Below are 43,976 nucleotides of genomic sequence, written 5' to 3' on the forward strand. Positions count from 1 at the left end.
ACTTCTGGCGTTGATTTTTGGCACGCTGTTGAGTTCTCAAGGAACGGACGCTTCCTTTGTACTCACCCTCTCGGGCTTTCCTCCGGGCTTTCGTTCTTCTTTCTTGCGTTTCCGACTCTATCAGAGTCAGTTCCGCTTGCTTTCCAGGTTCTTCGCTTTCGCGTTTTCCCTTTCCGGCGATTCCGACTCTATCAGTGTTCTTCCAGCTCCCTGACCACTCACTCGATTCACCGGGAAGGCAATACGAAGAGCAGCACGGATCAAGATCTGTACTGAAGAGGAGGATTCCCGTCCATCGGCTGTTCGCGAGAAGTTCACGCGGCACGTCCTGGCGGGAGTCACGACAGTACAGGGCCCGTGGTGCCCAAGCAAATCGATTCAGGCGTATGGTCTAGTCCACTACGTCGTCGCGGTCGCGCGTCGTGCCCTCCCGCAGGGGGTGCACATCGAGCGAACCGGGACGTGTCATGACATACCCTTCTGAAAGTACGTCGTCACAGCACAGGTTGTGACGGCGACACGTAGAAGCCCCACCCCTGGGAGGCCCCCCATGACCAGCGTGACGTCCCCACTCGCCGGGCGCGCCATCGGACTCGCGGCAGTGCCCGATCCGGTGTTCTCCGGCGCAATGGTGGGTCCGGGCACCGCTATTGACCCCGTGCGCGAGCCGTCGGAGGCGGTGGCCCCCGTCGACGGTGTGGTCGTCTCCCTGCACCCGCACGCGTACGTAGTCGTCGACGGCGAAGGGCACGGCGTACTCACCCACCTCGGGATCGACACCGTGCAGCTCAACGGCGAGGGCTTCGAGCTGCTCGTCAACAAGGGCGACACCGTGACCCGTGGCCAGGCCGTCATCCGTTGGAACCCGCAGGCCGTCGAGGCCGCCGGCAAGTCGCCGATCTGCCCCGTCGTGGCGCTGGAGGCGACCGCGGACTCCCTGTCCTCCGTCGTCGAGTCCGGAGACGTGAAGGCCGACGACGCCCTGTTCAGCTGGCAGTGACCTCGTCCGCCTGCACGGGCGAGTCGGACATCCACCGCGGCGGCTGGGCCCGCCGCTCAATCGGAGACGGGTGAAATGGAGACAACGCTGCGAGGCGTCGGCGTGAGCCACGGTGTGGCGATCGGCGAGGTGCGGCACATGGGCACGGCGGTACTCGAGCCGCCGGCCAAGCAGATCACCGCGGACGAGGCGGAGCGCGAACAGGGGCGCGCCCGCAAGGCCGTGGAGGCTGTGTCCGCCGACCTGATCGCACGCGGCCAGCTGGCAGGCGGCGAGGCCCAGCACGTGCTGGAAGCCCAGGCGATGATCGCCACGGACCCCGAGCTGATGGCGGACGTCGACCGGCGCATCGCCGTCGGCAGCACGGCCGAGCGCGGCGTGTACGACGCGTTCGCCTCGTACCGCGACCTGCTCGCGGGGGCCGGGGAGTACATGGCCGGCCGGGTGGCCGACCTGGACGACGTGCGGAACCGCATCGTGGCGCGGCTGCTGGGCGTGCCGATGCCGGGTGTGCCGGACAGCGACGAGCCGTACGTGCTGATCGCGCGGGACCTGGCCCCCGCCGACACCGCGCTGCTCGACCCGGCGCTCGTCCTCGGCTTCGTCACCGAGGAGGGCGGCCCGACCAGTCACAGCGCGATCCTCGCGCGGGCACTGGGCGTGCCGGCGATCGTGGCGCTGCCGGGTGCCGGTGAGATCGCCGAGGGTACGGTCATCGCCGTCGACGGCAGCACCGGTGACCTGTTCGTCGAGCCGACCGCCGAGAAGCGGGCGGAGCTGGAGGCCGCGGCCGCCGAGCGCAAGGCCGCCCTCGCGGCCTCGTCCGGTCCGGGTGCGACCTCCGACGGGCACAAGGTGCCGCTGCTGGCCAACGTCGGCGGCCCGGCGGACGTGCCCGCTGCCGTGGAGGCCGGGGCCGAGGGTGTGGGCCTGTTCCGCACCGAGTTCCTGTTCCTGGACGACAGCAAGAAGGCGCCGTCCGAGGAGAAGCAGATCGAGTCGTACCGCAAGGTGCTCGAGGCCTTCCCCGAGGGTCGTGTCGTCGTACGTGTCCTGGACGCCGGCGCCGACAAGCCGCTGGACTTCCTGACGCCGGCCGACGAGCCGAACCCGGCGCTGGGCGTGCGCGGTCTGCGGTCGCTGCTGGACCACCCGGACGTGCTGCGTACGCAGCTGACCGCGCTGGCCAAGGCGGCCGAGGGCCTGCCGGTCTACCTCGAGGTCATGGCTCCGATGGTGGCCGACCGGACGGATGCCAAGGCGTTCGCGGACGCGTGCCGCGAGGCCGGGCTGCGGGCGAAGTTCGGCGCGATGGTGGAGATCCCCTCCGCCGCGCTCCGGGCGCGCTCGATCCTCCAGGAGGTCGAGTTCCTGTCGCTGGGCACGAACGACCTGGCGCAGTACGCGTTCGCCGCTGACCGCCAGGTCGGTGCGGTGTCGCGGCTCCAGGACCCGTGGCAGCCGGCGCTGCTCGACCTGGTCGCCATGTCGGCCGAGGCCGCCAGGGCGGAGGGCAAGAGCTGCGGTGTCTGTGGCGAGGCCGCTTCCGACCCGCTGCTGGCCTGTGTGCTGACGGGTCTGGGTGTCACCTCTCTCTCGATGGGTGCCGCTTCGATTCCCTACGTGCGGGCGACGCTCGCCAAGTACACGCTGGCCCAGTGCGAGCGTGCCGCGGCCGCGGCACGTGCGGCGGACAGTGCCGAGGAGGCCCGCGTGGCCGCCCAGGCGGTGCTGTCCGGCGAGTAGCCGGGCGGGGTGGTGTCGATCGAGGGGCCTTCGCCGGTGGCGGGGGCCCCTCGGTCGTGTCCGGTCGTGTCCGGTCCTGTCCGGTCCTGTCCGGTCCTGTCCTCCTTGTCAGTGGTTCGGCGCGGGGTCGTCCACCTCGTAGCCGGGGCAGTATTCGACGCCGGGCTCGGGGGGCACAGGGTCCCCGGAGTCGGCGTCCGTGCAGTAGGCGTTGAACACGGCAGCCGCCGAGAGCGGGACCAGACGGCCGCGGTCCAGGCGCCAGCCGTGGACCCGGTCGCCGATCCCGTCGGTGGTGCTGCGCAGCACCAGTCCCCCGGGGCCGCCGAGGGCGAGGCCGGCGGCGAGGACGGTCACGAAGTCGAGTCCATCGCGGCCCTCGATGCGCGGCGGGCCGTCCCGGTGGTCCGGGACGACCTCGGCGTGCAGGACGGCGACGAGCTGTTCGTCCTGGGTCGGGACGCTGCAGACGAGGTGGTGGTGGCCCGGCCCGGCGCCCTCGACGAGGCGGGTGAGCGCCCCGCGCGCGCGGGTGAAGGAGGCGTGGCCGATGTCCTCGCCGCAATCGGCGCAGCTGCCGACGCCGGCGAGCAGGGTGGTGGCGCACTCCCAGGTGGCCTGGCGGACCGCCTCGTCGACGAGGAGCGGGACGAGCTCGTCGATGGGCTGGCCGGTGTAGGGCAGTACGGCCCCGGCGCCGGCCAGTTCGGCCGTGAAGCGGCTGCGGGCTTCGACGGTGTCCGGGTCGATGCCGTGTTCCCCGCAGAACTCGGCGTACTCGTCGGGGTCGAAGAGGGCGACGGTGGTGTGGATGCCCTGGGCCGCGAGGGACCGGAGCAGGTCGTCGACGTGGCGGAGGTAGTCGCTGTAGTCGTCGTGGTGGTCGAAGGTGAAGCTGCGGTAGCCGCGCATGGCCGCGAAGTCCCCGGCGTCGGCCAGGAGGCCGACGGTGCTGGGGACTTCGCGGCGCAGCTTGCGGCGCCGGGTGGTGCGGCCACCGGCCTGCGAGGCTCGCGCGGCCCGCGCGGCCTTCCCGGTGGTCTGGCTGGTGTCGTGGCGTGTCCGTGGCATGGCTCCCCCTGAGTGACGCATTCGATTGCTCACTCACAGTAACCAGTGCCACTGACAGTGACCTCAGTCGCGCGTGCGGGTGCGGGCGAGCTCCTCGTAGAAGTGCAGGAGTTCGAGGTTGTCGACCGAGCCCGGGTTGACCGCCTTCGCCATCGGCGTGCCCTGGAGGAGGCGCTTGACCGGGACCTCGATGCGCTTGCCCGTCAGGGTGTGCGGGATGGCCGGGACCTCGATGACCTCGTCGGGGACGTGGCGCGGGGAGAGCTCCTCGCGGATCGTCGCCTTGATCCGGCCGCGGAGGTCGTCGTCGAGGGTCGCGCCGGGTGCGAGGTGGACGAACAGCGGCATCCAGTAGCCCCCGTTCGGCTCCTCCAGGCCGATGACCAGGGACTCCTTGATCTCGGGGAGGCGTTCGACGGCCTCGTAGATGTCGGCGGAGCCCATCCGGACGCCCTGCCGGTTGAGAGTGGAGTCCGAGCGGCCGTGGATGACGACGGAGCCGCGGTCGGTGATCGTGATCCAGTCCCCGTGGCGCCAGACGCCGGGGAACATCTCGAAGTAGCTGTCGCGGTAGCGGCTGCCGTCGGGGTCGTTCCAGAAGCGGATCGGCATGGAGGGCATCGGGTTGGTGACGACCAGCTCGCCGACCTCCCCAACCAGCGGCTTGCCGGACGGGTCCCAGGACTGGAGGTCGGTGCCGAGGCAGGCGGCCTGGAGCTCGCCGATGTGGACGGGGAGGGTGGGGACGGCGCCGGCAAAGCAGCTGCAGACGTCGGTGCCGCCGCTGACGGAGGCGATCCAGAGGTCTTCCGCCACCTCGTCGTGCAGCCAGCGGAAGCCGTCGGGCGGCAGCGGGGAGCCCGTGGTCGCCACGCACTTCACGGCGGAGAGGTCGAAGTCCCGGCCCGGGTGGACCTCCGCCTTGCGGCAGGCCATGACGTACGCGGCGGAGGTCCCGTACAGGGTGGCCCCGGTCCGCTCCGCGATCCGCCACTGGGCCCCGGTGTCGGGATAGCCCGGGCTGCCGTCGTACAGGATGACCGTCGTCCCGGTGAGCAGGCCGGAGACGAGGAAGTTCCACATCATCCAGCCGGTGGAGGTGTACCAGAAGAACCGGTCCTCGGGGCCGAGGTCGCAGTGCAGGCCGAGCTGCTTCAGGTGCTCCAGGAGGATGCCGCCCTGGGACTGCACGATCGCCTTCGGCAGGCCCGTCGTACCCGAGGAGTAGAGCACCCAGAGCGGGTGGTCGAAGGGGACCGCCTCGAAGACGGGCTCGTCGGTGCCGGAGGTCAGGTCCGACCAGGCGACGGCTCCTTCGGGGGCCTCCGTGCCGAGCAGCGGGATGTGGACGACGGCGCGCAGCGAGGGGAGCTCGGCGCGCAGTTCGGCGACGGTGTCGCGGCGGTCGTGCTCCTTGCCGCCGTAGCGGTAGCCGTCGACGGTGAACAGGACCACCGGCTCGACCTGCTGGAAGCGGTCGAGGACGCTGCGGGCGCCGAAGTCGGGGGCGCAGGAGGTCCACACGGCGCCGACGGCGGCGGTGGCGAGGAGCGCGGTGACGGCCTCGGGGATGTTGGGGAGGTAGCCGCTCACTCGGTCGCCGGGGCGTACGCCGAGGGCGCGCAGCTCGGCGGCGAGTGCGCCGACCTGGCGGCGGAGCTCGGCCCAGGTGACGGGGGTGGCCTCGTGGGTCTCGTCCACGTACAGCAGGGCGGCCTCGTCCGCGCGCGCCGGATCCTCGGCGGCGCGCAGGGCGTGCTCGGCGTAGTTGAGGGTGGCGCCCGGGAACCAGTGCGCGCCCGGCATGGAGCGGTCCGCGAGGACGGACTCGTACGGGGTGGTGAACCGGACGTCGAACCACTCGGCGACGGCCTGCCAGAAGGTGTCGAGCTCGTCGACGGACCAGCTGTGCAGTGCGGGGTAGCCGCCGTCCGCGGGGGCTCCGAACCGCTCCGCGGCCCAGGCCTGGAAGGCGGTGATGCGGGCCGCGGCGATCCGCTCGGGGCCCGGGGACCAGAGGGCTTCCGGCGGGGTGGCTGAGGTCATGGGTCGGCTCCCGGTCAAGTCTGCGGCTCGCGCGTCGTGTGCGTGATGTGTGCGTGGCGTGCGTACGGCGCCGCCGCGCGGTGGGTGTGCGCGGCGGCCCACAGGGACCATGCCATGTGATCCACCTCCGCACCAGGGGCCTCTTGGACGAGTGAACGGAAGTTGAACGCCGCCCGCTCGCCGGGCGGCCGGTGGCAGGGTGAGCAGCATGAACGGTCGCGATCTGGTGCGTGCGGTGAAGGAAATCGGTACGGAGCGCGGGCGGCGCGCGTGGCGCTCGGCCCTGCGCAACCGGCGCGCGGACGCGCTGGGGCTCCCGCGCCGGGGCGCGGAACGGGCCCGCGTGCCGGGCCTGCTGACCGGTACGGAGGCACGGCCCGGCGGCGGGGTGCTCCGGTTCACCCGCTCGGAGCTCCTCGTACGGGTCACGGCGGGCGGCGCGGTGTTCTGGGGCTGGGACGGGGCCGGGCCGACGCCCTCGTACGCGCTGGTCGGCAGCGGCCCGGAGCCCGATCCGCGGGCCGTGCTGGAGCCGGACACCGGCGGCGGCTGGCGGGTGGTGTCGGAGCGGGTGACGGTGGCGGTGTCCCGGCACGGGGCGATCGAGGTCCGCACGCCCGGCGGGACGGTGCTGCGCCGGGAGCTGCCGCCGCGCTGGTGGGAACCGGCGGAGCCGGTCGCCGGGGAGCCCGTCGAATCGCGGTGGCTCCAGCGGGCGGAGGTGCCGGCGGACGCGCGGTTCTTCGGGTTGGGCGGGCGGGCCGGCGGTCCGCGGCTGCGCGACGGGGTGTACCGGCTGTGGAACACGGACCCCAAGGGCGGCTTCGGGCCGGGTGACGATCCGCTGTACATCACGATGCCGGTGCAGATGGTGGTGGCGGACGCGGGTACCCACCTGGTGTTCCACGACAACTCCTGGGACGGCCGGGTGGCGCTGCGCGAGGGCGAGGAGGGCGCCGGCTCGGGGGCGGACCGGCCGGGGGCGAGCGAGCTGCGCATGGAGGGCGGGCCGCTGCGCTGCTGGGTGCTGGTGGGGACGCCGGCGCGGGTGCTGCAGGGCTGGTCGGGGCTGACGGGCGGGGCCGCCGTACCGCCGGAATGGGCGCTCGGGTACCAGCACGCGCGGTGGGGGTTCGGGAGCGCGCAGGAGGTGCGGCGGGTGGTGTCGGGCTACACCGCGCGCGGGCTCCCGCTGTCGGCCGTGCACCTGGACATCGACCACTACGACGAGCACCGTGTCTTCACGGTGGACAAGGAGCGGTTCCCGGATCTGCCCGGGCTGGCGCGGGAGCTGGCGGAGCAGGGCGTACGGCTCGTGTCGATCGTCGACCCGGCGGTGAAGGCGGGCGACGCCGTCCACGAGGCGGGCCGCGCGGTGGGGGCGGGCGGGGCCTTCGTACGGGACGCGCGGGGGCAGGAGGTGCGGGGCGAGGTCTGGCCCGGCGAGTGCGCGTACCCGGACTTCACGGATCCGGCGGTGCGCGGCTGGTGGGGCGGGCTGTACGCGGAGCGGCTGGAGCAGGGGTTCGCCGGGGTGTGGCACGACATGAACGAGCCGGTGTCCTTCGCGCCGTTCGGGGACATGACGCTGCCCCGTTCGGCGCGGCACGCGATGGACGGCGCGGGCGGGGACCACCGGTCCGCGCACAACGTGTACGCGCTCGGGATGGCGCGGGCGGGCTGGGAGGGGCTGGTCCGGCTGCGCCCGGCGGAACGGCCGTTCCTGTTCTCCCGGTCGGGGTGGGCGGGGATGCAGAGGTACGGGGGCACCTGGTCCGGGGACGTGGAGACCGGCTGGGAGGGGCTGCGGGCCTCGCTGGCGCTGGTGCTGGGGCTCGGCCTGTGCGGGGTGCCGTACTCGGGCCCGGACGTCGGCGGCTTCGGGGGCTCGCCGTCGCCGGAGCTGTATCTGCGGTGGCTCCAGCTGGGGTCGTACCTGCCGCTGTTCCGGACCCACTCGGCGATCTGGGCCGGGCGGCGGGAGCCGTGGGAGTTCGGGCCGGAGGTGGAGGAGGCGGCGCGGGCCGTGCTGGCGGAGCGGGAGCGGCTGCGGCCGTACTTCCTGACGCTGGCCCAGCTGGCGCGGCGGACGGGGGCCCCGTACGTACGGCCGCTGTGGTGGGGGGCTCCGGAGGACCGGGCGCTGCGGGACTGCGAGGACGCGTTCCTGCTCGGCGACGCGCTGCTGGTGGCGCCGGTGCTGGAGTGCGGGGCGGACCGGCGGGCGGTGCGGCTGCCGCGGGGGCGCTGGTACGACACCGAGACGGGGACGGCGTACGAGGGCCCCGGGCAGGTCCTGCTGGACGCCCCGCGGGGGCGGATCCCGGTGCTGGCCCGGGCGGGCGCGGTCCTGCCGGTCCGCCGGGCCGGCGACGGCGGGGTGGCGTTGGAGGCGTGGGCTCCGGCCCGGGGGCGCACGGGCGGCGGGGTGGTGATCCGGGACCCGGGACCGGGGTTCGAGGCGGGCGGGGTCGAGCGGTACGCGGTGCGGTGGGTGGAGGACGCGGTGGTGGTGGAGAACGAGGCCGGCGATCCGGTGGAGGGGGTGGAGGTGCGGGGGCTCGGTCCCGGGCTCGGGCTCGGGACGGCGCAAGGATCGCCTCAAGGATCCGCTCACGGGTCGGCGCAAGGACCCTCTCAAGGTATTCCGGGGCGGCTCTAGGGCCGGTCCAGGCGGCCGGAGGATATGCCCCTGCGCGCGGAACGGCCACGCCGCCGTCGGAACCTCGGGCAGGGGGTCGGTGGTGGTCGGGGCGAATGCGGCCGGCAGCCGTTCGCGCGGCTGGGACATCGGCCGGGATCCGAGCTCGTGGGCGCCTGCCAGCCGCTCCTGGCGTGGGGGCTGCTGGGGGGTCTTTTGGATCAGGCCGGATCAGCCCGTGGCGTCTGGTGCCGTGCATCGCAAGGCCGAGGAGGGAGTCGACGCGGTGGGGGCGCACCTCCCAGCGGTAGCCGGGGGACGTCGGCGACTGACGAGAACGCGGCGCAGTGCGGCGCCAGACGCCACGGGCCTGGGGGCACCTCCCGGCGGTGGCTGGGGGAGCATGATCCGAAAGACACCCCCTCAGGGGCGTCCCCCTCGGCGCGGCGGGGCAGGCGTCGCCGGTCGCGTCCCTGGTGGTGTTCGGGGTGGGGTCGGTCGCCGCGGTGGCGGCGGGGTTCCTGCACGGGCTGCTGCTCTTCAGGCCCGTGGCGGTACTCGGGCGGCTGACGGCCCGTGCCGGTCTCGGCGCCGCCGGCCCCGCCGGCCCACGGGTGGCTCAGCGGCCACCTGGCGTCGGCCCCCGGCTTCGGAGTGGTCCGGGCGGGCGCGGCGGCGAGCGCGGTGCTCCCGATGGCCGCGGGGGCGTTGATGCGGGTCCGGCCGGTGCCGTTGGGCGCGCCGTGGGCGCGCGATCCGGCGGTGACGGCGGCGGTGGCCGTGGCCGTGGTGGCCGTGGCGGACTTCGTCCTGCTGTCGGGGGCGTGAGGCGCGGGCGCGCGCCACATGTGCGCGAGCCGCAAGCGCCGGTCGGCTGGGCGCCGGAGCGTCGCACTCGGTGCGAGCCGGGCCGCCCGCGGTCAGCCGGTGTAGCGGCCCGCGAACCAGGCTGCCGTGGCGCGGGTGTGGAGGGGGAAGGCCAGCTCCGTCGGGGTGCGCAGGACGTGCCAGCCCGAGGTCTCGTCCGTCGGGGCCGACGGCGGGAGGGATGCCGCCGGGCGCGGCGGGAGCAGCCCGAAGAGCAGCAGGTGGCCCGCCGGGGAGCTCATGGCGTCGGCCAGGGTCACCTGCGAGGCCGGGGCGTGGATGCCCGTCTCCTCGCGCAGCTCGCGGACGACCGCGTCGCGCCAGTCCTCGCCGAAGTCCATGAAACCGCCGGGCAGGGCGATGCCCCCGAGGGCCGGTTCGATGGTGCGGGTGATCACCACCAGCCCGGTGCCCGCCTCGTCCTCGACCGGGAGCAGCGTGACGGCCACCGGGAGCGGGTTGCGGTACGTGACGGCCCCGCACGAGGCGCACGTACGGGGCCAGGCGGTCGTGTCGAACCGCGATCCGCAGGTGGAGCAGTGCGAGTCCCTCTGCTGTGCCGGCATGCGGCGATCTTATGCCAAGGGGCATGCGGGTGCGTGCAGTTGTCCTGCCGCGGTTTCGGCTCGGCTCGGCTTCGGCTTCGGCTTCCCGGTCCCTGTCGCCCCGATCCGGCCGTGAGTACCGTGCCCGCATGACTTTCGCTTCGTACGAGGAGTTCTGGCCCTACTACGTCGCCCAGCACTCCCGCGCCGCCACCCGCTGGATCCACCTCACCGGCACGCTGACCGGGCTCGCCCTCACCGCGTACGGCCTGGCGCGGGGCCGGAAGCGGTTCCTCCCCGCCCTGCCCCTGATCGGGTACGGGACGGCCTGGCCGGCCCACTTCCTGATCGAGGGGAACAACCCGGCCACCTTCGGGCATCCGGCGTGGTCGTTGCGGGGGGACGCGCAGATGATCCGGATGATGCTGGCCGGGCGCGACGCGGAGCTGGGGGCGATCGCGCAGAAGTGGCTCGCCGAGAACCCGTGTCAGGACCGCCGCCCCGTGACAGACTTCTGACGTTCCGTCAGATTGCTGTGACCGGCTGGGGAGGGGTTCCCTTGGGACGTACACGCACACCCGTAGTGAGCGGGTGGTTCACCGAGGACGGGCCGGAGGGCGGCGGCTTCCGGCTGCTCGGCACCCGGTGTTCGGCCTGCGCCGCGGTGTTCTTCCCGCGCGAGGACGCGTACTGCCGCAATCCGCACTGCCCCGGAGACGGCCGGCTCGCCGAGGTGCCGCTGTCCCCGCGGGGCCGGGTGTGGTCCTACACCGACGGGCGGTACCGGCCGCCCGCGCCGTACGTGTCCGACCCGGACGCGCCCTGGGAGCCGTACACCCTGGTCGCGGTGGAGCTGGAGGCCGAGGGGATGGTCGTGCTCGGGCAGACGGTCCCCGGTGTCACCGTCGCCGATCTCGCGGTCGGGATGGAGGTCGAGGTGGTCGGCGGCGTGCTGAACGAGGACGCGGCCGAGGACCCGGACGCGGACGCGGACACCGGGACCGTCTGGACCACCTGGCGGTTCAGGCCGACGGGAGGCGCCGCGTGAGCGCCGACATCGCCGTCCTCGGGGCCGGTATGCACCCGTGGGGCAAATGGGGCCGCAGTTTCGTCGAGTACGGGCGGGCCGCGGCCCGGACCGCGCTCGCCGACGCCGGGCTGGAATGGGCCGACGTCCAGTCGATCGTCGGCGCCGACACCGTGCGCTCCGGATATCCCGGCTACGTGGCCGGCGCGACCTTCGCCCAGGCCCTCGGCTGGCAGGGCGCGCGGGTGACCAGCGTGTACGCGGCCTGCGCCTCCGGGGCCCAGGCCATCGGGGCGGCGCGGGCCCAGATCCTGGCCGGGCTGGCCGACGTCGTCCTGGTCGTCGGCGCGGACGCGGCGCCCAAGGGGTTCTTCGCCCCGGCCGGCGGGAACCGGCCGGACGATCCCGACTGGCTGCGGTTCCGCGTACTGGGCGCCACGAACCCGGCGTACTTCGCCCTCTACGCGCGCCGCCGGATGGCCGTGTACGGGGACACGCTCGAGGATTTCGCGCAGGTGAAGGTGAAGAACGCCGCGGCCGGCGCCCTGAACCCGCTCGCCCGGTACCGCAAACCCGTCACGGCCGAGGAGGTCGCGGACTCGGCGGTCGTCGCCGATCCGCTGCGGCTGCTCGACATCTGCGCCACCTCGGACGGGGGCGCGGCGCTGGTCCTGAGCAGCATGGACTTCGCGCGCTCGCGCGGGGTCGCCGATCCGGTGCGGATCAGGGCCGTTTCGACGGTGACGCCGACGTACCCCCGTACGGTCCTCGACCTCCCCGACATCGCCACGGACTCGGTGACCGCCGTACGGCCGGCGCCGGGCTCGTTCCGGTCGTCGATCGCGCGGGCCGCGTACGAGGAGGCCGGGCTCGGGCCCGGGGACCTCTCGCTCGCCGAGGTGTACGACCTCTCCACCGCCCTGGAGCTGGAGTGGTACGAGGACATCGGCCTGTGCGCCGAGGGCGAGGGGGCCAAGCTCGTACGGGAGGGCGCGACGGCGCTCGGCGGGCGGGTGCCGGTGAACACCAGCGGCGGACTGGCCTCCTTCGGGGAGGCGGTGCCGGCGCAGGCCATCGCCCAGGTGTGCGAGCTGACCTGGCAGCTGCGCGGCACGGCCGGGGAGCGGCAGGTGGCGGGGGCCCGGGCGGGAATCACCGCGAACCAGGGGCTGTTCGGGCACGGATCGGCCGTCGTCGCGGTGCGGTGACGGGGCGGTGACCGGAGCGATGACGGGCCGGTGACCGGGGCCGTGTCCGGAGCGAAGACGGGCCGGTGACCGGGGCCGTGTCCGGAGCGGTGACGGAGGCGGTTCCGTGACGCCGGCGGCTACGCCCGGGTGACGGCGGGCCGCCCGGGGCGGACCCTGAACAGGGGCTGTTGTCCGAACGCTTGACGGCCCCCGGGGGCAGGTTCACACTCGCTCCACAGCCTCCCGCCGCGTACGACGCCGCGGCCGGGGCCCCCGTCCCCCCATGAGAGCCGCGGCCCGTACCCCAGTCGGCGGGGGTACGGGCCGCCTCCTGTGAGCCCGGGGCCTCAGCTCCCCGCGGTCAGGCTCCGGCGGCGGGCCCGGGCCAGCGACATCGCGTGTTCCACGACCCCCACCAGCACGTCCTTGACGGACTCCCGGTCCCGGGCGTCGCACAGCAGGACCGGCACCTCGGGATCGAGGTCGAGCGCCTCCCTTACGGTCACCACCGGATGGCGTTCTGCCCCGTCGAAGCAGTTGACGGCGACCGTGAACGGGATCCCCCGCCGCTCGAAGTAGTCGACGGCGGCGAAGCAGTCGGCGAGGCGGCGGGTGTCGGCGAGGACCACGGCGCCGAGCGCGCCCTGGGCCAGCTCGTCCCACAGGAACCAGAACCGGTCCTGCCCGGGCGTGCCGAACAGGTACAGCACCAGGTCCTCGCGCAGCGTGATGCGACCGAAGTCCATCGCCACGGTGGTGGTGCTCTTGCCCTCCACTCCCCCGGTGTCGTCGATGCCGATGCCCGGCTCGGACAGCAGTTCCTCGGTCCGCAGCGGTCTGATCTCGCTCACCGCACTGACCAGGGTGGTCTTGCCCACCCCGAAGCCGCCCGCGACCAGGATCTTCAGGGTCAGCGGCTCGACCGGTGACACGGCATGCATGGCACCGGTGCGGCTAGAGCGCCCGAAGGCCATCGATCACCTCACGCAGAATGGATTCATCGGGCAGTTCGGCCGGGGGTACCGGCCGGTTCACATGGACCAGTTCCTCATCGGCCAGATCGCCGATCAGGACGCGTACGACCCCGACCGCGAGGTCGAGTTCGGCCGCGAGTTCCGCGACCGACTGCGGCCGCTCCCGGCACAGCCCGAGGATGTGGGAGTGCTCGGGGGACAGGGTCAGGTCCCAGACCGGATCGTCGGCCGCCGGTTCGGCGACGACGAGCGCGATCAGGTCGAGCCGGTGCTGGCCGGCGTGGCTGGTCCGGCCGCGGGTCATGGCGTACGGGCGCACGACGGGGCCGGCCTCGTCGTCGAACCAGTGGGGGTGGGCGGGGTCGTACGGCCGGCCCGGATCGTTCTCGGCCGGATCGTTCTGGCCTGGATCGCTCATGCCGTCCGCCTCACCCTCCGGCTGGCAGCCCGGAGCGGGGAGCGGTCGCCAGGTGGTCGCCTACCCGCTTGACCATGAGGGTCATCTCGTACGCGACCTGCCCGACGTCGGAGTCGGCGTCGGAGAGCACGGCCAGGCAGCTGCCGTCGCCGGCGGCCATGACGAAAAGGAAGGCCTCGTCCAGCTCGACCACGATCTGGCGGACGCTGCCGGACTCGAAGTGGCGGCCGACGCCCTTGGCCAGGCTGTGGAAGCCGGAGGCCACGGCGGCCAGGTGCTCGCTGTCCTCGCGGGTCAGGTCCTTCGAGCTGCCCGTGGGCAGGCCGTCGCCGGAGAGGACCACGGCCTTGCGGATGCTGGCGACCCGGTCGACGAGCTCGTCGAGGAGCCAGTTGAGCGGACCGGAGCCGCGGCCCCGGGTGTCGTTGCCGGTCTGCGGTGCGGTCATCGACCGTCCCCCTCGTTCTCGTTTCCGGGACCTGTGGCGGCGGAAGTACCTGCCCCGGTTCCGGACTGCTGCTGTGCCTGCTGGGTGCGGCCCGCCGTCCAGCCGCGCTGGAGTGCGGACATACGCGTACGTACCTCTTCCGCGTCGCGGTGGACCAGCTGGTCCGCGGCGGCTTCGGCGGGTGCGGGGGCCTGGGCGTTCTTCAGCTGGGGTGCCAGGTTGGCCTGGCGGACGCGCTTGGGCAGCCCGCCGGGGCCCTGGGCGGCCGGCGCCGGCTCCGCGGCGGGCTGCGGGACGGCGGTGACCGGGCGGGGCTCCACGCGACGGCCGTGCTCGGCGACCAGCGTCGGGGTGGGCCTGCGGCGGGGCAGCGGCACGGCGCCGGGGGACCGGGTCCCGTCGGGGCGGCCGCCGCGGACCGGGTCGGCGCGGTGGCTGTCCAGCCGGACCGGGCCGGTGGGGGCCAGCGGCTCCCGCTCCCGCTCGCGCTCCGGGCCGGCCTTGCGGTCGGTGCCGTTGCGGTCGGTGCCGCTCTTGCGGTCGGTGTGCGCCCGGTCCGCCGGGCGGATCCCCAGCAGGGCGCTGCGCGGGGTGCCGTTCGGCGGGGTCTCGTCGTCGAGGGTGGCCATGGCGGGGCGGCCGCCGACGCCGGTGAGCCCGGCGATCCCGGTGGTGATCTCGTCCAGCGCGGCCGGGTCGTCGAGGCCGTCCAGCCCGAGCACGCCGAGCGGGGCCTCCAGCTCGACCGGACCGCGCGGTTCGGGGGCGGCGAGCGAGCGGCCGGCCGGGGCGCGCTCCATGGCGGCCGGGGCGGGCCGGGCGGAGCCCTGGCCGTTCCTGGCGCCGAGGCCGGCCCGGCCGCCCTTGCCGTCGCCGAGGCGCAGGCCGGTGCCGTGGGTGTCGGGGGCCTCGGTGAGCAGGGCGGCGGGGAGGAACACCACGGCGGTGGTGCCGCCGTACGGGCTGGGCTGGAGGACGACCTTCACGTCGTGGCGCTGGGCGAGGCGGCTGACGACGAACAGGCCGAGGCGGTCGGTGTCGGAGAGCTCGAACTCGGGGGTCTCGGCGAGCCGGAGGTTCGCGTCGAGCAGCGCCTCCGGGTTCATGCCGAGGCCGCGGTCGTGGATTTCGAGGGTGAAGCCGTTGGCCACGCGTTCGCCGTGCACCTGGACGGCGGTGTGCGGCGGGGAGAACACCGTGGCGTTCTCCAGGAGTTCGGCGACGAGGTGGGTGACGTCGGCGACGGCGGGGCCGGCTATGCCGAGCCGCGGCAGCCTCCGTACCTCGATGCGCTCGTAGTCCTCGACCTCGGCGACGGCGGCCCGTACGACGTCCATGAGCTGGACGGGCTTGCGCCACTGGCGGGAGGGGGCCGCGCCGGAGAGGATCACGAGGCCTTCGGCGTGGCGGCGCATGCGGGTGGTCATGTGGTCGAGGCGGAAGAGGTCGGCGAGCTCCTCGGTGTCCTCGGTGCGCCGCTCCATGGTGTCGAGCAGGGTCAGCTGGCGGTGCAGGAGGACCTGGTTGCGGCGGGCGAGGTTGACGAACACCTCGGAGACGCCCCGGCGGAGCTCGGCCTGCTTGACGGCGGCCTCGACGGCGGCGCGCTGGAGGGTGTTGAGGGCCTGGCCGACCTGGCCGACCTCGTCCTTCTCGTACTCCAGGCGCGGGGCCTCGGTCTCGATGTCCACGTGTTCGCCGGCGGCGAGGCGGCGCATGACGGCGGGCAGCCGGACGCCGGAGACCTCGTGGGCCTCCTTGCGGAGCCGGGAGAGGTCGCGGACCAGGTCGCGGCCGATGCGTACGGAGAGGACGACGGAGAAGACGAGGGCGATGAAGCCGAGGACGCCGGCGATGGCCGCCTGGACGAGGACGTCCATGGCGACGGGTTCGACGCGCTTCTGGTAGCGGTCGCCGGCGGCGGTGCCCATGGCGGCGAGGTCGTCGAGGACCTTGTTCGCGGCCTCGTCCCACTGGGCGGCGGTGATGCGCGGGTTCTTGCCCGTGCCGCCGGTGATGAACCGCTCCTCGGCGTCGCGCAGCGGCTTGGTCTCGGGGCCGCCCCAGTACTGCTCGAACTGCTCGCGGTCGTCGGCCGGGAGGATCGCGAGGTTGAACTCGTAGAGCAGCGCGCGGTTGGCGGCGAAGTCGGAGACGTGCCGGACGTCCGCCGGGGTGACGTTGCGGGCGGCGAGGGCGGCCGCGATGACGGCGTCCTCGCGGGAGAGCGTCTCGCGGGCGCGGGTGATGCCGACCAGGGCGCGGCCCTGCTTGTCCATCTCCACGTTCTCGAGGGCGTGGAGGTTCAGGAGGAAGTCGTAGCAGGGGTCGACGAGCCGGCTGTAGAGCTCCAGCGCCTGGTTCGGGTCGAGGGTGTTCTGGTCGACGGAGCGGCGCAGTGCCCCGATGCCGTGGAAGGCGTCGAGGATGGAGTCGAGGCGCTGGGCGGCCTCCGGGGCGAGCTCGTCGGAGACCTCGGGGTCTTTGGCGTTCTTGCTGATGCGGTCGACGAGTTCGTCGGTGGCGGCGCGGCGCTTGGTGAGTTCGGCGGTGGCGGTGGAGGCGCGGGGGTCGCCGAGGACGACGAGGGTCTGGCGGCGTTCCTTCTGGATGACGCGGACGACGTCTTCGACGGGGTAGCCGACCTTGTCGATGACGTAGGCCACGTCGAGGAGTTCGAGGGCCTGGCGGCCGGTGAGCACGGTCGCGAAGCCCCAGAGGGCGGTGAGGGAGACGAGCGGCACAAGGAGCAACGCCACGATCTTCCGGCGGATGGACTTCCCGCGAAAGCGCATGGCCTCCCCAGCCTCCCCCAGCTCAACCCCGTTGTCGGGGGTCGGTGTTCCGTCATTTAAACGGCGTGAGCCTACTACTGCCGGGGAGCGGCTTCGAAGGCGTGTCCGGACGTTTTCGGCCGGGGCTCTAGGCGTAGATCACCAGTTGTCCGATACATCCGGTCAAGTGCGGTCCGTTATGTGGCAGATGACACTTGGTGGGGTGTCGGTTCCCGCAACCGAATGGATGGCTGGAATTCTTCGTTCCGGGATGGGCAGGAGCTGGGGAGGAGTCCGGTGGATACGGGAATCTCTCGGCGGTGCCGAACGTCTAGCTGGTTGAGGGGACGGGGCGGGGGGAGCGTGCGATGGGGATGTACGAGGACGACGGGGCCGTGGTGGGCGCGCGGGGGCGGTCGCTGTGGGAGGAGGAGCCGGCCCGGCGGCGCCGGATGCCGGATCCGGTGCGGGATTCGGCGGTGCGGGCGGTGCTGATCGTGGCCGTCACCCTGACCGGGGCGACGGTCACCTTCTTCCTGATGGTGACCGGCTCCTGGCTGGCCCTCCCGATGGCGCTCTGCGCGATAGCGGGGACGGTCGTGGCCACGTGGGGCGTGCTGGACGTGCTGATCACCCGGCAGATGTGGAACCAGCGGTACGGGGTGGTGTCCGAGCCGAGCAGCACGGCCCGGGACCGCCGGCGCGAGCGGCGCCGGGCCCGCCGGCAGGCCCGTCCGCAGCCGGGCGGCGGCGGGACGGGCCGAATACCGCGGGGCGGCGGCGAGGCCCCGGGTCCGCGCCCGGCCGCGTGGCCGCCGCCGGGCGCGGACCGGCGCTACCGGGCGAGCTAGCGGACACCCCCAGCGCCGGGGCCGACGGCCGTACGGGCCCGGCGGGCCGCGGTCAGGAAACCGTCGTGGAGCGGCGGAACATGCGGGTCGCCGTGATCTCTCCGTGGATGGTCTCCTCCTCCGGGGACTGCTGGGGCAGGCCCGGGCGCAGGTGCTCCTCGACGCTGATGTACTTCAGGCCCGCCCGCAGGTCGGCGTCGTTGCGCAGCCGGATGACCAGCGGGAACTCGGCGAGGGCCGTGGTGTCGAACAGGCCGGTCGTGTAGAGGAGCTGGACGCCGAGCGCGTCCGAGACGGCCCGCTGGAGTTCCAGCAGGTACGTGGCGTTCGCCCGCCCGATCGGGTTGTCGAGGAACAGCGTGCCCGCGTGGCGGTGCTTGTCGTGGCCGCGGTCGTTGCTGCGCAGCGCCGCCATCGTGCAGTACAGCGCGATCGCGGCGGTGAGGAGCTGGCCGCCGGAGAACACGTCGCCCATCTGGCCCACCGGCACGCGCTCGGCGCGCAGCACCGCGTCCGGCTTCAGGATCTCGACCGAGATGCCCTTGGGCTCCAGCGCCGCCTGCACTCCGCGGAGCAGCAGGGACATGCCGTCGCGGCGGCCCTCGCCGAAGGAGGCGGTGCTGTTCTTCTTCACGGCCGCGCGGGTCGCCTCGTCGATGACCTCGCCGAGGCGCTCGGTGAGGGTGGCCTGGTCCGGCTCCTCGAAGCGGATGCGCAGGAACTCCTGGCCCGACCACTCCCCCAGGCCCTCGGGGAGCTGGGAGAGCCGCTGTGCGGAGCGCAGGGTGGCCAGCGCGGACTCCACCAGTCCGCGCAGCCGGTCGACGATGCTGTCGCGGTTGCGCTCCAGCTGGGCCAGCTCGTCGGTGAGGACGCGCAGCCGGGGCGCGAAGGCCGCCGCCCAGGCCGCGGCGTGCTCGGGCAGGGCGGAGGCGGGCAGTTCGCGGATCTGCTGGCGCGCGGGGGTGCGTACCTGCTCGTAGCGGTTGGCGTTGGCGTGGCGGACCAGGATGTCGCTCGCCTCGCGCACCGCCGACTCGGCGGCCGAGAGGTCGGCCGCGCAGCCGCGCAGGGAGCGGCGGGCCTCGGCGGCGGACTGCCGGGCCTCCTCCAGCGTGCCCGGGTGGGCGGCCGGCTCCTGCTCGTCGTCCTGGTGGGTGTGGTCGCGCAGCAGGTCCCGCAGCATCGCCGCGGTCTCGTCGAAGCCTCCGGCGCCGTCCTCGGCGGTGCGGTGGGCGCGCAGCAGGTCGGCGTGGGCGGCCCGGGCGGTCTCGACGGCCGCGGTGTGCGCGGCGAGCTGGGCGGTGGCGGTGCGCAGGAGGGCCTGGGCCTGCTCGACGTCGCCGGGGATCAGGTCCTCGGGCAGGTCGGTGTGGGCCTCGCCCTCGGTGGGGGCGTGCCGTTCGGCCTCGCCGCGGAGCCGGCCGAGCTGCTCGCTGGCGACCTGCGCGCGGGTCTCCAGCATCTGTACGAGGGACTCGGCGCGGGCGGCGGCCGCCTGCCGGGAGGGCCCGTCGGCGCCGTCGGTGCCTTCGAGGAGCTGGGCGGCGCGGGTGCGGACCTTGTTGGTGAGCCGGTCGAGTTCGGCGAGGGCGGCGCTCTCGTCGCTCTCGGCGCGTGCCTGTTCGGCGCGCAGGTCGGCGCCGACGCCGACCTTCTCGTACAGCCGGGAGGCGGCCCGGTAGGCCTCGCGCAGGTCGGGCAGGGGCGCCTTGGCGCTCCCGTCGTCCTCGGGCAGGGCCTCGGGGGCGCCGGCGATCTCGGTGCGCTCGGCGCGCAGCGCGCGGGCGGTGCGGCGGGCGTCGTCGGCGGCGCGCTGGGCGGCGCGGCGGTCCTCGTCGGCGGCGCGGGCCCGGTCCAGGCAGACCTCGGCGCGGGCCTCGGATTCGGCGGCCTCGTCGGCGAGTTCCCGGACCTTGGCCTGCCAGCCGGCGCGTTCGCGCAGCCGGAAGGCGAGCCCGGCGAGGGCGTCGGCGGCTCGGCGGGCCCGCTGGGCGGCGTCCTGGCGCTCGTCGCGGACGCGGGCGGCATCGGCGGCGGCCTCGTCGGCCTCGGCGCGTACGGTACGGGCCTCCGCGAGCTCGGCGTCGGCCTCCTCGGCGAACGTACGGGCGGCTCCTGCCTGCTGCGCGAGCTCGGCGAGCCGGCCCGGCGGGCAGCCGGTGCGCCAGGAGGCGAGGCGGGCGGCGAGCTCGCGGTCCCCGGCGAGGCGGGCGGCCAGGTCCCGGATCTCGGTGTCGCGGGCGGTGGCGCGGGTGCGCAGCGCCTGGCGCTCCTCGTCGGCGGCGTGCTCGTCGTGCATGGCCGGGTTCGGGGGTACGAGGAACACCCCGGCGGCCGCGTCCTCGCCGTGGGCGACCGGCGGCACGGGGGCCAGCAGGGCGGCGGCCGTACCGACGGCGACGGTGGAGCGGGGCAGCAGGGCCGCGCCGGAGAGGACCTCGCGGGCCCGGGCGTGGGTGTCGGGGTCGGTGATGACGACGCCGTCGACGAGCTCGGGGCGGGCCGCGAGGACGGCGGCGTGGTCGGCCGGGTCCACGGACTGGGCGAGGTAGCGCCAGCCGGGCAGGGCCGGAATGCCGTGTTCGCCGAGGTACTCGACGGTGGCGAGGACGTCGGGGCCGGGCGGCAGCAGTCCGCCGTCGCCGAGCGCGCCCAGGATGCGGGCGTCGTCGGCGGCGGCGGTGCGCAGCTCGAACAGCTGCCGCTCGGCCGCCCCGACCCCGCGGGTGAGCATCTCGCGCAGCTCGTCGGCGTTGCGGTCGAGGTCCGCGACGGTCAGCCCGCCCCCTCCGGCGTTCCCGGCGCTGCCGGAGGCGCCGCCCGGCTGGAGGGCTGCGGCGGATCCGTTCGTGGCTCCGGCCGGGCCGGCCGGCGTACCGGACTGCTCCGGGGTGCCCGTGCGCGGGTGGGGGAGGAAGGTTTCGGGGACCGGCGGGAGGCCCAGGAGCTCCGCCAGGCGGGGGGAGGCGGCCAGGGAGGCTGCCGCCCGGTGCTCGGCGTCGTGCGCGGCCTCGGCCGCGTCGGCGGCGTCCGCCGCACGGGCGGCGGTGAGTTCGGCGCGGGATTCCGCGGCGGCGGCCTCGCGGGCGGCGTCGGCGGTGGTGCGGGCGGCCTCGCGGGACTCGTCCCAGGCGGCCACGGCGGTCTTCTCGGCGTCGCTCGCGGCCAGGGCCGCCCGCGCCGGGTCGGCGTCGGGCGCCGAGTCGTCGAGCCAGCCGGCCCGTACGGCCTCGGCCGTCTCCTGCTGGACCTCGGCGAGCCGGGTCCGCAGGTGTTCGGCCTCGCTGCGGGCCCGCTGGGCCGCCGTGGCGGCGGCGGTGGCGTCGCGGTGGGCCGTCTCGCCCGCCTCCTGGAGGCCGGCGGACCGCTCCTCCTCCTCGTTGGCGACCCGCTCCCCGTCCTCGGCGGCCGTGTGCAGGGCCCGTACGAGCGCGGCGGCGGCCGTGGCGCGGGCGGCGAGCGCCGGGGCGGCGTCCCGCTCGGCCTCCAGGATCGCGGCGGCGACCCGGGCGGAGCGGTCGGCGGCGGCGCGGTGGCGCAGCACGATCTCGGCGGCCTGCCACGCGGAGTGCAGGGTGCGGGCTTCGAGGAGCTCGCGGCGCTGGGCGGCGGCGGCCTTGTCGGCGACGGTCAGCGCCAGCGAGGCGTGCCGGTAGGCGAGTTCGGCGGAGACGGCGGCGCTGCGGGCCCGCGCGGACTCGGCGGAGGTGACGCCGTGGGCGGCTCCGGTGACCCGCTGGGCGAGGTCGGCGGCGCGGCCGCGCTCCTCGGCGGCGCGGGCGGACAGCCGCCGGGCGAGGGTGCGCGTGCGGCGCTCGGCGCCCGCGTGGACGTCGCGGAGCCGGGAGCGGGTCTCGGCGGCCTCGACGATCTTGGTCAGGAGGTCCACCGAGCCGGCCGTGAAGTCCCGTTCGGCCATCAGCTCGGTGCGCCGGCCGAGCTTGTTGCCGAAGCCGTGGACCAGGTCGGCGAGGCCATCGGTGTCGCGGGTGTCGGTGACCGCGCGCAGCAGCAGGTCCGTGAAGTCGGAGTCCTTCTTGACCGCGAAGAGGCCGGCGGCCTCGCCCTCGTCTGCGTTCATCTCGCGCTGGTAGCGGAAGAGTTCGGGGTCGAGGCCGAGCTCGGTGAGGTGCTCGTTCCAGCGGTCGTGGATCTCCTCGAAGTACACCTCCAGGTGCGGGTACGCCTTGCCGGCCTCGGTGAGGGCGTCGCGGAAGCCCTTCATCGTGCGGCGCCGGCCCCGGGCGCCGGAGGCGCCTTCGACGGGCGGGCGGACGGCGGTGGCCTCGGCGACGGGGAGGTTGTCCAGGCTCAGGCCCGGGCCGGGGCGGAAGGAGTACCAGGCCTCGGCGAACTTGCGCGGGTCGTTGGAGACCTGGCGGCCGCGCCATTCGCTGACCTTGCCGACGACCACGCACTCACCGGTCTGGGTGTGCTGCCACTCCAGGGCCACGTGGCCGCAGTCGTCGGCGAGCAGGAACTTGCGCAGGACGCCGGAGCTGGCGCCGCCGAGGGTGTTGCGGTGGCCGGGGAGCATCACCGAGAAGATCAGCTTGAGCAGGACGGACTTGCCGCCGCCGTTCTCCAGGAAGAGCACGCCGGCGGGCGCCGGGCGGCGCGGCGGGCCGGTGGGCTCGTCCTCGAAGAACTCCGCCTGGGCGGGTGCCGGGTGGGGCACCGGCTCGCCGACTCCGCGCAGGTCGAGCACGGTGTCGGCGTAGCGCGCACCGGCGGGCCCGATGGAGTAGAGGCGGATCCGGGACAGCTCGTACATGGCGGCGGACTCTCGTGAATTCTCGGTACGGAGGGCAGATGGCCGGGGGGCTGGTGGATCGGGGCGGCTCGGCGAGCGCGGCCCGATCCACGGGGCACCCGCTAGGCGTGGAAGGGCAGGCCGGCGTCGGCGGCGAGTTCCAGGTCGTCGCCCTCGGGCGGCGGCAGGAGGCTGGCGGAGCCGTCGCTGACGGGGACCACGCCGAGTTCCAGGAGCTCGGCCATGGCCGCGCTGCCCGCCATGTCGCGGACCTGGAGCTGGTAGCGGGGGGTGGTGCGGTACGTACCGCCGGCGTCGTCGCCGGTGCGCTGGAGGAACCCGGAGTCGGTGAGGAACGCGGCGGCCTTGCCGACGATGCCGGTGGTGGAGCCGGCCAGGCGGCGGGCGTCCTTGGTGGCGCCGGTCGCGCTGCGGCGGGCGTAGACGCGCCAGGCGGCTTCGAGGCCGGGGGCGTCGGTGGCCGGGTCGGTGTTCTCGCCGAGCTCCTCGGCGCGCTCCTCCAGGCGCCGGCAGGTCTGCCGGACGAAGGCGTCGACCCCGTTGACGGTGACCCGGCCGATGTAGCCGTCGTCGGCGAGGTCCTCGGGGCGGGGGAAGGCCAGGGCCGCGACGGCGAGGTGGGCGAGGCCGTGCAGGAACCGGTCGGCGGAGTCGGCGGTGGTACGGCGGGCGTAGTCGCCCATCCGGACGGCGAAGACGGAGTCCTCGCCGGCGGCGACGGCCATGCCGGCGCGCGGGGACACCTCCAGGACGACGAGGCCGAGGCCGGTGGCGACGGCGTCGGCGAGGCGGCCGAAGGCCGGGTCCTCGCGGTAGCGGCGCAGCAGTTCGGCGTACTCGGCGTCGCGGGCCGGGAGCAGCTTGGGCTGGAGCCCGAAGGCGACGAGCCGGGCCGCGTCCGCGGCGTCGGCGGGCGTGACGGCTGCGGCCGGGGCCGGCCCGGGGGCGGGCGCGACGGGGGCCGACGGCGCGTCGGCCTCGCTCCACGCGGGGTTCTCGGCGTGGTGGTCGCTCACGGGTGGGTCTCCTCGGCGGTACGGGTGGTCACGGTGGTGCGGGTGATGGCCGCGGCGGCGGGCCGGCGTTCGGGCCCCGCCCCGGTGGACGGTGCGCGACGAGCCCACGCGGGCGCGGCCCGCAGGGCTCCGGGCGGAGCGAACGCCCCGACACCGGCCCGCGGCTGCGGCTGCGGCTGCGGCTGCGGCAAGGCAGCCGCGGGCGCGTGCCCGCGCGGAGCCGGGGGCGCTTTCCGCCCGGCCCGGCCGGCGGCGGTGTTCACGCCGCCTCCGTGCGGTCCGCGGCCATCGCGGCCGCGTCCAGGAGGGCCGTGCCGACGATCAGGTCCGCGCCGCCGAACTCGGGGTCTTCGAGCGGGGTGCCGTCGTCCACGGCGAAGAGCAGCCGCTCCTCGCCCTGGCGGTACGCCGTGCCGACGGCCGGGCTCGCCGCGTGGACGGCCAGCAGGGCCACCAGGTACGGCAGGTCCGGGTCGCTGCGCCGGGCCTGGGCCAGCAGGCCCGAGAGCCGGCGCGGGGCGTCGTGCGGCAGGTCCAGGAGCTCCATCGCGGCGGCGAGCTGCTCCTCGCTGAACCGGCTGTCGTCCGGCGTCGCGATGAGGTCCGGCTCCGGCATCTCCGCGCCGAGGTGCTCGCGCTCCACCGGCGGCGTCAGCAGTATCTCGACGAGGTCGGCCACGCGCACCGAGACCGGGGTCCGCAGCCCGACCGCCGACGCGAAGAAGGCGTCCGTGACCCGGCAGGCCCGCGCCAGCGGCAGCGGCAGCACGGGCGCGACGAGCTGCCCGTACAGGTCGATCCCGGAGCGCGGCGCGGGGGCCGCGAAGGCCTGCCGGTCCTGCTCGGCGCGGAACAGGGGGCCCGCGTCCAGCAGCCTGGACTGGAGCTGGGTGTGGCGGCGGATGCAGTCCTTGACGATGTCGACGAGCTCGGCGGCGCGCCGCTTGTTGTCGGGTTCCTCGGCCTCGTCGCGCGCCCGGCGGATGTTCGTCAGGATCGCGTTCTCGTGCCGGTAGCGGTCGGCGACGTGGTCGAGGGCCTCCTCGATCATGTCCGGCACCGACTGCAGCCAGTCCACCGCCCGCACGTTGCGCCGGGTCGCGTCCAGCGTGCGGCGCAGGGTCTCCGCGTACTGCACCGTGCGGTACCGGGCCTGCTCGGCGGCGAGCTGGGCGTCGGCGAGCCGGCCCCGGCTGATCAGGACCTCCAGCTTCACCTCGGCCGCGATCTGCGCGCTGGTGACGTCCGTGTCGAGGGCGCCGACCAGCACGTTGACGGCCTCGTCCGTCGTGCGGAGGTAGACCGCCCCGCCGTAGCCGGGGACCTCTTCGATCAGCTTGAAGTCGTAGTCGCGGCGGACGTACACCCCGTCCGGGCCGAACGTGCCGTAGATCGCGCGGAAGCCCCGGTCGACGCTGCCGACGTTGATCAGGTTCTCCAGGACCCAGCGGGCCACCCGCTCGTGCTCGGCCGCCGGGCGGTGCGGTGCCTGCGCGGCGACGCGCGGCAGCAGCCTGGCCACTATCTGCTCGTGGTCCGCGCCGGTGTCGAAGTCCATGTTGAGCGTGACCAGGTCGATCGCGGAGAGCGCGACCTCCGCCATCGCGTAGATCCCGTACTCGCCGGCGAGATTGGCCTTGCGTACGTCGAGGTCGTGCAGCGGGGCGGTGCAGGCGAGCGCGCGCAGCCGCCGGGCCAGGCCCTCGTCGGCGGCCGGGCCCGGCGCCGGGGACGGAAGGGTCTTCGCCGGGGCGGGGAGAGTCACGGACAAAGACTAGGCGCTGACCCTGACAACATCCCAAACGGCATGGTTCGGCCGGATCGGTCCCGGGGGCCGCCGGCCGTTCCCGCCGGACACGCCGTGTTCGGCGGTCGCACGTTCTACGCTCACCGCATGGCTTCCATGATCACACCTCTGATCGACCTCAACGCCGATCTCGGCGAGGGCTTCGGGCGCTGGACGCTGACCGACGACGAGGCCCTGCTGTCCGTGGTCACGAGCGCCAACGTGGCGTGCGGCTTCCACGCCGGTGACCCGTCCATCATGCGCCGGGTCTGCGAACTCGCCGCGGAGCGGGGCGTCCGGATCGGCGCGCAGGTCTCGTACCGGGACCTGGCGGGCTTCGGGCGGCGCGCGATGGACGTACCGGCGGGCGAGCTGGCCGACGAGGTGGCGTACCAGATCGGGGCGCTGGAGGTCTTCGCCCGGGCGGCCGGCTCCACGGTGTCGTACGTGAAACCGCACGGTGCGCTCTACAACCGCACGGTCCACGACGCCGACCAGGCGGGCGCGGTCGTCGCCGGGGTCCGGACGGCGGCCGGGGCCGGTGACCTGCCCGTACTGGGCCTGCCGGGTTCTCTGCTGCTGGCCGCCGCCGAGGCGGCGGGGCTCACGGCCGTACCGGAGGCCTTCGCCGACCGGGCCTACACGCCGGCCGGAACGCTGGTGCCGCGCGGCGAGCCGGGGGCGGTGCTGCACGACCCGGACGCGGTGGTCGCCCGGGCGGTCGCGATGGCGACCGAGGGCGCGGTGACGGCCGCCGACGGCTCCCGGGTGGCGCTGGAGGCGCGCTCGCTGTGCCTGCACGGGGACACCCCGGGGGCGGCCGGGCTCGCGCTGCGGGTCCGCGAGGCGCTGGCCGCCGCGGGGGTCCGGGTCGAGGCCTTCGCGTGAGGCCTCTGGTGGTGGGCGGCGAGGCGCTGCTGATCGAGCTGGACTCGGCGGCGGAGGTGGCGGCGCTCCACGCGGAGCTGCTCCGGCGGCGGGACGCGGGCGAGCTGGGCGGCGTACGGGACCTCGTACCGGCCGCGCGGACCGTGCTGCTGGACGGTGTCCGCGAGCCGGGCACGCTGGCGGAGCGGATCGCGCGCTGGGAGGTGCCGCCGCTGGCGGAGACCGAGGGGCCGCTGGTCACCGTCCCGGTGCGGTACGACGGGCCGGACCTGGCGGAGGTGGCCCGGCTGTGGGGGGTCGCGGAGCGGGAGGTGGCCGGGATCGTCGGCGAAACCGTCTTCCGGGTGGCCTTCTGCGGGTTCGCGCCCGGCTTCGGCTACCTGACCGGGCTGCCGGAGCGCTACCACCCGCCCCGGCGGGACACCCCCCGTACGGCCGTCCCGGCGGGCTCCCTGGCCCTCGCCGGCGAGTACGCGGCGGTGTACCCGCGCTCCTCCCCCGGCGGCTGGCAGCTGATCGGGACGACGGACGCGGTCCTGTGGGACCCGGAGCGGGAGCCCGCGGCGCTGTTCGCGCCGGGGGTACGGGTGCGGTTCGAGGAGGTGGCGGGGTGAGGGGCGCCGCGCTGGAGGTGCTCCGGGCGGGGGCGCTGACCACGGTCCAGGACCTCGGGCGGCCCGGCCACGCGCACCTGGGGGTGCCGAGGTCGGGCGCCCTGGACGCGGGGGCGCACGCGCTGGCCAACCGGCTGCTGGGCAACCCGCCGGAAGCGGCCGCCCTGGAGACCACCCTGGACGGGGTCGGCCTGCGGGCGCTGGCCCCCGTGACGGTGGCGGTCACGGGCGCGCCGTGTGCGGTACGGGTGTCAGGCAGCCCGGTGGCCTGGGGAGCGCCGGTCCTGCTCCGGGCCGGGGCGGTGCTGGAGGTGGGCCGGGCGGAGTCGGGGGTGCGCAGCTACGTCGCGGTGCGGGGAGGGTTCGCCGTACCGCCGGTCCTGGGCAGTCGCTCGACGGACCTGCTGTCGGGGCTGGGGCCGCCGGTCCTGTCGGCCGGGACCCTGCTGCCGGTGGGCCCGGCCGGTCCGGATCCGGTCCGCGGGGCGGATGCGCCGGCGGCGCCGGGGATGCCGGCCGAACTGGTGCTGCCGTTGCGGCCGGGACCGCGGGCGGACTGGTTCGAGCCGGCTTCGGTCGCGGCCCTGTGGCGCACGGAGTTCCGGGTCTCCCCGGCGTCGAACCGCATCGGTCTGCGCACCGAGGCCGGGACCCCGCTGATCCGCGGCCGCGGCGGTGAACTCCCGAGCGAGGGCATGGTCCTGGGCGCGGTCCAGGTCCCCCCGGACGGCCTGCCAGTGGTCTTCCTGGCCGACCACCCGGTGACGGGCGGCTACCCGGTGGTGGGCGTGGTCCCCGCGGGCCCGGCCCTCGACGCGGCGGCCCAGGCCCGGCCGGGGGTGCCGGTGAGGTTCGTGAGGGCCCGATGAATCGGTCGAGGGGATCCGGCCGGGGACCGGGTGGGACCGACCCCGAGGGGCGGACCCTCGTCATCGCACGGACCGCGCGGTGCGTGCGGCGCGGCACGGCGTCCCGGCGGCCGTGACGCCTCGGCCCGGCCCCCTCGTCAGGGGGCCGGGCCGGGGTCCGTCCGAGTGGGGGCGGGCCGGGGCTACACGGCCGACTCCGGAGTGATCCGGCTGCGCACCGCCGACTGGACGTCCTCTTCCTCGGCGGGGTCGGCCGCCAGGCGGCGCAGGCGCGGGGCGACCCGGGCGTCTGCCGTCTCCGCGTGGCGGGCCGCCACCTCGCGGGTGGTCTCCTCGCAGTCCCAGAGGCATTCCACGGCGAAGCCGGCCGCGAAGGACGGGTCCGTGCTGGCCAGGGCGCGCGCCGCGCGCCCGCGCAGGTGGGACGAGGCCGTCTCGCGGTAGATGTGGCGCAGCACCGGTGCCGCGCAGCTGATGGACAGCCGGCCCGCCCCGTCGACCAGGGCGAACAGTCGCTGGGCGTCCGGCCCGGAGCCGCGGACCGTGGAGCGCAGGGCGCCCAGTACGAGTCCGGTGTCCTCCATGCCGCCCCGGGCCGCCAGCAGCGCGGCCGCGGCCGCGCCCAGTGCGTCGGGGCGGTGGATCCACTGCCGGGCCCGGTCGACGGCGGCGGGGCCGCACATCCGCTCGTAGGCGGCCACGGCGGGCTCGTCCCCGGCGGCTTCGATGAGGTCCAGTACGGCCGGGTTCTCCGGCTCGGCGAGGACCAGGTGGTGCAGGGCGGTGGCCCGGGCGGCCTCTCCGCCCGCGCCGGCGGCGGCGAGGATCGCGGAGCGGTCCTCGGGCGCCGCGACGGCGGCGAGGCAGCGCGCGGCGGGTACGTGCAGCGGGGTGCCGCGGCGCAAGCCGTCGGCGGCCCAGTCGAAGACGGCCTGGACTCCCCAGCCGGGCCGGGGCCCGTTCGGCGTGAGCTGGCGCTGCCAGCGGTCGAAGGAGCCCTGCTGGCGGGCCGCGCGCAGGCGGTCGCCGTACTCGGGTGACTCCTCCCACAGACACCAGGGCCGGGGCTCGTAGGCGTCGCGGACGGCGGCGGCCAGCCGCGCCTCGCCCTCGGCGTCGGCCGGGAATCTGGCGAGCACGGGCGCGGCGAGCCCGCGCAGCCCCTCGTCGTCGTCGCGCAGGGCGAGCTCGTCGAGGGCCCAGGCCCAGTTGGCGCCGGAGGCGGCGTAGCGGCGCAGCAGCATGAGCGCGTCGTCGCGGCCGTACGAGGCCAGGTGGCCCAGGACGGACAGGGCGAGGCCGGTCCGGTGGTCCGTGTCGTCGACGAGGTCGTCGGCGCTGAAGAGGTGGCTCTCGATCGCGCCGAGGGGGCCGTCGAGATCCAGGTACAGGCGCGCGTAGTACAGCGAGCGGTTCTCGACCTGCCAGTCCTGGCGCGGGTCGCTGACCACGCACTGGTTGAGGGCCGCGAGGGCCTCCGCCCGGGGCGCCGCAAGGGCGTGCAGCGTGCCGTCGCCGCGGCCCCGCTGGAGGAGCCCGAGCAGGGTGCCGCTTGGCGCTATGACTGGTTCGAACATGGGAATGGCCTCAAATCAAGCTGGGGACGCAACCGGGAATCGGGATTCACAGGGCCGCGTAACAGCATGTGAGGACGTCCGCCGTCATGTTCCGCTCGATGTAGACCATTGCCTTCTCACTCTCGTCGGTGCTCCGCGACCACGTCGGCCGGGTTTGCGCAGGGGATGGGCCCGGACACCCAACGTGTCCTGCCCGCTCCTGCCCGTCCGCCGCGTTCACGAATCGAATCCGTCGCCATGATGACCCAGCCGGATTGTGCGCCGCGACCACATTTACGGCCGCCGTGACCATTCCGTGAGGTGGCGGGCCGGTCAGACCCTGCCAGGTCACGGGCAAAAGCGGACTACTCGGCTCCGAAGAGTTCCAGCAGGTCGGCCTTGGCGAACATGCGGGCGGTGTCCACGGCGGAGGGGGTTCCGGCGGCCGGGTCGGCGCCGCCGGCGAGCAGCGCGCGGATGACGGTCTCCTCACCCTTGAAGACGGCGCCGGCGAGCGGGGTCTGGCCGCGGTCGTTGGCACGGTCGGCCTCGGCGCCGCGGGCGAGCAGGGCCGTGACCGTGGCGGCGTGGCCGTGGTAGGCGGCCAGCATGACGAGGGTGTCGCCGCGGTCGTTGGTGAGGTTGGCCGGGACTCCGGCGTCCAGGTACGCGGTGAGCGTCTCGGTCTCGCCCTGGCGGGCGAGGTCGAAGATCTTGGTGGCCAGCTCGATGACGTCCTCGTCGGGAGCGCCCTGGGAGCCGCCCTGGGTGGGCTCGTGCTCGCTCATCTGTCGTACCGCCTTCCACTCGCTGTTGACGTGAGATTCCCCGGGCCGGGGCGGGCAGGGGGCCGTACGGCGCTGCGACCGTACGGGTGAATCGCCAGAGTAGCGCCCGGACCTGCACATACGGGGCCCCGGCCGAGGCAAGGATCCCCTTCGCGGCGGACGCGCCAGCCGGACTGCGCCGGGCAAGTGAAAAAAGCCGGGATTCACCCGTATGCACCTTTTATCGCATTGATACTTCCTGTGAGCCTGGAACAACTGATGGTGACCGTCCCCACCCACCAGGAGAACCTCTCATGATCCTGTCCATCTCAGGCGTCGTCCTGCTCGGCATCATCGCCTTCCTCTTCTTCAAGAAGGACGGGATGAAGCTGTCTCACGCGTTCGTCTGCGCGCTGTTCGGCTTCTTCCTCGCCGGCTCCGCCATCGCCCCGAGCATCACGGCGAGCACGGCGAGCCTCGCGAGCCTCCTCGGCGGGATCAAGCTCTGACCCCGGCCCCACCGTTCAGCACCACCCGACTCCAGGAGACGACCGTGGCCCGGCGCCCACTCCCCCGCATCCTCAGCAGCGGCACCACGTCGCTGGCACGGGGCCGCGACCTCGCTCGCACGGCCGCCGACGGCGCCACGGACGTCCTCCATCCGCTCCTCGTCATCGGGCGCGGCCTGCGCATCCTGGCCGCGGCCGGGCGGCGCAAGGTGGCCCAGACCCCGAAGGACAAGCGTGGTCCCGCGCTGTTCCTCGGCGCCGCCTGCGTCCTCGTGGTCGCGCTCGTCCCCTACGGTCCGCTGTTCGCCCTGATCACCCTGATGGCGGCCGCGGCCTGGCAGGGACGCGACCGGACCCCGGTGAAGACCGGGCCCAGCGAGGCCGAGACCGAACGGCTCGGCTCCCTCTACGAGGCGCTCGTGCCGTACTTCTCCATCCCCGAGGACCCGAACCCGCTCTTCGCCCACGGCGGGGAGTGGGACAAGGCCTTCAGCGACTACGCCTTCGACGAGGCGGGCCGCGTCACCCGGCTCCGGATCCGCTACCCCGCCTACTTCACCGACGGCGAGGCCGCCTCGCGGGCCCGGATCGAGACCCTGCTGCACGCCAAGTCCGGGCGCGGCCGGGAGTACCTCTTCGACTGGGACGAGGAGGGCAACCAGCTGGACCTGACCGTGCTCGCGCCGCTGCCGACGGGCATCGCCGCGCAGCCGTTCGTCACCTCGCCCGGCGAGACCGTGCTCGGCTTCACCGACGCCACCTCCGTGCGGCGCACCCTGCCGGTCCTGGAGGACGACGAGCCGCGCGACGTCCCGCCGGTGATCTGGCGCACCGGCCCCCGGTCCACCGAGCCGCACCTGCTGGCCGTCGGCCGGCCCGGCAGCGGCACCTCCTCGCTGCTGCGCTCGATCGCCCTCCAGGCCCTGCACCACGGCGACGACGTACTGATCGTGGAGGGCGGCGGCAGCGGGGAGTTCTCGTGCCTGTCCGGGCGTACGGGCGTCCTGGCCGTGGAGTGCGGTCCGGCCGGGGCGCTGGCCACGCTGGAATGGGCCGCGCGCGAGACCGAGCGGCGGCTCATCGCCGCGCACCGGGCCCGCGAGGCCGGCCGGCCCGCGCCCGAGGACACCCGGCGGCCGCTGTGGATCCTGCTGGACCGGCCCAGCGTGCTCGCCCACCTCGCGACCGCCGAGGGGAGCCCCGACCCGCTCTCCCAGCTCCAGGTGCCGCTGCGGCACGGGCGCGCCGCGCACGTCACGGTCGTGGTGGCCGAGCAGTTCGACCACCTGGAGCTGCTGAACGACGCCGTCTGGCAGCACACCCGGGCCCGGATCGTGCTCGGCCCGGCCACGGCCCAGCAGATCACCGACGTACTGGGGCTGCCGCCGCACACCACGCCGACGGCCCAGGTGCCGCCGGGGCGCGGGTACGCGCGGCTCGGCTCGGGTCCCGTGCACCGGTTGCAGGTGCCCGCCACGCCGGACCCGTACGACGACGCCGCGCACCCGGGACACCGCCAGGCGGTGCTGGAGCTGCTGCCGGGGCGGCAGCTGCCGGGCCCGGGCGGGCCGGGCCGGGTGGCGCCGGCGAAGGCGCTGCACATCGTCCAGCCGCCGGCCCGGGCGCAGGGCCCGTCGACCGACGCCGAGGAGGGCGGGGAGGTCCCGGCCGAGGCCCCGCCGGCCCGCGGGCCCTGGCCGGTGGGCCCCTGAGCCGATCGCTCCGGAAGCCCACGGCCCGTCGGCGGGCCGTGGGCTTCCGGCCGTACGTGCTCCTACGCGACGAACGTGCGCGGCGGTTCCGCGGCGCTGCCCGCCGCGCCCGTGCCGACCAGGCGGGCGGCCGCCGCGAGGCGGACCGCGGCCTCCTCGGCCACCGGCCCGCCGACGGTGAACGGCAGCCGGACGTAGCCCTCGAAGGCCCCGTCGACGCCGAACCGCGGCCCCGACGGGACCCGTACGCCGACCCGCTCCCCCACCTCGGCCAGCCGGGATCCGGACAGCCCGCCCGCGCGGGCCCACAGGGTCAGCCCGCCGCGCGGCACCTCGAACTCCCAGTCCGGCAGCTCCCGGCGCACCGCCGCGACCAGCGCGTCCCGGTTCTCCCGGGCCTGGTCGCGGCGGATCTGCACGGCCTCCGCCCAGCCTCCGGTCCGCATCAGCCAGTGCACCGCGAGCTGTTCCAGCACGGGCGTGCCGAGGTCGGCGTACGCGCGGGCCGCGACGAGGCTGCGGATCACGTCGGGCGCCGCCCGGACCCAGCCGATCCGCATGCCGGCCCAGAAGGCCTTGCTGGCCGAGCCGACGGTGATCACGGAGGAGCCGGCCGGGTCGAAGGAACAGACCGGACGCGGCATCTCCAGCGCCGGGTCGAGCCGGAGCTCGGCCATGGTCTCGTCGACGACGAGCACGGTGCCGGCCGAGCGGGCCGCCTCCACCATGGCGCGGCGCTGCTCGTCCGAGGCGAGCGCCCCGGTCGGGTTGTGGAAGTCGGCGACGACGTACGCGAGGCGCGGCGCTGCGTCGCGCAGCACCTGCCGCCACACCGTCATGTCCCAGCCGGCCAGCCCGTCGGCCATCGCGACGGGAACGAGCCGCACCCCGGCGGCGCGCATGAGCTGGAGGATGTTGGCGTAGGAGGGGGATTCGACGGCAATCCGCTCCCCGCGCCCGGCGAACAGGCTGCAGATGGCGTCGATGGCCCCCATCGCCCCCGTGGTGACCATGATCTGCTCGGGCATGGTGGGGATGCCGCGCTCGGTGTAGCGGTCGGCGAGCATCCGCCGCAGCGCGGGCAGCCCGGCGGGGTAGTCCCCGTGGGTGTGCGCGTACGGCGGGAGCTCCTCCAGCGCGCCCTGTACGGCCTTCGTGAGCCAGGGCTCGGGGGCCGGGAGCGCGGCGCAGCCGAGGTCGATCATCGAGCCGAGGGATTCGGGCGGCAGCGGCTCCAGGCCCCGGGCGGGCAGCGGGTTCCCGGCCGGCACGGAGGTCCAGCTGCCGGCGCCGCGGCGGGACTCCAGGAAACCCTCCCCGCGCAGCGCCTCGTACGCGGCGGCGACGGTGGTGCGGGAGAGGGAGAGGGAGACGGCCAGCTCGCGCTCGGCGGGCAGCCGGGCGGCGACGGGGACGCGGCCTTCGAGGACGAGCAGCCGGATGCCGTCGGCCAGGGTCCGGTACGCGGGCAGTTTGCGCGCCCCGGGGACGCCGGGGCGCTCCTGCTGTGAGGTGATGAGACGGGCGAGCTGTGCGGCACCCACCGCCGAGGTCCACTCTGCCATGCTGTCCGGTCCACCTTCGTAGAATTGGCCCCGCCCCACCCCGGGTACGGCCGGTATTGGATTGCTCGAGCCCCCACAGCCTGTCATGCCCGGGGCCACCGGGACCAGGGGAGCCGCCACGTTCACCGTGTGGCCGCCGTGCGGCCACACGGCCGCTCACTCCGGACGGGGCGCACGGTGCATACTGCGACGGGTGACGCACGTACGCCTTCGCCATCCGTATCTGGACCACCCGGCTCCGATCCCCTTCGCGCACCGGGGAGGTGCCGCGGACGGGCTGGAGAACACCGCCGCCGCCTTCCGGCGGGCCGCCGACGCGGGCTACCGGTACTTCGAGACCGATGTGCACGCCACCGCCGACGGGAAGCTCGTCGCCTTCCACGACTCCACGCTCGACCGGGTCAGCGACGGGCAGGGCCGGATCGCGGAGCTGACCTGGAACAAGGTCCGCCAGGCGCGGGTGGCGGGCACCGAGCCGCTGCCGCTGTTCGAGGAGCTCCTGGAGGAGTTCCCCGAGGCCCGCTGGAACGTCGACATCAAGTCCGAGTCGGCCCTGCACCCGCTGGTCAACCTGATCGCCCGGGCGGGCGTCTGGGACCGGGTGTGCGTGGGCTCGTTCTCGGAGAGCCGGGTGGCCCGCGCCCAGAAGATCGCCGGCCCCCGGCTGGCGACCTCGTACGGGGTGCGCGGGGTGATCGGCCTGCGGCTGCGCTCGTACGCGATCCCGGCGGCGCTGCGGGTCGGGGCGGTGGCGGCGCAGGTTCCGGAGTCCCAGGCGGGCATCCGCGTGGTCGACCGCCGGTTCGTACGCACCGCGCACGAGCGGGGACTCCAGGTGCACGTGTGGACCGTGAACGAACCGGAACGCATGGAGGCGCTGCTCGACCTGGGAGTCGATGGCATCATGACCGACCAGATCGACATCTTGCGCACGGTGCTGGACCGGCGCGGGGCCTGGGCCTGACCGCCCGCAGGGCCGCCGCGCCCGGTGGGGCGGCCGCAGCGGTACGGGGACCAGCGAGGGGGCACGCATGAGTGCGCAGACCACAGAAGAAGCGGAACCGGGCGCGGAGGAGGGCAGAACCGCCGCCGCGGCGGCCCGCAAACGCGAGCAGCACGGCTGGTACTTCTACGACTTCGCCTGCTCGGTCTACTCCTCGACCGTGCTGACGGTGTTCATCGGCCCGTACCTCACGACGATGGCCGAGGCCGCCCAGGACGCGCAGGGGTACGTCCACCCCCTGGGGATCCCGGTCCGGTCGGGCTCGTTCTTCGCGTACGCCGTCTCGATGTCGGTGATCGTCGCCGTGCTGGCCATGCCCCTGGTGGGCGCGGCCGCGGACCGCACGGGCCGCAAGAAGCCGCTGCTCGCGGCGGCGGCGTACACCGGCGCCGCGGCGACCACCGCGATGTTCCTGCTGGGCGGCGACCGCTACCTGCTGGGCGGCGTCCTGCTGATCGTGGCGAACGCCGCGATGTCGGTGTCGATGGTGCTCTACAACTCCTACCTGCCGCAGATCGCGGAGCCGGCGGAGCGGGACACCGTCTCCTCGCGCGGCTGGGCGTTCGGCTACACGGCCGGTGCGTTCGTCCTGATCCTGAACCTGGTCCTGTTCCAGTCGCACGAGTCCTTCGGGATATCCAAGGACGCGGCGGTACGCATCTGCCTGGCCTCGGCGGGCCTGTGGTGGGGCGCGTTCGCGATCATCCCGCTGCGCCGGCTGCGAGACCGGGCGGTGGTCCGGCCGGATGCCGGCCACGCGGCCGGGTCGGGGTGGAAGCAGCTCGTCGCCACGCTGAAGGACATGCGGCGGCACCCGCTGACGCTCTCGTTCCTGCTGGCGTACCTGGTCTACAACGACGGGATCCAGACCGTGATCTCGCAGGCGTCCGTGTACGGCAAGCAGGAGCTGAAGCTGGAGGACTCGACGCTGATCACGGCCGTGCTGCTGGTGCAGATCCTCGCGGTGGCGGGCGCGATGGCGATGGGCCGGCTGGCCGTGTCGTACGGCGCGAAGAGGACCATCCTCGGGTCGCTGGTGGCCTGGACCGTGACCCTGGCCGCCGGATTCTTCCTGCCGGCGGGTGCGCCGGTGTGGTTCTTCGCCCTGGCGTCGATGATCGGACTGGTGCTGGGCGGCAGCCAGGCACTGTCGCGCTCGCTCTTCTCGCACCTGGTGCCGGCGGGCAAGGAGGCCGAATACTTCTCGGCGTACGAGATGAGCGACCGCGGGGTGAGCTGGGTCGGGCCGCTGGTGTTCGGCCTGACGTACCAGGTCACGGGCAGTTACCGGGACGCGATCATCTCGTTGGTGGTCTTCTTCGCACTGGGTTTCGTGCTGCTCGCGCGAGTGCCGGTGCGGCGCGCGGTGGAGGCGGCGGGGAATCCTGTTCCCGAGCGGATCTGAGTGGACACGACCCGGATCTTCATACGAATTCCGAACGGATTTCGACGTTGAAGCGAAGGGCCGGTAGTGTACGCCTTTGGCCTGCCAGCCGGACCGTTACTGCGCGCTAAAGAACTGAAGACGTTGGGTGACATCTGCTGCCAGATGTGACAAAACGGGCACTGGTGGGTACAACAAGGGGCGGCACGACGGGCGACGCATCACCCGGAGCGGGAATCTATACCGCCGACCGGACGTTGACCGGATGACGACGACAGCGACACCTGTCCTGTGGGCGACAAGCCCGGGAGGCACGATTCATGAGTGAGCGAGCTCTCCGCGGTACGCGGCTCGTGGTTACCAGCTACGAGACGGACCGCGGCATCGATCTGGCCCCGCGCCAGGCGGTGGAGTACGCATGCCAGAACGGACATCGATTTGAGATGCCGTTCTCGGTTGAGGCAGAGATTCCGCCGGAGTGGGAGTGCAAGGCGTGTGGCGCCATGGCACTCCTGGTTGACGGGGACGGGCCCGAAGAGAAGAAGGGCAAGCCTGCGCGAACGCACTGGGACATGCTCATGGAGCGGCGCACCCGCGAGGAACTGGAGGAAGTGCTGGCCGAGAGGCTGGCGGTCCTGCGTTCCGGCGCCATGAACATTGCCGTGCATCCGCGGGACAGCCGCAAGTCCGCCTGACAGCCGGACGTGTAGCGGAACAACAAGCCGAGGGCCCCCGCCACGAACTGTGGCGGGGGCCCTCGGCTTGCCGCGTTTGCGCTTTTTGTTGCCGTACGTCCCCTACGCCCGTACCTCGCTCAGGGCGCCAGCTACCCCGCTCAGGGCGCCAGCGGCGGCCGGTACCCGGCGTCGGGCCCCGGCTGCTGCGGCTGCTGCCCGTCCTCGCGGATGACCTCGCCCTGGACGACCTTGCCATCGGGGTAGTGGATGCGGGCCTGCTGGAAGGCGTCGCCGAAGCCGCCCGCCGGGGCCGCGGCCATCTTGCGCTCCAGGGAGCCGGACAGCCGGCGGCCGGTCCATGCCCGGACGGGCGGGACCAGGAGGAGCAGGCCGACCACGTCGGAGAGCAGGCCCGGCAGCATCAGGAGCAGGCCGGCCAGCATGGTGAGGCCATTGCCGCCGCCGGGCTGCTGCGGGGCGGGCTGCTGCCCCTGCTGGGCCTGCTGGAAGGTGTTCGTCAGGTTCTTGAAGGCCCGCCGCCCGGCCCGCTTGATGACCAGGGCGCCGAGCACGATCCCGCCCGCGAGCAGCGCGGCGACGGCCAGGCCGCCGGCCGCGCCGGCGACCAGGCTCAGCAGCCAGATCTCCAGGATCAGCCAGGCGGCGACCGCCAGCGGAAGGAAGGTGCGGGCACGCGAGCGCCGCCGGGGGGCCGTCGAAAGGGGAACACCGGTCGTCATACCACCCAGTGTGCCTGGGGCGGCGTAAAAGCGGCCTCAGCCGGAGGTACCGGACATCCCCTAAGGGGCGTCCGGGCCCTTGGCAGAGCCCTTGTCCGTGCCCTTGGCCGTGCCGTTGTCCGGGCCCTTGGCCGCGTCCGGGCCCCCGCCCTTGGGCTTGTCCTGGCCGATCAGCTTCGCCGCGTGGCCCTTGAGCCCCCACTGCGTGACCCGCCAGAGGGCCTCCACCACGATGTCCTTGCTCATCTTGCTGTCGCCGAACTCACGCTCGACGAAGGTGATGGGTACTTCGACGACGCGGAAGCCCTGGTGCACGGCCCGGCGGGCCAGGTCCACCTGGAAGCAGTAGCCCGCGGAGGCCACCTCGTCCAGGCCCAGGCCCTCCAGGGTCTCGCGGCGGAAGGCGCGGTAGCCGCCCGTCACGTCGCGGATCGGGACGTCCAGCATCAGCCGGGAGTACACCGAGCCGCCGCGCGAGAGGAACTCGCGGCTCTTGGGCCAGTTGACCACCCGGCCGCCCGGCACCCAGCGCGAGCCCAGGACGAGGTCGGCCCCGGCCAGCGCGGTGAGCAGCCGGGGCAGCTCCTCGGGCTGGTGGGAGCCGTCGGCGTCCATCTCGACGAGGACGCCGTAGTCGCGCTCCAGGCCCCAGGAGAACCCCGCCAGGTAGGCGGCGCCGAGGCCTTCCTTGCCCTTGCGGTGCAGGACGTGCACGTGGTCGTCGGCGGCCGCGAGCTCGTCGGCGAGCTTGCCGGTGCCGTCGGGGCTGTTGTCGTCCGCGACCAGGATGTGTGCCTCGGGCACCGCTGCGCGCACGCGGCCGACGATCGGCCCGATGTTCTCCGCCTCGTTGAAGGTCGGAATGATCACCAAGGCCGTGCCGAGCGGTCCGTGCCCTCGCTGTCCGCCGTCGCTCACTGAGTCCGCCTTCGTGTTCCGGTCCGTCCTGTCACAGAGGATGACTTTAGAACAGTGGCCGGGGCCCGCGGTCCTTCGGGCCGGTCAGGCTCCCGCTGGCTGCGGGTCGCCGTGACCGTTGTCTACTGGACCGCGGGCCCCGGCCGGGGCCACCTTTCCCCCGAGCTCCTGCGGAGCAGGGGGACCCCCATCCCGGCGAAACCTTCCCTCGCCCCCGAGGCGCGGGCGCGCTGAGCAGACGGAGCCGCCCGGTACGGACGTCCGGTGGTGGACCCGGCCGAACCTATCCGGGTCCGAGCACCCGTACCGAACCGAGGCCGAACGGATCACCCCTGTGGCCGTACGAATACCTCCCGCCCGCCGACGACGGTGGCGAGGCACACCGGCAGTTCGCCGCCGGGGGTGAGGTCGGGCAGCCCGGGGGTCCCCGAACGGGGGTCCGTGGACCAGCGGGCGACCCGGTCGTCGGGGGCCTGGACCACCAGTTCGGCGGTCTCCCACAGCGCGTAGTCGGCCGGGGCGCCGGGCACGAGCACACCGGCTCCGTCGCGGCCGAGGGCCCGCCAGCCGCCCCGGGTGTGGGCGGTGAAGGCAGCCCGTACGGAGATCCGGTGCTCGGGGGTGCGGTGGAAGGCGGCCGCCCGGACGGTGCCCCAGGGGTCGAACGGGGTCACGGGGGCGTCGGAGCCGAAGGCGAGCGGCACACCGGCCTTGAGCAGGGCCGCGAAGGGGTTGAGCGTACGGGCGCGCTCCTGGCCCAGCCGGTCGGCGTACATGCCGTCCTCGCCGCCCCAGGCGGCGTCGAAGGCGGGCTGTACGGAGGCGGTGAGTCCGAGGTCCGCGAAGGCGGCGATGGTCTCGGGGGTCATCATCTCGGCGTGTTCGACGCGGTGCCGCGCGGCGCGGACGCGGGCGAGGCCGACCTTCTCGGCGGCGGCGCGCATGCCCTCGACGACGGCGGTCAGGGCGGCGTCGCCGATGGCGTGGAAGCCGGCCTGGAGCCCCGCCTCGGTGCACGCGGCGACGTGCTCGGCGACTTCGGCGGCGTCGAGGTAGCCGGTGCCGGTGTGGCCCGCGTCGGCGTAGGGGGCGTGCAGGCAGGCGGTGTGGGAGCCGAGGGCGCCGTCCACGAAGAGGTCGCCCGCGGCCCCGATGGCGCCGAGCGCCTTGGCCTGTTCGAGGTCCCGGTCCGCCCAGTAGCCGAAGACGCGGGGGCCCGGGCGCTCGCGGGCGAGGTTCAGGAGGTCCGCGAAGTCCTCGGCGGAGGAGATGTCGGGGCCGCCGCACTCGTGGACGGAGCCGATGCCGAGGGAGGCGGCCCGGTCGAGGGCGGCCCGCTGGGCCTCGGCGCGCTGGGCGGGGGTGACGGCGGCGAGCGCGGCCCTGCGGACGGCGTGGTGGTCGTCGCGGGTCAGCGGCTCGTCACCGCGGACGGAGACGGCCGGTACGAGGTCCAGCAGGGCGGTGGTGACGACGGCGGAGTGCACGTCGATCCGGCTGAGGTAGAGCGGGCGTCCGCCGGCGGCCTCGTCGAGCTCCGCGCGGCGGGGCGCTCGGCGCTCGGGCCACCGGGAGGCGTCCCAGCCGTGGCCGAGGAGCACCCGGTCGGCGGGGCGGCGCTCGGCGTACGCGCGGACGAGGAGCAGGGCGTCGGCGAGGGAGGCGGCGCCGGTGAGGTCCAGCCCGGTCAGGGCGAGGCCCGCGGAGGTGGTGTGGACGTGCGCGTCGGTGAAGGCGGGCGTGACGAGCGCCCCGCCGAGGTCGACGACCTCGTCGACGCCTTGCGCGAAGGCGTCGGCGGCGCCTTCGGAGCCCACCCAGGCGATGTGCCCCCGCTCGACGACCATCGCGGTGGCGAAGGGGTCGGCGGGGCTGTGTACCTCGCCCCCGCGGAGGAGAACGGTCCGTTCGGATGCGGGGGCTCCGGCGGCGTCGGCGGAACTGGCGGTGCGGTCGGTCATGGCCCTAGTTTCGCGGGTCCGCCGCCCCGCCTCGACCGCGCCCCCGCGGGCGCGGCGGAAAAGGCGTCACACCCGGGGCGGGCGGGCCTCGTACGGGGTGGAGAGGACCACCGTGGTGCGGGTGGCGACGTGGGCCAGGGCGCGCAGACGGCCCAGCAGGTCCTCCAGCTCCAGCGGGGTCGCGACCCGGACCTTCAGGATGTAGTTCTCGTCACCGGCGACGCTGTGGCAGGCCTCGATCTCCGGTACTCCGGCCAGCCGGTCGGCGATGTCGTCCGGCGCGCTCGGGTCGAAGGGCTTCACCGAGATGAAGGCCGTCAGGGGCAGGCCCACGGCCTCGGGGTCGACGACGGCCGCGTATCCGCGGATCACTCCGCGCTGTTCCAGACGGCGTACTCGCTGGTGGACCGCCGACGTGGACAGTCCCGTGGCCTTGCCCAGATCCGTGTAGCTCATCCGCCCGTCCCGCACGAGCAGATCAACGATCTGGCGGTCCAGCTCCTCCATTGCGCTCATAGCCGCTCAACCTAAGGCCCAAGGGCGCTCCAGGCACAGTGCTGTCCGGCCACAAGTGGCACCTGCGGCGGGCATGTGACCAAGGCCACAAGGGTATGGAGGCGTACGCCGGGATGTTGTGGTTACTCGTGCCGCGCGGCGGGAAGTGCTTGCTGTGGCCGAGGCCGTAGAACCTGCCCGCCCGGCCCACCCAAGGGGGAGTACATCCATGCTGAACACCAAGCGCGCCGGTCGCACCGAACCGGAGCCCCTGGAATTCGTCGACGCCGAGGACGGTGAGTACCTCGAAGACGCCGACGGGTTCGACGGCTTCGAGATCCACCACGCGATCTGCCCCGACTGCGGCCAGTCGATCGCCCTCGTCGCGGACGAGGAGTACCTGCCGGAGCACGCGCTCTGCCTGACCCCGTGGAACCCGTTCGGGCTCACGGTGTGCGCGGGTACGGGCCGCCCGGCCTCCGACGCGCTGCCGACGGTGGGCATGGGCCAGAACGAGCCCCAGGAGCTGGAGGTCGTTCTGCTGGATCTGCCGCAGGGTCTGGACTGGCGGACGCAGCCGTTCTCGCACGTCGGCGGTCCCGGTTCGCGTCCCGTGCGGATGCCGGCGCCGACGCTGCTGCCGCAGATGCGGCAGCACGCGCAGGCCGCCTGACGGCCTTCCCGGCCGTGTGCGCCGGATCGAGCCGTTCGAGCCGTTCGAGCCGGATCCGGCGGGATCCAGCCGGACCCGTCCTGATCTACCAGTACGTGCCCTGCACCATGGCCCGGAGGCTGGCGTGGTGCAGGATCAGGCCGTCCGGATCCGCGGGGATCTCGACCTCCCCGAAGTGCGCCTGCCGGTAGGCGATGCGCAGCATCACGATCCCGTGCCGCAGCGCCGCGTACAGGGTGTGGAACTCCATGTCCCGCGGGGTGTGCCCGGTGAGTTCGGCGTACCGGCGCTCGATGTCGTCGCGGCGCAGGAAGTCCGGCAGACCGGGCTGTCCGAAGCTCACGGTGAGGTCCTGGAAGAAGCGGTGGAGGTACACCGTCCAGCCGAGGTCGACCTCGCGCGGGGCGTACGCGGCCATCTCCCAGTCCAGGACGGCCACGGGCTCGAACCCATCGGCCCGGTAGACGACGTTGCCGATGCGGGCGTCGCCCCAGTTGAGGACGGCGGGGCCCTCGTCCGCGGGCCACAGCTCCTCCAGGCGTTCGAAGGCCCGCTCCAGCAGCGGGGACGGCGCGAGCCCGTCGACCACCCAGGCGTAGTAGGCGCGTTGGGCGTCGACATGGCGGCGCAGCGGGCTGCCGGTGCCCTCGGGGAGGAGGAACTCGGCCTCCTTCGCGGGGAACTGGTCGTGCAGCCGGGCCAGCAGCGAGATGCTCGCCTCCTGGAGCGCGGCGCGTTCGGAGCCGGTGGCGGCGTGCAGCCAGTTCCCCTCGTACGTGTAGGGCATGACGTCGGGCGGGACCCGGCCCTCGGCTCGGGCCATGACGAAGAAGGGCGCGCCGAGCGGCCCGGGGTCGGTCTCCAGCCACAGCACGCGCGGGACGGGCAGGTCGGTGTGGGCGGCGACCAGGCCCATCACGCGGTGCTGGCGGGGCATGTCGTACGTGGGGAACACCGTGTAGGCGGCCGGGTCGGCGGCGAGCCGCAGGGCGCAGCCGCGGACCGGGGTGTCGGGGTGCTCTATGTCGAAGAGCAGGGTCTCGCTGGACATGCCGTTGGACGCGGGGACCGCGACGTTGGTGACCTTCGCGCCGGGGAGCCTGCCGTCCAGCCAGGATGCGAGGAGGCGGCCGAGTTCCCCGGGCTCCCGGGTGGAGGTGCGCGGACGTGGTGCGGTGGCCATGTGAGCCCCTTCCCTACTGGGCGACGGAGGAGTAGTCGGCGAAGCCGCTCGGGTCGTGGCGGCCGAAGCTGCCGTGCTCGAAGATGCCGAAGCCGGTGCGCCCGTCGAGGGTGAAGCGGGCGGAGTGGTCGGTGACGCCGAAGGCGGCCATGGGGTGGGCGGCGGGGTCGGAGAGGTCGTAGACGCGGCGGTCGGTCCAGCCGCGGCCCTGCCAGGTGCCGTGCTGCCAGTCGGCGGCGGGCGGGTAGCCGGCGCCGACGGCGAGCGGGGAGGAGTTCAGGATCTCGACGCCGAGTTCGAGGGGTTTGCGGGCCGGGTCGGTGAGGTGGACGACGGCGCTCTGGGGGTGGCGGGTGCCGGGGCGGTAGCGGATCTCGGTCTGGGGCCAGCCGAGTTGTACGTCGTGGCGGCCGCTGTCCTCGGGGAAGACCTGGACGGCCTCGTTGAGGGTGCGGTGGCCGTCGGCGTCCTCCTGGGCGATGACCATGAGGAAGCGGTCCTCGAAGCGGACGGGGATCCAGAGCCAGTGGAAGCCCTCGGGCCGGTGCTCCTCGGCGGCGCGGCCGCCGTCCTCGCCGGGAATGGGGCGCACACCCCAGCTGCGGTCGCGGGTGCCGGTCCACTCGCCGGGGGTGAGGGCGTGCTCCTCGCCCTTGGCGCGGATGGTGCCGGTGACGTGCCCGGCCTGGACGAAGCGGCGGCCTTCGAGCATGAGGCGGTCGCCGCGCCGCTGCACGTGGTGCGGCTCCCAGACGGCGGGGAACCCGGCGGTCCAGGTGATGTCGTACGAGAGCCCGTCGGGGTCGGCGGGGTCGGCCTCGCACCGGAGGCCGATCCGCTTCAGGGGTTCGTCGACGGTGATCCGCAGCGGGCCGACGGAGAGGTTCATGCGGTCGTCGGTGAGGGCGTCGGAGGCGCGGACGGCGAGGAGTTCGTCACCGGTGCGGAGGGTGGCGTAGGCGTCGATGACCCCGGCGTTGGGGTAGACGCCGAGGCCGAGGATGAGGACGGCGCGGCCGGCGTGGTCGAAGACGTGGAAGATGCAGCGGTCGTAGGCGTTCCGGTCGCCGGTGACGAGGTGCTTCATCGACAACGGGGCCTGGTGGACGGGGTATTCGTCGAGCGGTACGGGTCGGTCCGCGGGCATGGCAAACCTCCTGGGGCAACGGGCTCGGGCAAATATGACGGTACGTCAGATGCCTGGTTCGGGGCCAGAGTTCTGTCACTCCCTGACACCCCGGCACGTCTGGCCAACGGAGGGGATCGGGGGACGCGGGACAGGGGG

General features: G+C 74.2%; 38 protein-coding genes. 18 read left to right on the forward strand and 20 right to left on the reverse strand.

The features are described from left to right. The 3 genes from ADK52_RS44110 to ptsP all read left to right on the forward strand — a co-directional run. Nucleotides 1–214: hypothetical protein (locus ADK52_RS44110; RefSeq protein ID WP_234344346.1), on the forward strand; the 214-nt coding region annotated here is incomplete at its 5' end. Between the two features lie 336 nt (nucleotides 215–550). Continuing rightward, nucleotides 551–1,000, forward strand: a complete 450-nt coding sequence (locus ADK52_RS32385; RefSeq protein WP_053693430.1) for a PTS sugar transporter subunit IIA — start codon at nucleotides 551–553, stop codon at nucleotides 998–1,000. A gap of 75 nt (nucleotides 1,001–1,075) precedes the next feature. Continuing rightward, nucleotides 1,076–2,746 (forward strand): phosphoenolpyruvate--protein phosphotransferase, encoded by a 1,671-nt coding sequence (ptsP, locus tag ADK52_RS32390; protein WP_053693431.1) that lies wholly within the window; start codon nucleotides 1,076–1,078, stop codon nucleotides 2,744–2,746. A 108-nt stretch (nucleotides 2,747–2,854) separates the two neighbouring features. Here ptsP and ADK52_RS32395 read toward each other — a convergent pair whose 3' ends face one another. Both ADK52_RS32395 and ADK52_RS32400 read right to left on the reverse strand, forming a co-directional pair. Further along, the gene (locus ADK52_RS32395; protein WP_053693432.1) at nucleotides 2,855–3,817 is read right to left on the reverse strand and encodes a hypothetical protein; all 963 of its coding nucleotides are present in this window, start codon (nucleotides 3,815–3,817) and stop codon (nucleotides 2,855–2,857) included. Between the two features lie 63 nt (nucleotides 3,818–3,880). Further along, nucleotides 3,881–5,863: an acetoacetate--CoA ligase gene (locus ADK52_RS32400; RefSeq protein ID WP_053693433.1), complete on the reverse strand. Its 1,983-nt coding sequence runs from the start codon at nucleotides 5,861–5,863 to the stop codon at nucleotides 3,881–3,883. 208 nt (nucleotides 5,864–6,071) lie between these two features. Here ADK52_RS32400 and ADK52_RS32405 point away from each other — a divergent pair, with 208 nt between their 5' ends. After that, nucleotides 6,072–8,525, forward strand: coding sequence for a glycoside hydrolase family 31 protein (locus ADK52_RS32405; protein ID WP_078988767.1), 2,454 nt, complete (start codon nucleotides 6,072–6,074; stop codon nucleotides 8,523–8,525). A gap of 555 nt (nucleotides 8,526–9,080) precedes the next feature. Then, on the forward strand, nucleotides 9,081–9,332 hold the full coding sequence (locus ADK52_RS32410) for a hypothetical protein (protein WP_053693434.1): 252 nt from the start codon (nucleotides 9,081–9,083) through the stop codon (nucleotides 9,330–9,332). 92 nt (nucleotides 9,333–9,424) lie between these two features. Here ADK52_RS32410 and ADK52_RS32415 read toward each other — a convergent pair whose 3' ends face one another. After that, nucleotides 9,425–9,937, reverse strand: a complete 513-nt coding sequence (locus ADK52_RS32415; protein ID WP_053693435.1) for an NUDIX domain-containing protein — start codon at nucleotides 9,935–9,937, stop codon at nucleotides 9,425–9,427. A 128-nt stretch (nucleotides 9,938–10,065) separates the two neighbouring features. Between ADK52_RS32415 and ADK52_RS32420 the strand changes: the two genes are divergently transcribed. From ADK52_RS32420 to ADK52_RS32430, 3 genes are read left to right on the forward strand one after another with little or no spacing between them, the layout of a single operon-like run. Beyond that, on the forward strand, nucleotides 10,066–10,434 hold the full coding sequence (locus ADK52_RS32420; RefSeq protein WP_053693436.1) for a DUF962 domain-containing protein: 369 nt from the start codon (nucleotides 10,066–10,068) through the stop codon (nucleotides 10,432–10,434). A gap of 41 nt (nucleotides 10,435–10,475) precedes the next feature. After that, nucleotides 10,476–10,964 (forward strand): Zn-ribbon domain-containing OB-fold protein, encoded by a 489-nt coding sequence (locus ADK52_RS32425; RefSeq protein ID WP_053693437.1) that lies wholly within the window; start codon nucleotides 10,476–10,478, stop codon nucleotides 10,962–10,964. After that, nucleotides 10,961–12,151 (forward strand): lipid-transfer protein, encoded by a 1,191-nt coding sequence (locus ADK52_RS32430; RefSeq protein ID WP_053693438.1) that lies wholly within the window; start codon nucleotides 10,961–10,963, stop codon nucleotides 12,149–12,151. The genes ADK52_RS32425 and ADK52_RS32430 overlap by 4 nt, the downstream gene beginning before the upstream one ends. A gap of 329 nt (nucleotides 12,152–12,480) precedes the next feature. Here the strand turns inward: ADK52_RS32430 and ADK52_RS32435 are convergent, their stop codons facing one another. From ADK52_RS32435 to ADK52_RS32450, 4 genes are read right to left on the reverse strand one after another with little or no spacing between them, the layout of a single operon-like run. Continuing rightward, nucleotides 12,481–13,107: a GTP-binding protein gene (locus tag ADK52_RS32435; protein ID WP_053693439.1), complete on the reverse strand. Its 627-nt coding sequence runs from the start codon at nucleotides 13,105–13,107 to the stop codon at nucleotides 12,481–12,483. Beyond that, nucleotides 13,088–13,525: a DUF742 domain-containing protein gene (locus ADK52_RS32440; protein ID WP_078988768.1), complete on the reverse strand. Its 438-nt coding sequence runs from the start codon at nucleotides 13,523–13,525 to the stop codon at nucleotides 13,088–13,090. The genes ADK52_RS32435 and ADK52_RS32440 overlap by 20 nt, the downstream gene beginning before the upstream one ends. Before the next feature lie 10 nt (nucleotides 13,526–13,535). After that, a complete protein-coding gene (locus ADK52_RS32445) occupies nucleotides 13,536–13,973 on the reverse strand; it encodes a roadblock/LC7 domain-containing protein (protein ID WP_053693440.1) in 438 nt (145 codons plus the stop codon). After that, nucleotides 13,970–16,732 carry a nitrate- and nitrite sensing domain-containing protein gene (locus ADK52_RS32450; RefSeq protein WP_420714967.1) on the reverse strand — a complete coding sequence of 921 codons (2,763 nt, stop codon included), beginning with the start codon at nucleotides 16,730–16,732 and terminating at the stop codon, nucleotides 13,970–13,972. The genes ADK52_RS32445 and ADK52_RS32450 overlap by 4 nt, the downstream gene beginning before the upstream one ends. 383 nt (nucleotides 16,733–17,115) lie before the next feature. Between ADK52_RS32450 and ADK52_RS32455 the strand changes: the two genes are divergently transcribed. Further along, a complete protein-coding gene (locus ADK52_RS32455) occupies nucleotides 17,116–17,598 on the forward strand; it encodes a hypothetical protein (RefSeq protein WP_234344347.1) in 483 nt (160 codons plus the stop codon). Between the two features lie 52 nt (nucleotides 17,599–17,650). On the opposite strand, the gene ADK52_RS32460 is transcribed toward ADK52_RS32455, so the two are convergent. The 4 genes from ADK52_RS32460 to ADK52_RS32475 all read right to left on the reverse strand — a co-directional run bounded on the left by ADK52_RS32460 (nucleotide 17,651) and on the right by ADK52_RS32475 (nucleotide 25,156). Continuing rightward, nucleotides 17,651–22,375 (reverse strand): hypothetical protein, encoded by a 4,725-nt coding sequence (locus ADK52_RS32460; protein WP_053693441.1) that lies wholly within the window; start codon nucleotides 22,373–22,375, stop codon nucleotides 17,651–17,653. A gap of 101 nt (nucleotides 22,376–22,476) precedes the next feature. Beyond that, nucleotides 22,477–23,391 carry a hypothetical protein gene (locus ADK52_RS32465; protein WP_053693442.1) on the reverse strand — a complete coding sequence of 305 codons (915 nt, stop codon included), beginning with the start codon at nucleotides 23,389–23,391 and terminating at the stop codon, nucleotides 22,477–22,479. Further along, nucleotides 23,388–23,654 carry a hypothetical protein gene (locus ADK52_RS32470; RefSeq protein WP_053693443.1) on the reverse strand — a complete coding sequence of 89 codons (267 nt, stop codon included), beginning with the start codon at nucleotides 23,652–23,654 and terminating at the stop codon, nucleotides 23,388–23,390. Before ADK52_RS32470 ends, ADK52_RS32465 begins: the two co-directional genes overlap by 4 nt. Further along, nucleotides 23,651–25,156 (reverse strand): hypothetical protein, encoded by a 1,506-nt coding sequence (locus ADK52_RS32475; RefSeq protein ID WP_234344348.1) that lies wholly within the window; start codon nucleotides 25,154–25,156, stop codon nucleotides 23,651–23,653. The genes ADK52_RS32470 and ADK52_RS32475 overlap by 4 nt, the downstream gene beginning before the upstream one ends. A gap of 150 nt (nucleotides 25,157–25,306) precedes the next feature. Between ADK52_RS32475 and ADK52_RS32480 the strand changes: the two genes are divergently transcribed. The 3 genes from ADK52_RS32480 to ADK52_RS32490 are packed head-to-tail and all read left to right on the forward strand — an operon-like array spanning nucleotide 25,307 to nucleotide 27,548. Then, on the forward strand, nucleotides 25,307–26,065 hold the full coding sequence (locus ADK52_RS32480) for a LamB/YcsF family protein (RefSeq protein ID WP_053693460.1): 759 nt from the start codon (nucleotides 25,307–25,309) through the stop codon (nucleotides 26,063–26,065). Beyond that, nucleotides 26,062–26,679, forward strand: coding sequence for a 5-oxoprolinase subunit B family protein (locus ADK52_RS32485; RefSeq protein ID WP_053693445.1), 618 nt, complete (start codon nucleotides 26,062–26,064; stop codon nucleotides 26,677–26,679). The genes ADK52_RS32480 and ADK52_RS32485 overlap by 4 nt, the downstream gene beginning before the upstream one ends. Beyond that, nucleotides 26,676–27,548, forward strand: a complete 873-nt coding sequence (locus ADK52_RS32490; RefSeq protein WP_053693446.1) for a biotin-dependent carboxyltransferase family protein — start codon at nucleotides 26,676–26,678, stop codon at nucleotides 27,546–27,548. Before ADK52_RS32485 ends, ADK52_RS32490 begins: the two co-directional genes overlap by 4 nt. Before the next feature lie 182 nt (nucleotides 27,549–27,730). Here the strand turns inward: ADK52_RS32490 and ADK52_RS32495 are convergent, their stop codons facing one another. Continuing rightward, complete coding sequence (locus ADK52_RS32495) at nucleotides 27,731–29,125, reverse strand: hypothetical protein (protein ID WP_053693447.1); 1,395 nt, start codon at nucleotides 29,123–29,125, stop codon at nucleotides 27,731–27,733. A 344-nt stretch (nucleotides 29,126–29,469) separates the two neighbouring features. After that, nucleotides 29,470–29,892 (reverse strand): ankyrin repeat domain-containing protein, encoded by a 423-nt coding sequence (locus ADK52_RS32500; protein WP_053693448.1) that lies wholly within the window; start codon nucleotides 29,890–29,892, stop codon nucleotides 29,470–29,472. A gap of 293 nt (nucleotides 29,893–30,185) precedes the next feature. Between ADK52_RS32500 and ADK52_RS32505 the strand changes: the two genes are divergently transcribed. Both ADK52_RS32505 and ADK52_RS32510 read left to right on the forward strand, forming a co-directional pair. Continuing rightward, nucleotides 30,186–30,380 carry a hypothetical protein gene (locus tag ADK52_RS32505; protein ID WP_030162614.1) on the forward strand — a complete coding sequence of 65 codons (195 nt, stop codon included), beginning with the start codon at nucleotides 30,186–30,188 and terminating at the stop codon, nucleotides 30,378–30,380. A gap of 44 nt (nucleotides 30,381–30,424) precedes the next feature. Further along, a complete protein-coding gene (locus ADK52_RS32510) occupies nucleotides 30,425–32,092 on the forward strand; it encodes a hypothetical protein (protein ID WP_053693449.1) in 1,668 nt (555 codons plus the stop codon). A gap of 62 nt (nucleotides 32,093–32,154) precedes the next feature. On the opposite strand, the gene ADK52_RS32515 is transcribed toward ADK52_RS32510, so the two are convergent. Next, the gene (locus ADK52_RS32515; protein ID WP_053693450.1) at nucleotides 32,155–33,657 is read right to left on the reverse strand and encodes a PLP-dependent aminotransferase family protein; all 1,503 of its coding nucleotides are present in this window, start codon (nucleotides 33,655–33,657) and stop codon (nucleotides 32,155–32,157) included. 193 nt (nucleotides 33,658–33,850) lie between these two features. Here ADK52_RS32515 and ADK52_RS32520 point away from each other — a divergent pair, with 193 nt between their 5' ends. From ADK52_RS32520 to ADK52_RS32530, 3 genes are all read left to right on the forward strand, one after another. Next, nucleotides 33,851–34,621 (forward strand): glycerophosphodiester phosphodiesterase family protein, encoded by a 771-nt coding sequence (locus tag ADK52_RS32520; protein WP_053693451.1) that lies wholly within the window; start codon nucleotides 33,851–33,853, stop codon nucleotides 34,619–34,621. Nucleotides 34,622–34,688: 67 nt separating this feature from the next. Continuing rightward, nucleotides 34,689–36,065: an MFS transporter gene (locus ADK52_RS32525; protein WP_053693452.1), complete on the forward strand. Its 1,377-nt coding sequence runs from the start codon at nucleotides 34,689–34,691 to the stop codon at nucleotides 36,063–36,065. Nucleotides 36,066–36,364: 299 nt separating this feature from the next. Further along, nucleotides 36,365–36,739, forward strand: coding sequence for an RNA polymerase-binding protein RbpA (locus tag ADK52_RS32530; protein WP_007262928.1), 375 nt, complete (start codon nucleotides 36,365–36,367; stop codon nucleotides 36,737–36,739). A 140-nt stretch (nucleotides 36,740–36,879) separates the two neighbouring features. On the opposite strand, the gene fxsA is transcribed toward ADK52_RS32530, so the two are convergent. The 4 genes from fxsA to ADK52_RS32550 all read right to left on the reverse strand — a co-directional run bounded on the left by fxsA (nucleotide 36,880) and on the right by ADK52_RS32550 (nucleotide 40,847). Beyond that, entirely contained in the window at nucleotides 36,880–37,461 is a 582-nt protein-coding gene (gene fxsA / locus ADK52_RS32535; protein ID WP_053693453.1) for an FxsA family membrane protein, read from the reverse strand. 60 nt (nucleotides 37,462–37,521) lie between these two features. Further along, nucleotides 37,522–38,379 (reverse strand): polyprenol monophosphomannose synthase, encoded by an 858-nt coding sequence (locus ADK52_RS32540; RefSeq protein ID WP_078988770.1) that lies wholly within the window; start codon nucleotides 38,377–38,379, stop codon nucleotides 37,522–37,524. A gap of 326 nt (nucleotides 38,380–38,705) precedes the next feature. Continuing rightward, nucleotides 38,706–40,340: an amidohydrolase gene (locus ADK52_RS32545; protein ID WP_053693454.1), complete on the reverse strand. Its 1,635-nt coding sequence runs from the start codon at nucleotides 40,338–40,340 to the stop codon at nucleotides 38,706–38,708. Nucleotides 40,341–40,406: 66 nt separating this feature from the next. After that, nucleotides 40,407–40,847 carry an Lrp/AsnC family transcriptional regulator gene (locus ADK52_RS32550; protein WP_030030904.1) on the reverse strand — a complete coding sequence of 147 codons (441 nt, stop codon included), beginning with the start codon at nucleotides 40,845–40,847 and terminating at the stop codon, nucleotides 40,407–40,409. Between the two features lie 217 nt (nucleotides 40,848–41,064). Here ADK52_RS32550 and ADK52_RS32555 point away from each other — a divergent pair, with 217 nt between their 5' ends. Continuing rightward, nucleotides 41,065–41,508, forward strand: coding sequence for a hypothetical protein (locus ADK52_RS32555; RefSeq protein ID WP_053693455.1), 444 nt, complete (start codon nucleotides 41,065–41,067; stop codon nucleotides 41,506–41,508). Between the two features lie 85 nt (nucleotides 41,509–41,593). On the opposite strand, the gene ADK52_RS32560 is transcribed toward ADK52_RS32555, so the two are convergent. Together ADK52_RS32560 and ADK52_RS32565 are read right to left on the reverse strand one after the other, a co-directional pair. Further along, on the reverse strand, nucleotides 41,594–42,691 hold the full coding sequence (locus ADK52_RS32560; protein ID WP_053693456.1) for a phosphotransferase family protein: 1,098 nt from the start codon (nucleotides 42,689–42,691) through the stop codon (nucleotides 41,594–41,596). 13 nt (nucleotides 42,692–42,704) lie between these two features. Next, nucleotides 42,705–43,838, reverse strand: a complete 1,134-nt coding sequence (locus tag ADK52_RS32565) for a hypothetical protein (RefSeq protein ID WP_053693457.1) — start codon at nucleotides 43,836–43,838, stop codon at nucleotides 42,705–42,707. Nucleotides 43,839–43,976 lie beyond the last annotated feature (138 nt).

Origin of the sequence: Streptomyces sp. WM6372, from assembly GCF_001279655.1 — a bacterium.
Classification (GTDB): domain Bacteria; phylum Actinomycetota; class Actinomycetes; order Streptomycetales; family Streptomycetaceae; genus Streptomyces.

Coding starts and splice junctions, on each gene's coding strand:
- ADK52_RS32545 (WP_053693454.1), bottom strand. CDS start 40,340: ATGACCGACCGCACCGCCAGTTCCGCCGACGCCGCCGGAGCCCCCGCA.
- ADK52_RS32525 (WP_053693452.1), top strand. CDS start 34,689: ATGAGTGCGCAGACCACAGAAGAAGCGGAACCGGGCGCGGAGGAGGGC.
- ADK52_RS32445 (WP_053693440.1), bottom strand. CDS start 13,973: ATGACCGCACCGCAGACCGGCAACGACACCCGGGGCCGCGGCTCCGGT.
- ptsP (WP_053693431.1), top strand. CDS start 1,076: ATGGAGACAACGCTGCGAGGCGTCGGCGTGAGCCACGGTGTGGCGATC.
- ADK52_RS32530 (WP_007262928.1), top strand. CDS start 36,365: ATGAGTGAGCGAGCTCTCCGCGGTACGCGGCTCGTGGTTACCAGCTAC.
- ADK52_RS32420 (WP_053693436.1), top strand. CDS start 10,066: ATGACTTTCGCTTCGTACGAGGAGTTCTGGCCCTACTACGTCGCCCAG.
- ADK52_RS32400 (WP_053693433.1), bottom strand. CDS start 5,863: ATGACCTCAGCCACCCCGCCGGAAGCCCTCTGGTCCCCGGGCCCCGAG.
- ADK52_RS32500 (WP_053693448.1), bottom strand. CDS start 29,892: ATGAGCGAGCACGAGCCCACCCAGGGCGGCTCCCAGGGCGCTCCCGAC.
- ADK52_RS32555 (WP_053693455.1), top strand. CDS start 41,065: ATGCTGAACACCAAGCGCGCCGGTCGCACCGAACCGGAGCCCCTGGAA.
- ADK52_RS32385 (WP_053693430.1), top strand. CDS start 551: ATGACCAGCGTGACGTCCCCACTCGCCGGGCGCGCCATCGGACTCGCG.
- ADK52_RS32405 (WP_078988767.1), top strand. CDS start 6,072: ATGAACGGTCGCGATCTGGTGCGTGCGGTGAAGGAAATCGGTACGGAG.
- ADK52_RS32455 (WP_234344347.1), top strand. CDS start 17,116: ATGGGGATGTACGAGGACGACGGGGCCGTGGTGGGCGCGCGGGGGCGG.
- ADK52_RS32460 (WP_053693441.1), bottom strand. CDS start 22,375: ATGTACGAGCTGTCCCGGATCCGCCTCTACTCCATCGGGCCCGCCGGT.
- ADK52_RS32515 (WP_053693450.1), bottom strand. CDS start 33,657: ATGGCAGAGTGGACCTCGGCGGTGGGTGCCGCACAGCTCGCCCGTCTC.
- ADK52_RS32560 (WP_053693456.1), bottom strand. CDS start 42,691: ATGGCCACCGCACCACGTCCGCGCACCTCCACCCGGGAGCCCGGGGAA.
- ADK52_RS32505 (WP_030162614.1), top strand. CDS start 30,186: ATGATCCTGTCCATCTCAGGCGTCGTCCTGCTCGGCATCATCGCCTTC.
- ADK52_RS32440 (WP_078988768.1), bottom strand. CDS start 13,525: ATGAGCGATCCAGGCCAGAACGATCCGGCCGAGAACGATCCGGGCCGG.
- ADK52_RS32435 (WP_053693439.1), bottom strand. CDS start 13,107: ATGGCCTTCGGGCGCTCTAGCCGCACCGGTGCCATGCATGCCGTGTCA.
- ADK52_RS32415 (WP_053693435.1), bottom strand. CDS start 9,937: ATGCCGGCACAGCAGAGGGACTCGCACTGCTCCACCTGCGGATCGCGG.
- ADK52_RS32550 (WP_030030904.1), bottom strand. CDS start 40,847: ATGGAGGAGCTGGACCGCCAGATCGTTGATCTGCTCGTGCGGGACGGG.
- ADK52_RS32495 (WP_053693447.1), bottom strand. CDS start 29,125: ATGTTCGAACCAGTCATAGCGCCAAGCGGCACCCTGCTCGGGCTCCTC.
- ADK52_RS32565 (WP_053693457.1), bottom strand. CDS start 43,838: ATGCCCGCGGACCGACCCGTACCGCTCGACGAATACCCCGTCCACCAG.
- ADK52_RS32395 (WP_053693432.1), bottom strand. CDS start 3,817: ATGCCACGGACACGCCACGACACCAGCCAGACCACCGGGAAGGCCGCG.
- fxsA (WP_053693453.1), bottom strand. CDS start 37,461: ATGACGACCGGTGTTCCCCTTTCGACGGCCCCCCGGCGGCGCTCGCGT.